We start from the raw sequence: 55,425 nt of genomic DNA on the forward strand, positions 1-55,425 counted from the left end.
TTCGCTTTTCTCTCGCTGACCCGGCGGCTTGTCAGTCGTTGTTCCCGGTCAGTGGAGGCGCATTATAGGGAGTTCTCGGCGGGCCGCAACCCCTAATTGCAAAAAACTTTTCAAGCGCGGGTTTTTTCGGCAAAACGCTGGCCAAACCCGCATTTTTGTCACTTTTCGTACTGGATCTGGCTAAATTCCTGGGCGAAACGGTCGACCTGCTGCCAATCGGTATACTCCACTTCCTTACTGGTATCCGTTTCACCGCCCGTCATACGCATAATAAATTGAATCATGATGCGGTCGAACCAGCGATAGCGCGGATAACGCAATGCGCCGGCAAACACCGCGCACTGTTTTGGCTGCCACGGCGAGGCCAGCAGGAACTTGCGGGTATAAGCGTTGGTTTGCGGCGAACGCTTTTCCGGTTTACGCGCGGTCAGGTTCACGGCAAAGAACGCGCTCGGCATTCGATTCAGTTGCTCGGCATGACGCTTGACGAATTTATCCAGCGCCGGGTTAAAGTGCCCGTAACGGATAGAAGCGCCGATCATCACCTGCTGATACTGGCTAAGATCGACCTGTTCCGCCTGCAGCAGATCGATCACCTCACAACGCAGCGTGTCCTGCAGCTTGCTTGCTATATAAGAAGCGATAGCGCGTGTTTGCCCGTCACGGCTCGAATAAAGTATCAATGCCTTCATGGCGTACTCCTTATATCAGGCTCACTCACGCCAGAAGGTTGGCGTGAACAGCACCAGCAATGTGAACACTTCCAGGCGCCCGAACAGCATCGTCACCACCAGGATCCACTTGGCCGCCGCCGGCATCGTGGTGAAGTTATCCGCCACTACGCCTAGGCCGGGGCCGAGGTTATTGAGCGTTGCCGTCACTGCGGCGAACGCGGAAAAGTCGTCAACGCCGGTGGCAATGATCGCCAGCATGCTGACGATAAACACCAGCGCATAGGCGGAGAAGAATCCCCATACCGCCTCCAGAATGCGTTCCGGCAGCGCGCGGTTGCCCAATTTGATGGTATAGACCGCGTTGGGGTGCACCAGCCTTTTCAACTCGCGCGAGCCCTGCAGGTACAGAAGCAGGATACGGATCACCTTCAGGCCACCGCCGGTCGAGCCGGCGCAGCCGCCGATGAACGCCGAGCACAGCAACAACATAGGCAGAAACAGCGGCCACTTGGCGATGCTGTCGGTCGTAAAACCGGCCGTGGTCGCCATCGATACCACCTGGAAGAACGCCTGATTGAGCGTTTCCATACCGCTCTTATAGACGCCATGCCCCCAGAGCACCAACGTGCATACCACCACCAACGTCAACTGGACGAAGATGAACATGCGGAATTCAGGATCGCGCCCATACACCTTCAGACTGCGACCGCTTAGCAAAGCGAAGTGCAGGCCGTAGTTACAGCCGGAAATCAGCAGGAACACAGCGATGATGGTGTTGATGGTCGGACTGGCGTAATAACCGATACTGGCGTCGTGGGTAGAAAAACCGCCGATGGCGATGGTCGAGAAACTGTGGCCGATGGCGTCGAACACCGACATCCCAGCCCCCCAGAGCGCCAGCGCACAGGCGACGGTCAGCAATACATAGATTAGCCACAGGGTTTTGGCGGTTTCGGCGATGCGTGGACGCATCTTGTTGTCTTTCAGCGGCCCTGGCATTTCCGCCCGATACAGCTGCATGCCGCCGACGCCGAGTATCGGCAGTATCGCCACCGCCAACACGATGATCCCCATGCCGCCCATCCATTGCAGCATCTGGCGATAGAACAGAATGGCCTTCGGCAGCGAGTCCAATCCCACCAGCGTCGTCGCACCGGTGGTCGTCAATCCCGAGAAGGATTCAAAGAAGGCGTCGGTCAGCGACAGGTTGGGCCGTTCCGAAAACAGGAACGGCAATGCCCCCACGCTGCCCAGCACGGTCCAGAACAGCACGACGATCAGAAAGCCTTCCCGGGGCTTCAGCTCGTGTTTCTGTTTGCGGTTCGGCCACCACAGCATCAGACCGATGGTCAGCGCCACGAAGAAGGTTTGGCTGAACGCACGCCCCGCCCCATCGCGGTAAATCAATGCCACCAGGCCGGGAATAAACATCGTCCCGGAGAACAGGATGACCAGCAGACCAACGATACGGGTTATGGCGCGAAAATGCATTTCAGCACGATCCTTAGCAATTCAATTGGGAGGAATTATTGCGAAATGGGGGTTAATTGCAAATTACCGCGACTGAGATCACGCAATTTATTTCCAAACAGCTCGACCTCGGTGGCCGGCAAGGCCAGATGCAGCACGACGGCGGCGCCGTATTCGCCCTGCAGGATCCGGCCTGCGGTTTGCTGCAGCAAGTTCTCCACCAGCGCCAACTGCGCATAGTCGCACTGCAAGATATATTCTGCTTCCGGTACCTTTTGTACCAACGCCACCTGCTTCAACGCCTGTTGAACACCGTTGCCATAGGCTTTCACCAGCCCGCCGGTGCCCAACTTGACGCCGCCATAGTAACGAACGACCACGGCGGTCACTTCACCGATACCGCTGCCCATTAGCTGCGCGAGGATCGGTTTGCCGGCGGTGCCCGACGGTTCTCCATCGTCGGAGAACCCCAGCTGCTGCGAGTCATCGGGGCTGCCGGCGACGAATGCCCAACAATGGTGCCGCGCCGCCGGGTGCTCATCCCGCACCTGCTGAATAAACGCCTTTGCCGCCTCTACCCCGCTGGTCGGCGCCAGCAGGGTGATAAAACGGCTCTTCTTTATTTCTTCGGTAAAGCAGGTTGCTTCCGCCGGTATCGGGTACGGCCGCATCAGGCCAGGTTCAGATCGCGCGTCATGTTCTCGATGCGCTTTTCGTGGATCACGATGTTGTCTTCGATACGGATGCCGCCATACGGCTTCAGCGCATCGATGCGATCCCAGGCGAAGTGCTGCTTGAACTCACCGCTGCGCCACGGCGCCAACAGCGATTCGATGAAGTACAGACCCGGCTCGATAGTCAACACCATGCCCGGCTGCAACACGCGGGTGCAACGCAGGAACGGATACTTGGACGGCGCCGCCAGATGGGTGCCTTGCTCGTCCTGCATAAAGCCGGCAGTGTCGTGCACCTGCAGGCCCAGCGGGTGGCCCAGCCCGTGCGGCAGGAACGGCGTGGTGATGCCCGTTTCAACCATCGCCTCTTCGCTGAGGCCGCTCACCAACTTGTGATTCTTGAGCAGCTTGGCGATGCGCTGGTGCATCTGCACATGGTAGTCGGTATATCGCACGCCGGTCTTGATGGTATCGATCAGTGCCAGCTGTTCAGCGTTGAGATCTTTCACCAGGTGGGCGAACTCGCTGCCGCTTTGCGCCGCGTAGGTGCGGGTCAGATCCGCAGCGTAGCCGTTATATTCTGCACCAGCGTCGATCAGGAAACTCAGGGATTCGGCCGGCGGCTGGTGATCCAGCTTGGTGTAATGCAGTACCGAAGCGTGTTCATTCAGCGCCACGATGTTGTCGTAAGGCACATCGGTATCACGGTGGCCGGTCGCCGTCAGGTAGGCCAGGTTGATGTCGAACTCGCTCATGCCGGAGAGGAAGGCCTCATGCGCCGCACGATGGCCGGTTACCGCCGTTTTCTGCGCTTCGCGCATGCAGGCCAGCTCATAGCCGGTTTTGATCGAACGGTGGAAATCCAGGTAGTTCAACACCGCTTTCGGGTTGATGTTCTCGGAAGGGATGCCGAGATCGCGGGCGCGCTGTTGCGCATAACCGATATAGCCGACGCGCTCGCGCTGCGGCGGCAGCTGCTGGGCGATGGCGTCGGCGTTAGCCAGCGGCATCAATTCGAGGGACTTGGTCCAGAAACTGTCCGGCAGCGGCTCTACGCTGTGCCAATAGTCGACCGGAGAATAGAACCACAGCTTCGGCTTGTTGACGCCGTCGATCCACAGCCAACAGTTCGGCACCGACGTCACCGGCACCCAGGCTTTGAAATGCGCGTTCACTTTGAACGGGTAGCTATGGTCGTCCAAAAATACCTTTTGCAGTTCCCCGGAGTGAATCAGCAGCGCATCCAACTTGTTGCGCTCCAGCACTTCACGCGCGCGTTTTTGCAGCTCTGCCAGGTGGTCGTTATACAAAGAAGCCAGCGTTTCCATCTACAGTACCCTTATGCCTTAGCACGAAAGAAGCCATCTTAACACAGCGCTCCGGCGCACCAACCTCATCGCGTTGGGCATGCGGAGCAGCTCGCAATTCCCTGCAAATGCCGTTACATCCGCAGTTTAACCATTAACCAGCCGACCAGGCCGAGCAACGCTATCGCCAGCGCCCACAGGCCATGGTGCTCCAACAACACCGCGCCGGCCGCGGCGACGCCCGCCAGACACTGCTGCAGAAAGCCGCACAGCGCCATCGCATAGGCACCGTACTCTTTGGCGTCGCTGACCGCCATCGCCATGCTGTTGGGAAACAACACCGCCTGGCCAAAAATGGTCAGGCAATACAGCGCGATGAACAGCGCCATACCGGAAAGGCCGGTCAGAATGCCGCTCCACCACAATATCAGGATCGCCACCGTCGCCAGAGCCACGATGCCGCTGCCGGTTTGCATCAGTTTTTTCCCGCCGACGCGCGCCACCGTACGGTTCACCGTCAACGCGCCGCTAAAGTAGGCGATGCCGATCACCAAGCCCAGCGCGCCGAACGCCGTGACGTTGAGACCAAAACCCTGTTGCATGACGAACGGGCTCACCTCCTGCAGCGTCACCGTGGTGGCGAAACCCAGCCCGCCGACGCAGGCCGGCCAAAAAAATCCCGGCCGCCGCAAGATGGCGAAGTAGGTAGCCGTCATCGCCGGGCGAGGCCCGCGACCGCGCCCCGCCTCCAGCGGCAGCGTCGCCATCAGCGCCAGAATGGCCAAACCGGTGGCCCCCATCAAGACGAAGCCCATCTGCCAGTGCGAATATTGGCTGAGCAGGCCGCCGACGAACTGACCGCCGCCCAGCGCGGTGATAAAAGCGATAGAGAGCACCGACAGCCGCCGTGCCAGCTCATCACCGCTCCAGTTATCCCGCACGATGATACGTGCAATGATCGCCGCGCCACCGGCGCCCACACCCTGCAGCGCGCGCAGCGCCAGCAGCTGGGCGCCGTTGCTGCACAGCGCCAACAGCCCGCTGCAGCCAATGAAAAGCAGCAGGGAAAGCGTCAGCGGCGCTCGGCGGCCAAAGCGATCGGCAGCCGCGCCCCAGAACAGTACCGGCAAGGCAGCGCCGATGACGAAGATCGAAATGGACAGCTCGGTGGCGCGCCGACTCATTGCCAACTCGCGCATCACCGTCGGCAGCGAAGGCAGGTACACGGTCGTCGCCATCTGCGCCATAAATACCAACAGACACGCCAGCGTCATGGTTCTGGCGGGAATACTCCATAAGCCGCTGCGTTTGACACAAGCCGCCTTAGTCATGCCTTACCTCGTCTGAATGCTAAATCGCTGCAGGCAAGTGTATGAGGGCCGACAAACTCCAGCAAATGCCGATAGCACATAAAATATAACTTCGTTTTAAATCAAAAAACTAACTTGGTGAGATGTGATCAGACCAGCAAATATGCAATCTCTCATTTGCATATTTTTAACATAAAAACCACACTCCTCATCATCTGGTCATACCAGATCATACGCTGATTCAGGAGATAGACATGCTCTACCAAGGCGAAACATTACAACTGCACTGGCTCGATAACGGCATCGCCGAGCTGGTGTTCAACGCACCGGGCTCGGTCAACAAGCTGGACACCCGCACCGTCGCCAGCCTGGGCGAAGCGCTCACCGTGCTGGAAAACCAGCCTGAGCTGAAGGGGCTGCTGCTGCGCTCCTCCAAAGCCGCGTTTATCGTCGGCGCCGATATCACCGAATTCCTTTCTTTGTTCGCCGCACCGGCTGAAAAGCTGCAAGAGTGGCTGGTGTTCGCCAACAACGTCTTTAACCGGCTGGAAGATTTGCCGGTACCGACCATTTCGGCCATTAACGGCTATGCGCTCGGCGGCGGTTGCGAATGCATTCTGGCGACCGATTTCCGCGTCGCCTCACCGGACGCGCGCATCGGCCTGCCGGAAACCAAATTGGGCATCATGCCGGGCTTCGGCGGTTCCGTCCGCCTGCCGCGTCTGTTGGGTAACGACAGCGCGCTGGAAATCATCGCCGCCGGCAAAGACGTCAGCGCTAAAGACGCGTTGAAAGTCGGCCTGGTGGATGCGGTGGTGGCACCGGAAAAACTGGCCGAAGCGGCGCTGAAAATGCTGCAACAGGCGATCGACGGCAAGCTGGACTGGCGCGCCGCGCGTCAACCTAAGCTGGAGCCGCTGAAGCTCAGCCCGATTGAAGCCGCGATGAGCTTCACCACCGCCAAAGGCATGGTGCTGCAGACCGCCGGAAAACATTACCCGGCGCCGATGACCGCGGTGAAGACCATTGAAGCCGCCGCCAAGCTGGGCCGCGATGAAGCGCTGAAACTGGAAACCGCCAGCTTCGTGCCGTTGGCGCGTTCCAACGAAGCGCGCGCGCTGGTCGGCATCTTCCTTAACGACCAGTTCGTGAAGGGCCAGGCGAAAAAGCTGGCCAAGAATGTGGATGCGCCGAAACAGGCGGCGGTGCTGGGCGCCGGCATCATGGGCGGTGGCATCGCCTACCAATCGGCGCTGAAAGGCGTGCCGGTGATCATGAAAGACATCAGCGACAAGTCGCTGACGCTGGGCATGAGCGAAGCGGCCAAGCTGCTCAATAAGCAACTGGAGCGCGGCAAGCTGGATGGCCTGAAAATGGCGCAGGTGCTGTCGACCATTCAGCCGACGCTGGACTACGCCGGCATCGAGCGCGCACAGGTGATCGTTGAAGCGGTCATCGAGAATCCGAAGGTCAAAGCCGCCGTGCTGTCGGAAGTGGAAAACCTGATCGATGAGGACACCGTTCTGGCGTCGAACACCTCGACCATTCCGATTAATCACCTGGCAAAATCGCTGAAGCGCCCGCAAAACTTCTGCGGCATGCACTTCTTTAACCCGGTACACCGCATGCCGCTGGTTGAAATCATCCGCGGCGAACAGACCAGCGATGACACCATCGCCAAAGTGGTGGCCTACGCCAGCCGCATGGGCAAAACGCCGATCGTGGTGAACGACTGCCCGGGCTTCTTCGTCAACCGCGTGCTGTTCCCGTATTTCGCCGGCTTCAGCCTGCTGCTACGCGACGGCGCCGACTTCCGTCAGATTGATAAAGTGATGGAAAAACAGTTCGGCTGGCCGATGGGCCCGGCCTACCTGCTCGACGTCGTGGGCATCGACACCGCGCACCACGCGCAGGCGGTAATGGCCGCCGGCTTCCCGGATCGCATGAGCAAAGACTATCGCGACGCCATTGACGTGATGTTCGACAACCAGCGCTTCGGTCAGAAAAATCAATTGGGCTTCTACCGCTACAGCCAGGACAGCAAAGGCAAACCGCGCAAGGACAACGACGAGCAGACCGACGCGCTGCTGGCCGAAGTGAGCCAACCGCGCCAGACCATCAGCGACGAAGAAATCATCGCGCGCATGATGATCCCGATGATCAACGAAGTGGTTCGCTGCCTGGAAGAGAAGATCGTCGCCAGCCCGGCGGAAGCCGATATGGCGTTGGTTTACGGCATCGGCTTCCCTCCGTTCCACGGCGGCGCGTTCCGCTACCTGGATACGCTCGGCACCGCCAACTATGTTGAGCTGGCCCAGCGTTACGCACACCTCGGCGCCCTGTATCAGGTGCCGGCCGGTCTGCGCGCCAAGGCCGAACGCAATGAAAGCTACTACCCGGTGGCAACACCGCTGTCCGACGTCGCTACCCGCCAACCGGCATGAGGTCATAAAGATGGAAAACGTAGTTATTGTTGATGCCGTACGCACGCCGATGGGCCGCTCCAAGGGCGGCGCCTTCCGCCAGGTGCGCGCCGAAGATCTCTCCGCTCACCTGATGCGTGAAGTGCTGAGCCGCAACCCGGCACTGGATGCCGCCGAGATCGATGACATTTACTGGGGCTGCGTGCAGCAGACGCTGGAACAAGGCTTCAACATCGCCCGCAACGCCGCGCTGCTGGCCGAGATCCCGCACCGCGTACCGGCGGTGACCGTCAACCGCCTGTGCGGCTCTTCGATGCAGGCGCTGCACGACGCGGCGCGCGCCATCATGGTCGGCGACGCGCACGTCAGCCTGATCGGCGGCGTGGAACACATGGGTCATGTGCCGATGAACCACGGCGTGGATTTCCATCCGGGGCTGAGCCGCAGCGTGGCCAAAGCCGCCGGGATGATGGGGCTGACCGCCGAAATGCTGGCCAAGATGCACAACATCAGCCGCCAGATGCAGGATGAGTTCGCCGCCCGCTCCCACCAGCGCGCGCATGCGGCGACGCTGGCAGGTTACTTCAAAAACGAGATCATACCGACCAACGGCCACGACGCCGATGGCGTGCTGACCCGTTACGATTTCGATGAAGTCATTCGCCCGGAAACCACCGTCGAAAGCCTGTCGGCCCTGCGTCCGGCGTTCGATCCGGTCAACGGCACCGTCACCGCCGGCAGTTCTTCCGCCCTGTCGGACGGCGCTTCCGCCATGCTGCTGATGAGCGAATCGCGCGCCAAAGCGCTCGGTTTGAAGGCCCGCGCCCGCATCCGTTCGATGGCGGTCGTCGGCTGCGATCCTTCCATCATGGGTTACGGCCCGGTGCCGGCCAGCAAGCTGGCGCTGAAACGCGCCGGTCTGAGCGTGCAGGACATCGATCTGTTCGAGTTGAACGAAGCGTTCGCCGCCCAGTCGCTGCCGTGCATCAAGGATCTGGGGCTGATGGACAGCATCGACGACAAGATCAACCTGAACGGCGGCGCCATCGCGCTCGGCCACCCGCTGGGTTGTTCAGGCTCCCGCATCTCGACCACCCTGTTGAACAACATGGAACGTCGCGACGCGCAGTTCGGCCTGGCAACCATGTGCATCGGCCTGGGCCAGGGCATCGCCACCGTCTTCGAACGCGTTTAGCTGTGTCTATCTTGGGATGACCGCGTCACCACTTCAAATCGCGGCATCCCGCCAAGTTTAGTTGCCGTTCTTCCCGCCTGTCAGGGGCGGGTTTTTTATGCCTGAAGTTTGCCGGCGCCCAAATAAAAACGGGGCGACCCTCGGCCACCCCGTTCACTGCGCACCGCATCGGTCAGATAAACGAAAACGCGTCGCCGAACATATGCGCTTCCAGCGCGCCGCGCTCGGCGCAGAAACGCTCACGGGCGATTTTCGCCATCTCGAAACGCCCGGCGATATAGATGTCATGCTCCGCCAGCGTGCCGAAATCCTGCAGTACCGCGCTGAGCACGGTGCCGCTGCGGCCGCGCCATTCGGCTTCCGGCTGCTCGACCACCGGGATCACCTTCAGATTCGGATGCTGCAACGACAGCGCTTCCAGCTCGCTCAAATCGTACAGGTGCTTCAGCTCACGCCCACCCCAGTAGATCGAAATGTCGCGATCGGGCTGCTGCTCCAACGCGGTCAACAAGATTGAACGCGCGTAAGAGAAACCGGTGCCGCCGGCGATCAGCACCAGCGGACGGCTGCCCTCTTCCCGCAGCCAGGCGTCGCCGTGCGGCACGTCAACGGTGATCGCCTGCTCTTTCAGGATGCGATCCATCACCGCCATGGCGTACAGATTCAGCTCCGAAGCGCCGATGTGCAGCTCGATGTAATCTTGCTGCGTCGGGGTAGATGCCAGCGAGAACGGGCGCTTGTCGCGCTCGTCCATCACCACCATCAGATATTGCCCTGCCTTGAAAGAAAACGGCTGCTCGGGCACCAGACGTACCCGATAAACCGTATCGGTAATGGCCTCTACCGAGGTCACTTTACAGCTCAATATTGTCATGCGTTCCCTCTGTCGGGTCATCAATGCAAAGCTGAGAACAGGGCCTGACGCTACAGCGTCGGTTCCCTGTCACTGAAGATTGCGAGCTCATCCCAGATTTCGTCGACGCGCGCACGTACCTTTTCATCCATCTGAATCGGACGGCCCCATTCGCGATCGGTTTCACCCGGCCATTTATTGGTGGCGTCCAGCCCCATCTTCGAACCCAGGCCGGAAACCGGCGAGGCGAAGTCCAGATAGTCGATCGGCGTATTCTCCACCAGAACGGTATCCCTTGCCGGATCCATTCGCGTGGTAATCGCCCAAATCACGTCGTTCCAATCGCGCGCATTAACGTCGTCGTCACAGACGATAACAAATTTTGTGTACATAAACTGCCGCAGGAACGACCAGACGCCCATCATCACGCGTTTAGCGTGGCCGGCGTACTGTTTTTTCATGGTCACTACCGCCAGGCGGTACGAGCACCCTTCCGGCGGCAGATAGAAATCGACGATTTCCGGGAACTGTTTTTGCAAGATCGGCACGAACACTTCATTCAGCGCCACGCCCAGGATCGCCGGCTCATCCGGCGGCCGGCCGGTATAGGTCGAGTGGTAGATCGCGTTGCGGCGCTGGGTGATGTGGGTGACGGTGAACACCGGGAACTGGTCGATTTCATTGTAGTAACCGGTGTGGTCGCCGTACGGGCCTTCCGGCGCCATTTCACCCGGCTCGATATAACCTTCCAGCACGATTTCGGCGCTGGCTGGCACTTCCAGATCGTTGGAAAGGCACTTGACCACTTCGGTTTTATTGCCGCGCAGCAGCCCGGCAAAGGCATATTCAGACAGGGTATCCGGCACCGGCGTGACCGCACCGAGGATAGTGGCGGGATCGGCGCCCAGCGCCACCGCAACCGGGAAACGCTCGCCGGGGTGCGCCTGGCACCACTCCTGATAATCCAGCGCGCCGCCGCGATGCGACAGCCAGCGCATGATCACTTTGTTCTTGCCCAGCACCTGCTGGCGATAGATGCCGAGATTTTGCCGTTCTTTATGCGGGCCGCGGGTCACCGTCAGCCCCCAGGTAATCAGCGGCGCGGCGTCTTCCGGCCAGCAGTGCATCACCGGAATACGGCCCAGATCGACATCCTCACCCTGCCATACCTGCTCCTGACAAGGCGCGGATCCCAGCACCTTGGTCGGCATGTTCAGCACTTGCTTGAACTTCGGCATTTTGTCGAACAGATCGCGGAAGCCTTTCGGCGGCTCAGGCTCTTTGAGGAACGCCAGCAGTTTGCCGACTTCGCGCAGCGCGCTGATGTCTTCCTGCCCCATGCCCATCGCCACGCGATTGGCGGTGCCGAACAGGTTGCACAGCACCGGCATGTCGTAGCCTTTCGGGTTTTCAAACAGCAATGCCGGGCCGCCCGCCCGCAGGGTGCGATCGGCAATCTCCGTCATTTCCAGGTAAGGATCGATCGGCTGGCTGATGCGTTTTAGTTCCCCTCTCTTCTCCAGCAACGAGAGGAAATCGCGTAAGTCACGGTATTTCATGCTGATCATTATAACGGCCAGTGGGGAGGGCATTATAAGCCCTCTTCACGGTTGTTGCTGCAATTTTGTTAACGCCGCCCGCTGCGGGGTGGCCCTCAGCCGCAGTTGAACGGCACCAGCGTGGCCAGCGCACGCGTATCCTGATATTCGCGCGTCTCCTCGCCGTGGCGGAACACCTTGAAGCCCTGCCCGTTAGCGCTGAAGTAACGCAGCGCATCGCCTTCAACGTGCAGCAGGCTGCCTTCACGCAGCGCCACCACCGATTCACTCGGGTTGACCGCGCAGAACTCCGCCAGGCGCTCGTCACGGGTTTCGCCCATGTGGCCGCTGATATGCGCGTCGATGTAATGCGGGTTGATCTGCACCGGGAACAGCCCCAGCGCTGGCAGCACCACGCTGCAGCGCACCGGCATATCATTGGTGGTACGAATGCTCGGCGTAGCCACGTTGCAACCGGCGCTCCAGCCGACGTAAGGCACCTCACGCTCGCGCACCGCGCGCTGGATAGGCACGATCAGGCCTTGTTCGTGCAGCATTTGGTTCAGCAACCAGGTATTGCCGCCGCTGACCAAAATACACTCCGCCTGCGCGATCGCCGCCGCCGGCGAAGCGGCGTGGTGGATACTGGTGACTTCGATGCCCAGCGTTTGCGCCAGCTCCTGCGCACGCTGGTCGTAGTCATAACGGATCAGGGCGTAAGGGATAAAGACGGCGGATTTGATGCCGCGACGCGCAATCATCGCCAGCAGTTGGTTTTTGGCGTACCCCAGCAGCTCGGCTTCGCCAGACAGCTTGCCGTTGCTCAACAGAAACAGCTCCATTTCTTTCCCCCTCGGTCAAAAACGATGAATAGCGTCACAGCCGGTAGCGCAACGCCTTGCCATACTGTGACGGTAACAAATTTTCAGCCCTCTGTTATACCAGCGCCGTATCGATAAGTGTGTGACCCCTCGCTAATAGCCGCATATTCATAGAGATAGGTGATGTTACACGCTGAAACTTGCATCACTATGTATCCGGAATAGCTTTTGATATGCTTACCGGCTGGCAGAAAGGCATGTGAAATTATGGAATCCTGGTATCTACTTTATTGCAAACGCGGTCAGCTGTTGCGAGCGCAGGAACATCTGGAACGGCAGCAGGTAAATTGCCTCAGCCCGATCATCACGCTGGAAAAGATCGTGCGCGGCAAGCGCATCGCGGTCAGCGAACCCCTGTTTCCCAACTATCTGTTTGTGGAGTTCGACCCGGAGCGCATTCACACCACCACCATCAGCGCCACCCGCGGCGTCAGCCACTTCGTGCGTTTCGGCGCGTTGCCGAGCGTGATCCCGAGCAAGGTGATCGATGAGCTACGCACGCACGCCAGCGAAACCTATGTCGATCCGGAAACCCCGCAGCCGGGGGATACCGTTCTGATCGTCGACGGCGTATTCGAAGGGCTGCAGGCGATCTACACCGAGCCGGACGGCGAGGCGCGTTCCATGTTGTTGCTGAACCTGATCAACAAACAGGTCAGTCAAAGCATCGACAACCGACAGTTCCAGAAGATGTAATGCAAAAGGCGCCCTCAGGCGCCTTTTTGTTGGCTCAGTTGGCGCTTAACGACGCATCGCGTCGTCGTGCAGCCACTGGGCGACACGCTTGGCGAAGTAGGTCAACACACCGTCGGCGCCGGCGCGTTTGAAGCACATCAACGATTCCATCACCGCAGGTTGTTCTTGCAGCCAGCCGTTCTGAATCGCCGCCATATGCATCGCGTACTCGCCGGACACCTGATAAGCGAAGGTTGGCACGCCGAAGGTATCCTTCACGCGGCGTACGACGTCGAGGTACGGCATGCCCGGTTTCACCATCACCATGTCCGCGCCTTCCTGCAGATCCTGTGCAATCTCCTGCAGCGCTTCGTCGCTGTTGGCCGGATCCATCTGATAGGTCTTCTTGTTGCCGCCCTTCAGGTTGCCGCTGGAGCCCAGCGCATCGCGGAACGGGCCGTAGTAACAGGAAGCATACTTGGCGGAATAGGCCATAATCTGGGTATTCACCAGGCCCTGCAATTCCAGACGATCGCGGATCGCCCCGATGCGGCCGTCCATCATGTCACTCGGTGCCACGATTTCCGCACCCGCTTCGGCATGGGACAGCGCCTGACGCACCAGGATGTCTTTGGTCACGTCGTTAATCACATAGCCCTGCTCATCGATGACCCCGTCCTGCCCATGCGTGGTGTAGGGATCGAGCGCTACGTCGGTCAGAATGCCCAACTCAGGCACCGCGTCTTTCAGCGCGCGCACCGTGCGCTGCACCAACCCTTCCGGGTTATAGGCTTCTTCCGCATGCAGCGATTTCAGGCCCGGCTCGATCACCGGGAACAGGGAGATCACCGGCACGCCGAGTTTGGCGATGGTTTCCGCTTCTTTGACCAGCAGATCGATCGTCATGCGCGATACGCCCGGCATCGAGGCCACTTCTTCCTGACGGTTGCTGCCTTCCATGACAAACACCGGATAAATCAGGTCGTTGACCGTCAGCTGGTTCTCGGCGACCAAGCGGCGGCTGAAGTCATGACGGCGCACGCGGCGCATACGGCGACCAGGGAAGGTACCCGGAAATGCATAGCTCATAGTTTTCTCCTAGCTCAAACCAGCCGGAATAGCCGGCGGGCGTTCTCATCGGTTTTTTGCCCCAGCCATTGCGGCTCTTCCTGTCGCCAGACGGCGACCTGATGCACGATATGGGGCAGGAAACAGGGTTCGTTGCGGCGAGATGCGGGTTTAGGTTGTAAATCCCGGGGCAACAGATAAGGGGCGTCCGTTTCCAGCAGCAGACGCTCGGCCGGGATCTGCGGCAACAGGGCGCGCAGTTCCAGGCCGCGCCGCTCGTCGCAGACCCAACCGGTAATCCCGATCGACAGGCCCAGCGACAGGCAGCTTGTTAATTCTTCGGCGGTGCCGGTGAAGCAGTGCACCACGGCCGCGGGCAGTTTATCCAACCACGGCGTCAGTAGCTCGGCAAAACGTGCGTGTGCGTCGCGGCAGTGGAGAAACACCGGCAGCGCCAACTCCGCCGCCAGCGCCAGCTGCGCGGTGAACGCCGCTTCCTGCTGCGCGGGCGTCGAGAAGTTGCGATTGAAATCCAGGCCGCATTCGCCGATCGCCGCCACTTCAGGGCGCGCGGCCAACGCATAAATCTGCTCGGCGGTGGGTTCATCCCAACCGCTGGCGTAGTGCGGATGCACGCCGGCGGTAGACCAACCGTAGCCCGCATGTTGCTGCGCCAGTTCGGCGGCCTCGCGGCTCTCCGCCAGATCGGTGCCGGTAATCAACATCCCCGTCACGCCCGCAACGCGGGCGCGTTCCACCACCGCCTGGCGGTCTTTGGCGAATTGGCTGCTGGTGAGATTAACGCCGATATCAAACATGGTTTTTTCCAAAGCAAAAGCCGCCCAATGGGCGGCTTCGCAATCAATGTGGATCAGGGTGCTGGGGGTTCGTCACCCTCGTCTTCTTCTTCCGCCTGCGGGCGACGTTTACCGGTATAGAAGCGAGCGAAGAACACCCCCACTTCAAACAGCAGATACATCGGTATTGCCAACAGGGTTTGCGAGAACACGTCCGGCGGCGTCAACAGCATGCCGACCACAAACGCGCCGACCAACACATACGGCCGTTTCTTCTTCAGATCTTCCGGCGAGGTGACGCCGCTCCAGCACAGCAGAATGATGGCGACCGGCACTTCGAAGGCGACGCCAAACGCCATAAACAGCGCCATGACGAAATCGAGGTAGTTTTTAATGTCGGTCGCAATGGTCACCCCCATCGGCGCGGTCTTGGCAAAGAAGCCGAAGGCCAGCGGGAACACGATGAAGTAGGCGAAAGCCATGCCGAGGTAGAACAGCAGGCTGCTGGACACCAGCAGCGGCATCATCAGGCGGCGTTCATGCTTGTACAGCGCCGGTGCGATGAATGCCCACACCTGATACAGAATCATAGGCGCGGAGACGAACACCGAGACGATCATGGTCAGCTTGATCGGCGTAAAGAACGGTGACGCCACGTCGGTAGCGATCATGCTCGCCCCGGCCGGCAGCTGCTTGAGCAGCGGCGCAGAGACCAGCTGGTAGATGTCGTTGGCGAAAAACACCAGCACCACGAACACCGCCAGCACGCAAATAATCGAGTTCAACAGCCGCTTGCGCAGCTCTATCAGATGACTGATAAGGGGTTGGGTATCTTCAACAGCCATGTATTAACGATCGCCACTAGGTTGGTGAGACGCTGGGGTTTTATCCGCAACAGGGTCGACAGGTGCCGGCGCGGTTTCCACCGGTGCTTTAGCCTGCTGCGCTGGCACTGGCGCGGCCGGTGACACAGGCGCGACGGCCTCAGGCTCCGCTGCCGGTTTTGGCACGGCGGCGGGCGCGCTGGCGCTGGTTGCCGCTTCCGCCGGCGTCACGCCGTCGTGCAAGGCTTCCGGATCGGTGACCTGCGGGTTATGAATGGTGTTCGCCAGCTCTTCTTTCTCGCCCCGGTAGGTGCGTTTCAATGATTCCGCCGCGTCTTTCAGCTCATCCATTGACGCCTTCAGCTCCGGCGTCAGGTTCTGCAAACCGGCCTGTTCCGCTTTTTTCAGGCTGTCCTGCAGCTCCTGCAGCTTCAGTTCCTGAGACAGTTCGTGCTGCACCGAGGCCGCCAGCGAGCGCAGCGCGCGGATCCAGCCCGACACCGTTCTGACCGCGACCGGCAACCGTTCCGGCCCCAGAACAACCAGGCCGATCACCAGCACCAGCAGCAGCTCACTAAACCCAATGTCAAACACGGTTTATACCTGCTCTTTGTTCTTCGACTCTTCCGGTTTCACTTCCGGCTGCTTATCGGTAATAGGCTTGGCCGAGAAGTCAGCGTCATCCAGGCTGCTTTTCTCAGCCGTGTTGGGGGTCGACGGCGTGTCGTCGCCGATCGCCTTCTTGAAGCCCTTGATCGAGGCGCCGAGATCGGAGCCCAGCGTGCGCAGTTTTTTGGTACCGAACAGCAGCACCACGATCACTGCGATGATCAACAATTGCGTAATACTAATACCGCCCATTTTAATTACCTCTAATTTTAAAGGGTCTTTCAAAGCCAGCCCGCATTATAGGGCCGACTTTACCAGAGTGACGAATTAAATCAGGTGGTTCGCTTCCAGCCAATCACCCAGCATACGATGCCGGCGGCCATCATCCAGGCAGGAAACACCTCGATTTGCCCCAGCAGCAACAGCGTGCCGCTTACCAAGAGTGTAGCGCCAACGCCGAACAAATAACGTGACTGCCCCTGACGAACCCGCTGAGCCTGCATTTGGTTGGTCAGCTTATCAACGCTTTGTTGCAACAGTTTATGCTGCTGCAGGCTGTCGTAAAACAGCTCGGGCAGTTCCGGCAGCTTCTCCGCCCAGAACGGCGCTTTTTCTTTGAGCGCGCGCACCACGGCAGGGATGCCGACCTGATCGCGCAGCCAACTCTCGAGGAACGGCTTGGCGGTGGTCCACAGATCCAGCTGCGGGTAGAGCTGGCGTCCCAGTCCTTCAACATACAGCAAGGTCTTCTGCAATAACACCAGCTGCGGCTGCACTTCCATATTGAAGCGGCGTGCGGTGTTGAACAGGTTCAGCAGCACGTTACCGAAGGAAATCTCCGCCAGCGGTTTCTCGAAAATCGGCTCGCACACGGTGCGGATGGCGAATTCAAAGTCTTCCACGTTGGTGTCGCGCGGCACCCAACCGGAGTCGACATGCAGTTCCGCCACCTTGCGGTAATCGCGATTGAAGAAGGCGATGAAATTTTCCGCCAGGTAGCGTTTATCATCCTTGTTCAGCGAGCCGACGATGCCGCAGTCGATGCCGATATAGCAAGGATCTTCCGGATGTTCGTAGCTGACGAAAATATTACCGGGATGCATGTCCGCATGGAAGAAGCTGTCGCGGAATACCTGGGTAAAGAACACCTGAACGCCGCGTTCCGCCAACAGTTTCATGTTGGTACCCTGCTGCTCCAGTGTGGCGATGTCCGAGACCGGAATGCCGTAGATGCGCTCCATCACCAATACGCTTTCACGGCAGTAGTCGGAATAAACTTCCGGTACGTACAGCATCGGGCTACCGTCGAAATTGCGGCGCAGCTGAATGGCGTTAGCCGCTTCGCGCAGCAGGTTCAGCTCGTCCAGCAGGGTTTTCTCGTACTCACGCACCACTTCGCGCGGGCGCAGACGGCGGCCGTCCGGCAACAGCTTCGGCACCCAGCCGGCCAAACGGTACATCAGGCACACGTCGGCCTTGATGATCGGCCCGATATCCGGCCGGATCACCTTCAGCACCACTTCCTGGCCGGTGGTTTTCAACCGCGCAGTATGCACCTGCGCGATCGAAGCAGAGGCCAACGGCTGCTGATCGAAATCGTCGAACCAGGTTTCCAGCGGGCCGCCCATCGCCAGTTCGATATGTTTACGCGCCAGCGCGCCGTCGAAAGGCGCGACCCGGTCCTGCAACAAAGTCAGCTGATCGGCAATCTGCGGCGGAAACAGATCGCGGCGGGTCGACATCATCTGGCCGAACTTGATCCAGACCGGCCCCAGCTCCTGCAGCGCCAGCCGCAGGCGTTCACCCAGCGGCTTGTCCTTGTGCCGATTCGGCATCCAGAACAGCAGCCGGCGGCCGAAGCGCAGCGGCAGCGTCAAACGCATTTTAGGGATCAGTTCGTCCAGCCCATAGCTGAGAAAAACGCGGACGATAAAATACAAACGGCGCAGTTCGCCTGGGGTCATCGCTTGCCCTCCAACTTGTCCATGCGGGCAGACAGCGCTTGCGCGCTGCGGGCGAGTGCATCAACTTCCTCGTTGAACCACACCACTTCCAGCGGCCCCGGCGCCAGGCGCCACTCTTCCGTCAACGCCTCCGCCATGTCCTGCTGCCGGCGCATAAAGCCGGCTTTCAGCAGCGAGGCGCCTTTTCCCAGCGCCTGCGTAATGCCCTGGGCGGCGATATCGCCGATATAGGGCGCCAGCCACTCCGCCGGATCCCACTCCGCCAGATCGAGCAGCCCAACCAGCTGTTGCACCACCTGAATATCGCCTTCCACCGTCAATTCGCCGCTGCGCATCAGCACCGGCAACTGCTGGCGATCGCGCAGCTTCAGTAAGGCGGGAATGCGGCTGCGCACGGTGCAATCGGCGCTGTCCTCAGACTGCCCCAGCACGTCCACGCGCAGTTCGCTGAACACCAGCACCAGCGGTGAAGCCAGCTCTTCCAGTTCGATACGCAGCACCTTGCCCGCCAGGCGTTGGCGAGCGGCTTTCATGCTGCGATCGCGAAACAGCAGATTATTCAGCGAGGTTTCCAGCGCACCGGTCAGCAGAGGGGTAAACAGCATCGGCATCTCCCTCTCAGAACTTGAAGCCGCGATGCAGGGCGACAATCCCACCGGTCAGGTTGAAATAGGTGACGTTTTCAAAACCGGCGTTGCCCATCATGCCCTTCAGGGTTTCCTGATCGGGGTGCATGCGGATCGACTCCGCCAGATAGCGGTAGCTGTCCGGATCTTTCACCACCAGCTCGCCGATCTTCGGCAATACGTGGAACGAGTAGGCATCGTAAGCCTTGCTCAGCGGCGCCAGCAGCGGCTTGGAGAATTCCAGCACCAGCAGGCGGCCGCCCGGCTTCAGCACGCGGAACATCGAGCGCAGCGCTTTGTCTTTGTCGGTGACGTTGCGCAGGCCAAAGGAGATGGTGATGCAATCGAAGTAATTGTCCGGGAAAGGCAGCGCTTCGGCGTTGGCCTGCACGTAATTGATGTTGCCGACGATGCCGCGATCGCGCAGCTTCTCGCGTCCCATCTTCAGCATCGAATCGTTGATGTCCGCCAGCACCACCTGCCCCTGCTCGCCGACCATGCGGGAGAACTTGGCCGCCAGATCGCCGGTACCGCCGGCCAGATCCAGCACGCGCTGCCCACGGCGCACGCCGCTGCAGTCAATGGTGAAACGCTTCCAGATACGGTGGATGCCGAACGACATCAGGTCGTTCATCACGTCATACTTTGCCGCTACCGAATGAAAAACGTCCGCCACCATGGCCTGTTTTTCGTCTCTAGCGACGGTGCGAAAACCGAAATCGGTGGTTTCCTGCGGTTGATCTGCCATTGTCCTGCCTGCTATTCAGTCAATTTTGTGTGGATGAGTGTACCAGAAGCCTGGGGAATACCCCACCTCGCCACGGCCTCAGCCGTGCGAAACGAAGCCCGGTTCCCCGGCGGTATCGTCATCGTCTTTCGTCTGCGGCAGCGCGGCGACATCATCGTCGTTCGCCTCTTCCGCTTCATCGTGTTGCGCGCCGGCTTGCTGCGCCAGCAGCGGGTTGATCGGCCGTTTGACCTCAACCCCCAACGCGCGGAAACCTTCAATTTGGCCGATAAGATTACCACGGCCTTCGCTCAGTTTGTTCATCGCCTGACGATAACTGCCCTGCGCTTTGTCCAGGCTCTGCCCCAGCGCGGACATATCGTCCACGAACAGCCGCATCTTGTCATACAGTTTCGCCGCGCGATCGGCGATGCGCTGGGCGTTCTGGCTTTGATGCTCATAGCGCCACAGGTTGGTGATAGTGCGCAGCGCCACCAGCAACGTGGTCGGGCTGACCAGCATGATGTTGTGCTTGAGCGCTTCGCTGATCAGCTCTGGCTCGCGATCGATAGCCAGCAGGAAGGCGGGCTCGACCGGAATGAACATCAGCACATAGTCCAGCGAGCGCAGCCCCGGCAGCTGCTGATAGTCCTTGCGGCCCAGCATGCGAATGTGGCCGCGCAGCGAGGCGATATGTTCGCTCAGCGCCGCTTCGCGCTCCACCTCGTCTTCGCCGTTGAAATAGCGCTCGTAGGCGATCAGCGACATCTTGGCGTCGATCACCACATCCTTGCCTTGCGGCAGGCGCACGATCACATCGGGCTGCATGCGGCTCTGGTGATCCACCCGCACGTTGACCTGCGTTTCATACTCGTGCCCTTCGCGCAGGCCGGAGGCCTCCAGCACCCGGCTCAGCACCACTTCGCCCCAGTTGCCCTGCGTTTTGTTGTCGCCTTTAAGCGCCTTGGTGAGGTTAATGGCCTCGCGCGCCATCTGTGCGTTCAACTGCTGCAGATTACGTATTTCGTGCGTCAGCGTGTGGCGTTCCCGCGCCTCCTGACCAAAGCTGTCCTGCACCTGACGGCGGAAACCGTCCAGCTGTTCACGCAGCGGCAGCAGCAACCGATCCAAGCTTTGCTTATTTTGCTCGTCCACCTTGCGGCCGCTGTGTTCAAAAATGCGGTTGGCGAGGTTTTCAAACTGGGTGGTGAGGCGTTGTTCGCTGTTGATAAGCAGGCGCTGCTTCTCCTCCGCCGCCATGCGCGTCTCTTCCAGACGGATGGTGACTTCGCGCAGCTCGGCCTCCTGCGCGCTGTTAACCTCGCGCTGGGCACGCAGCTCCTGGTTAAGTAGTTCGCATTCGTTGCGCCAATGGTTGAGCTGTTGCAGCTTTTCATGCCCGGCCGCCAGTTGGCTGTGCAGGTTACGCAGCTCCAGCTCGCTCTGCCGCAGCTGCTGCTCGTGGCGCTGCAAAGCCTCCTGCCGCGCCGCCGTTTCCTGTTGCGCCTGCTGCAACGCTTGCTCCAGCAACCGCTGCTCGGTTTCATGTTGCGCATTCGTCTGCTGCACCCGCAGACTGGCAATCAGCCACCCCAACAGCATGCCGATCGTTACGCCGCCAATCCCATAAATCAGACTGGTATCCACCCTGCCTCCTGTTGCACCTTGCCGTTCCGGCGTTTCGCACGCCCATTGCCCGTCACGTTAAGGGGAGGCTGTATAAGTGTCCAGCGGATTTTCATTTAAAGATACTCGCGGCATCCCTCAGGAACGCCGCGCTGATAAGAAAGGCTAAAACAGCTTGAAACGGTACTCGGCGATAAATTTAGCGGACAACGAGTGGGCGGTTTGAGCATGTCCGTCAACCAGTATCGGCGTCTTATTGGCATTCTTGTAAGACCACCCCGGTCCTGCCATCGTAAACACCGTCAAATTTTTCAACTTGGGATGAGAAGGCACCCACCGGCCAAACGCACTAACCTCACCGGTTCGGACTCCTGCGCCCTGGTAATTGAACTGGCCGACATTGCCCACCAACCCGGCGGTGAATTCAGGTGTGAGGTTATATTCAGCAATGGCCGCCATCATGGTTTCACCATGGCGCATGTAGTCTTCACCGGCGTAAGCCATTGAAGTAAAGGTGCCACGAGAATTCTTCGACATATGTCGCGGATAAAACCCGAGTTTCCCTTCCCCCTTCGGCGCTCGCGTGCGGGCGATGCCGGCTTTGAGACTCCAAAGCGGTTCCTGCCATTTAATATCGACCGCATAGTGATTGGCATACCGATCGAAGTGGCGCTTGCTCAACGCCATCTGTTTATAATCATCCAGGGCCTGAGTAGTGTAAATCTGGCTGCCCAGACTGAGTTTGTCGTTAACTTTTCTCCCCATGCGCACGATCTGGCGACGTAAATAGTTCTGTGATTCTCCATAAGCCAATTGGCTGTTAAACACTTTGTTCTCATAACCTAATTCTACGCCGGCAAGGTGGTTGATATAGCGTCCATCGTTGGTTTGCAAACGCAGGCTGTCAGGTGAATTACGATCCATGGAGCGCTCAACATAGGCCCCGCGCAAAGACAGCCCACCATTGGACACCCCGCCTGACCATCCTTGATAAGCCGTCGGAGACAGGCGAGTCGACGTAGAAATCACGCTGTAATTGCGCAGCATCTGCCAACCAACCTGAGCGCCAAGCGCCGTGCTACCCATATCGCCTTTCAATTTGATATAACGCTGGCCAACCTTGCTGTAACCCGTCGCATTCTTTTTGCTGTAGCCAGGACCATTGTTATACAACACGCCTCGAGTATTGAAATAATCACTGGCTCCCAGCTTCACTGCACTGTAGTAATCGACGTTAACACCGACAAAATCTGCCCAATAACCAGACTGATAACTCATCGCTACCCCTTGTCCCCAGGCGTTATGCACCTCTTTCGGGTTAGCGGCGTCTTCTTTGAGATACTGCCAGTAATTTTTCACAGAGAGCTCAGCATGACTGTCACTGAAAAAAGGCGACATCAGAAAGCGTTTATCGGTTGCTTGAGCGCTGGTTGATAACAGCGCAATGAAAATAAAACACCATGAAGTAGCGTTTTTCATTATATTCCCCCTGAAATAGGCACGCCCATGCTTCTCCGGGACAAACTCATGTCACCCCGGATTATTTAGCGGAATTGTTATTTAATAAATTTTATCATCTGCGATTATTATTTAAGATTGCCTTTCCTTTAGCGACATAACTCATATCCCCAATATCTTTTACCGTATAAGCCCCATTTTCATAAGTAATTCTCACGACGGCGGCGTTAGACAGAGATTTGTTTTTATCCGGATTATCCGTCATATCAGAAATCATCATCTGCATCGACAATCCGGAAGAGACCGCCAATATATTTTTATCCCCATTTTTTGTCGCTTCCATCACCATGGCATATAATGCTCGCTGCATGCGCGTTCTTACCTGTATTGCCGTTTCCGCTTCTTTCTTCTCGTCGCTCTGCCCAATGGCATCCACCATAGGGATAAGAGAAACGCGGCCTGCTTTCATTTCTTCAAACAGCACCTTTCCTGAAGCCAGCCCAAGCTTTTTCGCTGCGGCGTCGGCCATTTCACCGTTGGGAAGCCCTTCAAATCCGCCAAAAAACATTTCTCGCAGATCGGGCAATTCCGTCACTCGAGCTTGCGACTTTCCCATCTCCCTCAAGATCACCTGCATCGTTTCACGCTGACGTCCGGCATCGCTGGTGTAATAACGATCGAAAGGAACGTCTTTCAGACCTGCACCAAGATAGCGGGCCGTTTCTACCCCGGCCGGCGTTAGCGGTGAATCTGCCCAGCCTTGCACCCGATCGTAAGTGTTGAGCAGGGTCTTGCCGTGACGTGCGAAATAAATATTGACGCTGTCGGTCTCCGAGGCAGAAACGTTGCTAGCCGACATGGCGGAAAGAGAAAGAGCGGTAACAAACAACCACGTTTTAATTTTCATCTCGTATTCCTCAGTGAAAATGATATCCATAAATTAATTTTTAATCGTCAGCAGATCGCAATCAGAATAATTGCAAAAAAAAACCCAAACCCGCGACAGATGTTTTCCTGCGGGTTTGGGTTTTGCCTGTTTATTAACAGTAACAATCCACTTACTGGTGAAATTAACACCATAGGATGAATAAAGGAATGTAAAAACATCAAATAGAGAGAGATTCGTGATCGAATTCTCACTCTATCATTAATAATAACTCAATAGCTTAAATCATCCCGTTACGGCGTTAACCCAGCCACTGGCTGAGCCACTTGATGCCGAATGCCCCCGGCGCCAGAATGCCGAACGCCCAGATCATCGCCGACGTGACGTTGGCTAACTGGAAATAACGCTGCGGCATGCCGCAAATGCCGCCTACCAGCGGCACCACGGCGCGCAGCGGGCCGAAGAAGCGGCCGATGAAGATGCCCAGTACGCCCCAGCGTTCAAAGAACGCGTGGCCGCGCGCCAGCAGCTGCGGATTGCGCGACAGCGGCCACATATGCGCCACCCGGTCCTGATAGTGATAGCCGATCCAGTAAGAGAGCCAGTCGCCGAAAAACGCCCCGGCGGCGGCGGCGGCCCAAATCGGCCAAAATGCGATGCCGCTTTCGCCGATCAGCGCGCCCAGCGCCAGCAGGATCACCGTGGCCGGCAGCAGCAGCGACAAAAACGCCAGCGACTCGCCGAACGCCAGGAAGAAGATGATGGGAATGGCCCAGCCTTCGTGCTGACGCACGACGTCGCTGACCCAGTTGATAACGTCATTGAGGCTCAATGCGGGGCTCCTGATACGCGATAATTCGCCGCCTAGGATAGGCCGGGGCGAGTTAAACCCCGGCTAAACGCGCGGCGATTTACTCGAGGTAGAACGCCTGCAGCGCTTCGCGCTGGGCCGCGCCCAGACCGTATTCGGCTTCCAGCCAGCGGTCGGTGGAACCGTATTGCTGGCGGATGCAGCCCAACGCCGTCATCAGGAACTCCTCGCGCGCGCTGAGCACGTAGGCGAATTGCTCCAGCGCCGCCGCATTCAGCTTGATAGACAGCTGATCCAGCATCTGCTCGCGGAAAGTGGCCAGCGTGGTTTCGGTCAGCAGATAGTCTTCCAGCACCGTCGCTTCGTCGGCCCCCAGCGCGAACAGCACCAGTGCCGAACCGACCCCGGTGCGATCCTTGCCGACCGCGCAGTGCTGCACGATGGCGCCGCCGCCAGGATTGCTCAACAGCTGCGCCAGCCGCTGATAGGCCGCATTGCCGAACGGTAGGCGGCGATACAGCTCCAGCATGAACGCGCGGGCGTCGAAGGCGGCCAGCGTTTCGTTGGTGAGCTTTTCCAGGTTGGCGTTGACTTCGCTGCTCAGCGGGTTGGCCGGCACGTGGTGATAATCGGCGCCATTCCACAGAACATCCGGCTTGGCCTGCACCTCGTCGGCATCGCGGTAGTCCAGCACCGAGCGCACCGGCACACCGGCGAGAAAGGTGCAATCGTTTTCCGTCAACCGCTCGAGGGAGCCGGAGCGGAACAGCAGGCCGCGCTTGATGCGGCGCCCGTCGGCCACGCCGTTGCCGCCGAAGTCGCGGAAATTGATGCCGCCGTCGAGCGGCGCGAGCGAAGGATGAAGCAAGATCTGGGCGGTCATAAACGTCCTCGTTGTTTTCGTTCTGACGACGCGCGGCGGCCATCGGCGCAGCGCTGAGGAGTATCACCGTAACAGATTCGCCGCGAATGGAAAAACGGGCCGCGTCGGCGGCCCGCTGGGGGAAAGGCGATTACAGCAGGCGGCGGGCGGCGTCCACCACGATCTGCACCGCTTTGCTTTCGGTGTTTTTCATGGTCTCGGCGTTCGGGATCTCTTGCTGGGTGCGGTTGACGATCACCCCGGCCACCATGCCGGCACGCAGGCCTTGGCTGGCGCACATGGTCAACAGCGTGGCGGATTCCATTTCATAGTTCATCACGCCCATCGCCTGCCACTCTTCCATCGAGCCTTTGAAGCGGCTGACTACACGGCCGGAGTAAGTGTCGTAACGCTCCTGGCCCGGATAGAAGGTATCGGAAGAGGCAGTGACGCCGATGTGCGTGGTAGCGCCGCTGGCTTTGGCCGCTTCCACCAGCGCGGTGGTGCAGGCGAAGTCCGCGACCGCCGGGAACTCCATCGGTGCAAAGTGCAGGCTGGCGCCGTCGAGGCGTACCGCCGCCGTGGTGACCAGCACGTCACCGACGTTGATGTTCGCCTGAATGGCGCCGGTGGTGCCGATGCGCAGGAAAGTGCGAATGCCCAGCTGCGCCAGCTCTTCCACCGCGATAGAGGTAGACGGGCCGCCGATACCGGTAGAGCAGACGATCACCGCCTTGCCGTCCAGCTCCGCGCGCCAGGTAGTGAATTCACGATGGGAGGCCAGATGCACCGGATTTTCCATCAGCTTGGCAATCTTCTCTACGCGCTGCGGATCGCCCGGCACGATGGCAAGCTGGGCCCCTTGTAAATCGTTCTTGGTGAGGCCGAGATGAAAAACGTCAGACTGAGACATACGAGACTCCTCATGGATCGTGTTTATTGGGAGGAACAAAAAAGCACTCTACTGAAAATCGCCGCTTAATTTCGTGACGACAGTCACTATGAAAAGAGAAACAAATTACATGCTACATATTTTTTGTGATTTTTATCACAAAAAATACTGTAACGCACCCAGAGCGCACCGCTCCACCTCAGTCTAGTCGACAAATCTTGTCGCCCTCTGCCCGTTGATTGCCGGCTGAAACTATTTAGCTGAGCAATTCGAAATAACCCCATCTTATCGGTTGCTTAGGGACAAAAAAGCCCTCTAACGCACCTTATGGCACTTACGCAGGGCAAAACGCGTAATAACATGATAAAAAGCGCTTAAAAATGCCGCAAAGCCAGATAATTAGCCGTTTTTTATCAACTTGTCTTAAAGTGCGCCACGCAGCGCCAATAATGGGTAATCTTTCCTATAGTTAATCTCAGCGCTTTTTTCTATTGCACGGAGACCGCAATGAAAACCGAACATGTGATGACATTAGAACAGGCTCAGGGGGGATTCGCCCCGGCCGCCGCGCCGTTGGCCGCCTCCGCGATTATCACCGACGAACAGGGCATTCACGCCGGGCAAACCACCATCCCGTCTCAGGGCGACGCGCTGCCGGCCTACGTCGCCAAACCCGCCGACCAGAGCGGCCCTTTCCCCATCGTGCTGGTGGTGCAGGAAATCTTCGGCGTCCATGAACATATTCAGGATCTGTGCCGCCGCCTGGCCAAGCAGGGCTATCTGGCGATCGCGCCCGAGCTCTATTTCCGCCAGGGCGACGCCAACGACTACACCGATATCGGCGAGCTGTTCCAGCAGTTGGTCACCAAGGTGCCGGATCGTCAGGTGCTGTCGGATCTGGATCACGCCGCGCACTGGGCTATCCGCCACGGCGGCGACGCCGGCAAGCTGGCGATCACCGGTTTTTGCTGGGGTGGCCGCATCACCTGGCTGTACGCGGCGCATAACCCGCAGTTGAAGGCGGCGGTCGCCTGGTACGGCAAACTGGTCGGCGAGAAAACGCTGAATTCACCGAAGCAGCCGGTCGACGTCGCCACCCACCTGTCGGCGCCGGTGCTGGGGCTGTATGGCGGGCAGGACAGCGGCATCCCGCTGGAGACGGTGGAAACCATGCGTCAGGCGATCCGCGCCGCCAACGCCGAGGCCGAAATCGTGGTGTATCCCGAAGTCGGGCATGCGTTCAACGCCGACTATCGCCCCAGCTACAACGCCGAAGCGGCGCAAGACGGCTGGCAGCGCATGCTGGCATGGTTCGCCCAGCACGGCGTCAAATAATTTCCCGCGCATAAAAAAGGGCGCCGAAGCGCCCAATCATCACACCAGTAAATCTATAAGCGGCGGTTTATCCGCCGCACGGCATCACGCGTGCTCGCGCAGGCGCTGTGCCGCCAATACCATGTTGGCCAGCGACTGCCGGGTTTCCGGCCAGCCGCGGGTTTTCAGGCCGCAATCCGGGTTAACCCACAGGCGTTCCGCCGGGATGTTCTGCGCCGCTTTACGCAGCAGCGCTTCAATCCATTCCACGCTCGGCACGTTCGGCGAGTGGATATCGTAGACGCCCGGCCCGATTTCGTTCGGGTATTCGAACTCTTTGAAGGCTTCCAGCAGATCCATATCGGAACGCGAGGTCTCGATGGTGATCACGTCGGCGTCCAGCGCGGCGATGGAGTCCATGATGTCGTTGAACTCGCAGTAACACATGTGGGTGTGGATCTGGGTGTCGTCCCGCGCCACGGCGGCGTTCAGTTTGAAGGCGTCCACCGCCCAGTTCAGGTACGCGGCCCAGTCGGATTGGCGCAGCGGCAGCCCTTCGCGCAGGGCGGGTTCGTCGATCTGGATGATGCCGATACCGGCTTTTTCCAAATCTTCCACCTCGTCGCGCAGCGCCAGCGCAATCTGCTTGGCAATCACTTCGCGGGTCACGTCTTCACGCGGGAACGACCAGCACAGGATGGTCACCGGCCCGGTCAGCATGCCTTTCACCGGCTTGTCGGTCAGCGACTGGGCGAATTTGGCCCATTCGACGGTGATGGCTTCCGGGCGGCTGACGTCGCCGATGATGACCGGCGGCTTCACGCAGCGGGAGCCGTAGCTCTGCACCCAGCCGTTTTGGGTAAACACGAAGCCGTCCAGGTTCTCGCCGAAATACTCCACCATGTCGTTACGCTCGGCTTCACCGTGCACCAGCACGTCCAGCCCGAGGCGCTCCTGCTCGACGATCGCCTGTTTGATGTGCTCACCGATGCTGGTGCGGTAGTTATTGCCGTCCAAACGGCCCTGTTTGAAGTCCAGACGCAGGCCGCGGATCTCGGTGGTCTGCGGGAACGAACCGATGGTGGTGGTCGGCCAGGCCGGCAGGTTGAAACGTTCGCGCTGCGCCTTGGCGCGCTCGGCGTAAGCGCTGTGGCGTTCGCTGTCCTGCGCGGTGATCGCGGCCAGCCGGCGCTCAACCCGTGGGTTGTGCACGCGGCTCGACTGACGGCGGGCGCGGATCGGTGCGCTGTAGGCATCCAGTTCAGCCTGCTTGGCCGCGTCAGGCGCGTTCAGCGCCGAGCTCAACAGCGCCAGCTCGGCGCATTTTTGCAGCGCGAAGGCGAACCAGCTTTTCACTTCTTCGTCCAGACGGCTTTCCACGCTCAGGTCGATCGGGCTGTGCAGCAGTGAACAGGAGCTGCCGATCCACAGTGGGCGGGTGCCCACCAGCGGCTGAAGACGTTCGAACCAGCGGCTCAGATCGGCGCGCCAGACGTTGCGGCCGTTGATGACGCCCAGCGACAGCAGCCAGTCGTTCGGCAGTGCGGCGCTCAGCGCGGCAATATCGTCATGGCCGGCGACCAGATCGACGTGCAGCCCCTGCACCGGCAGCGTGCGGACGGTATCGAGGTTGTGGCCGACGCTGTCGAAATACGTGGTCAGCAGCAGCTTCACCTGCCCCTGCAGCGCGTCGTAAGCCGGTTTGAACGCATCCAGCCAGGCTTGCGGCAGCTCCAGCACCAGCGCAGGCTCGTCAATTTGCACCCACTCGACGCCGCGTTTCGCCAGCTCGGCCAGCACCTGTTGGTAAACCGGCAGGATGTCTTTCAGCAGCGACAGGCGATCGAACGGCTCGCCCTTCACCTTACCCAGCCACAGATAGGTCACCGGGCCCAGCAGCACCGGCTTGATGCGATGGCCGAGCGCCAGCGCTTCGTCCACTTCGTCCAGCAGCTGAGTCCAGCCCAGCTTGAACTGCTGGCCTTGCTGGAATTCGGGCACCATGTAGTGATAGTTGGTGTTGAACCATTTGGTCATTTCCGCCGCGGCCGCCGGCTCGCCGGTCGGTGCGCGGCCACGGCCGATGCGAAACAGCGTGTCCAGATCGATCGAGCCATCCGCATTCTGATGGCGCGCCGGCACGTTGCCCAGCAGCAGGCTAGTGGTCAACACATGATCGTACCAGGCGAAATCGCCGACCGGCACCAAATCCACCCCGGCCTGCTGTTGCTGCTGCCAATGACGAGCGCGCAGCTCGCGGCCAACCGCCAACAGCTCTTCCTGCGTTGAGTTGCCGGCCCAGTAGCTTTCCTGAGCTTTTTTCAGCTCACGTCGTAGCCCAACGCGAGGAAAACCCAGTGTGTGATTCAAAATTGCCATCGTCATATCCCCCATTTAGCCGTCCAGATGTTTACACATCCATAATCAGCAGGTACTGTATTAACCACAAGCGCAATTTATTCACTGTCAATGTGAAGGACTCTCATGATCGAACTGAAACATTTACGGACGCTGCAGGCCCTGCGCAACAGCGGTTCGCTGGCGGGGGCGGCGGCCCAACTTCATCAGACGCAGTCTGCCCTGTCGCACCAGTTCAGCGATCTTGAACAACGTCTGGGCTTCAAGCTGTTCGTGCGCAAGAGCCAGCCCCTGCGCTTCACCGCCCAGGGTGAGATCCTGCTGCAGCTGGCGGAGCAGGTGCTGCCGCAGATCCAGCAGGCGCTGCAGGCCTGCCACGAGCCGCATCAGACCACGCTGCGCATCGCCATCGAATGCCACAGCTGCATTCAGTGGCTGACGCCGGCGCTGGACAACTTCCGCCGGCGTTTCCCGCAGGTGGTGATGGACTTCACTTCCGGCGTGACTTTCGATCCGCAGCCGGCCTTGCAACAGGGCGAACTGGATCTGGTGATGACGTCGGATATTCTGCCGCGCAGCGGCCTGCACTATTCGCCGATGTTCGATTTCGAGGTGCGCCTGGTGCTGGCGCCGGATCATCCGCTGGCCGGCAAAACGCACATTGAGCCGGAAGATCTGAGCGATGAAACGCTGTTGATTTACCCGGTGCAGCGCCAACGGCTGGATATCTGGCGGCATTTTCTGCAGCCGGCGGGCGTCAGCCCGGCGTTGAAGAACGTCGATAACACGCTGCTGCTGATCCAGATGGTATCGGCGCGGATGGGGATTGCGGCGCTGCCGCACTGGGTGGTGGAAAGTTTCGAACAGCAGGGTCTGGTGGTAACCAAAACCCTGGGTGACGGTCTTTGGAGCCGCCTGTATGCCGCCGTGCGCGACGGTGAACAGCGCCAGGCGGTGACCGAAGCCTTTATCCGCTCGGCCCGCCAGCACGCCTGCGATCATCTGCCGTTTGTGCGCGACGCCGCACGCCCCGGCGCGACCGGCGCCAAAGCGTTGGCGGCCGGCGTATAAACATTCGGGCCCCCCGGGCCGGGGTGGCCCGCCCGCTTAGCCGAGCTGTTTCGGCGCCACCCAGCGGCGATGCACCCACAGCGAAGCGACGATCACCGCCCCGCCGATGATAAAGCTCGGCCAATGCGGCTGCTGTTGCCAGATGGCCAGGTTGACCAACAAACCGGCCGGCACATGCATATTGTTCATGATGCCGAGCGTGCCGGCATCCACCTGCGTCGCGCCGTAGTTCCACATGAAGTAGCCCAGCCCCGACGCCACCACGCCCAGCCAGATCAGCACGCCCCACTGCAGATCGGTGGTCGGCAGCTGCTGCGGATTGCCCCACAGGAACCAGGCCACCACCGCCACCGCCGCCGCCCCCAGGTAGAACCAAGAAAATGCGGTGTGCTGCGGCAAGGGGTGCACTTCCATCAGGCGCTTATAGCCGACCATGCCGATGGCGAAGCTGATATTCGCCGCCTGCACCAACAGCAGCCCCCACCAGAAATGCTCACTCAGCTGGTGATAGCGGATAATCGCCGCGCCCAGCACCGCCAGCAACGCGCTGAAGACATAGCCCCAACGCAGGCGTCGGCCGCTCAGCAAGTCGTAGATTAGCGTGATGTACAGCGGCGTCAGCACGGTGAACAGCAGGAATTCCGGCACCGTCAGGTACAGATAGGCGCGGAAGCTGAACAGGTACATGATGCCCAGCTGGAAGGCGCCCACCAGCATATACAGCAGGATCACCTTGAGTTTGATGTTGCGCCAACGCAGAAACGGCAGAAACACCAGCGCCGCCAGCCCGATGCGCACCAGCGCCGAGAATCCGCTGTCGACGTGGCCCGCCAGGTACTCGCCAATCAGGCTGAAAGAAAATGCCCACAGAATGGTGGTTATAACCAAAAGCAGCACGATGGGTTCACCCTAAAAAGACCGAAAGGGCGATTGTAACGGAAGATGCGCACCGCGTTGGTGAAAAGGCGGTTTACATCCGAACAAAAGATAAACTACCGGCAAAATTTCACCGCTGGGTTAGGCTTAATAAAAAGGCGAGGTAACCATCATGAAAACTTCTCACATCCTGTTCGCCCTGCTGTGGCTGCCCGGCCTGGCTGCGGCGGCCAACGGCGTAACCGATCTGCGTTCACAGCAGCAGTTTCTCAACCAAAGCAGCCAGCAGGCCCAGCAACAGCGCCTGTTGAACAATCGGCAAATGGACCAACGCCGCCTGCAGCAACAGCGGCAGTTCGACAATCAGCGGCAACAGCTGATGCAAACCACGCCGAACGGCGGGCAACTGCTGCCTAATGGCAATCAGCCGCGCGATCCGTTCAATCGCACCGCGCCGGCGGTGCCGCAGGCACCGATGCCGACTACGCCCGCACGCCCATAACGGTGAGGATCAGCGGCGTAGTGATCGCCGCCAGCACGGTGGACATCACCAGGCTGGTGGCGGCCGGGCCGGTGAGCGTATTGAACTGGCGCGACATCAGGTAGACGTTCACCCCCACCGCCATCGACCCCAGCAGCACCACAACGCGGGTTTCCATCGGCGGCAGATCCATCATCCAGGCCAGCAGCCAAATCACTAACGGCTGCACCAGCAACTTCAGCACGCAGATGGCGCTGCTCAGCTGCCAGCCTTCGCTGATGCGGTACTCGGCAAGCCCCATGCCAAGCACCACCAGCGACAGCGGCGCCGCCACCTGGCCGAGCATGCTGACCGGCCGATCGACGAAGGCCGGCAGCGGCAGACCAGTCAGGCTGAACAGGGTGCCGGACAAGATGCCGACGATCAGCGGATTGGTCAGCACGCTACGCGCGGTTTTAGCGAAGCCGCTCAGCGTCGGCGAACCGTTGCGCGCCCATTCGATCGACACCGTCACCAGCGTCCACAGGATCAGGCCGTTGAACACCAGCACCAGCGCCACCGACGGGATCGCCGCCTCCCCCAGCATCACGCTGGCGATCGGCAAGCCGAGCATCACGTTATTGGAGAAAATACCGCCCAGCGCAAACACCGATCCGGCGACGCCATCCAGCCGGAAGAGATGCCGGGCGACGAGGCGGCCAAGCACGAACACGATCAGGCAACTGCCGAAGAACGCGATCAGCAGCCGGGCGTCGACCGCCGGGCGCTGCGAGAAGTCGCACATCATGCGAAACAGCATGGCGGGCAAGGCGAGGGAAAACACGAAGCGCGTCAGGCCATCGGTGATGCTGGTAGGCCATTTCCCCCAGCGAATCAGCCCATAACCCAACGCAATCAAGACGAACAGCGGTAAAGACAGCACGATCTGGTGCCACAGTGACAGGATAAAGCCAGGCATCGCATTCCTTCCGGTGGTGCGGCGGCAAGGCTTGTCGTCGCGGGATTCATCGGTGCCGGATTAAAAATCCGGGCCGATCAAATCTATCCGGTCGGTGCAAATGCAGTCAACGCCCCAGTCGAGCAGCAGGCGCGCGCGATCCGGTTGGTTGACGGTGTACACCAGAATGCGCAGCCCGGCGTCTTTCAACGCTTTTACCCGCTCGGCGGTCAGCGCTTTGTGATCGATATGCAGCGAGACACAGTCCAGGCGTTCGGTCAGCTCGCGCCAGTTGTCGTCCCAGTCCTCGAGCAGCAGGCCGCGTGGCAAATCCGGCACGGTGCGCTGCGCCGCCGCCAGCGCTTCTACCGAGAAGGAAGAAAGCAGCGGGTCGGTCTGCCCTTGCCACAGCAGCCGCGCCGCCAGCGCCACCACCCGGCCGGTTTCATCGTCGCTGCCGGTGGTCGGCTTGATCTCGATATTGGCCATCAGGCCGCGTTCCTGGCAGCGTTCCGCCACCTCCGACAACAGCGGCAGCCGCTCGCCCTTGAAGGCCGAGCTGTACCAGTTGCCGGCGTCCAGCTGCACCAGTTTGTCCCACGGCAGCTCGCCCGCCACGCCCCAACCGTTGCTGGTGCGATCCAGCGTGTCGTCGTGCAGCAGGAAAATTTGCCCGTCCTGCGCCAGCTTGGCATCGAACTCGATCATCTTGTGGCCGTGGCGCGCGCCGACGTCGATCGCCGCCAGGGTGTTTTCTGGCGCCAGAGAACCGCCGCCGCGGTGGGCGACGATATGAGGGTAAGGCCAGGGTCTAGTCATCAATCCATCCGTAATCCGCTGTGGGTGTCAAAGAAGTGCAGCGCCTGAGCAGGCAGCTGCAAATATAGCGTACTGCCCGCCGCCGGCAAGATTTCGTGCGACAGCCGCGCGATCACCCCGTGGCCGCCCCACTGGCCGTGCGCCAGATTGTCGGCCCCCAGCAGTTCCAGCGTCTGCAGCTGCAGCGGCACGCCCTGGTCTTGCGCCACCAGTTGAATATGCTCCGGCCGAATGCCCAACGTCAACTGCTGCCCCGCCCACTGCGGTTTGGCCGCCGGTAACGGCAGCGCCATGCCGTCCGCCAGCAGCAGCTGGCCGCCGTCGGCACTGAGGATGCCGGGCAAGAGGTTCATCGCCGGCGATCCGATAAAGCCGGCGACAAACAGCGAAGCCGGCCGTTGGTACACTTCGCTCGGGGTGCCGATCTGCTCCGCCACGCCCTTGTTCATTACGATGACCCGCTGCGCCAGCGTCATCGCTTCCACCTGATCGTGGGTTACGTACAGGCTGGTGGTTTTCAGACGACGATGCAGCTGTTGCAGCTCCAGGCGCATCTGCACCCGCAGTTTGGCGTCCAGGTTGGACAGCGGCTCATCGAACAGGAATACCGCCGGTTCGCGCACGATGGCGCGCCCCATCGCCACGCGCTGGCGCTGGCCGCCGGAAAGCTCGCGCGGTTTGCGTTTGAGCAGCGGCTCCAGCTCCAGGATGCGCGCCGCCTCCTCCACCCGCTGGCGGATATGATCCTTGCCGAAACCGCGGATCTTGAGGCCGTAGGCCATGTTGTCGTACACGCTCATGTGCGGATAGAGCGCGTAGTTCTGGAACACCATCGCGATGCCGCGATCCTTGGGCTCCAGATCGGTCACGCGCCGGGTATCGATATAGATATCGCCGCTGGTGGTGCGTTCCAGCCCGGCCACCATCCGCAGCAGCGTGGATTTGCCGCAGCCGGACGGGCCGACCATCACGATGAATTCGCCGTCCGCCACATCGAGGTCGATCTGTTTGATCACCGGCGTTTTACCGTCGTAAGACTTGGTGACCGCCTGTAGTTTTAATCCTGCCATCGTCGTTATTTCTCGCTATCAACCAGACCGCGCACAAACCAGCGCTGCATCAGAAGCACCACCGCCAGCGGTGGCAATAAAGTAAGAATCATCGCCGCCATCACCTGGTTCCACTGGGTCGGCGCGCCGGAAGTGGAGATCATGCTCTTGATGCCCGCCACCGCGGTGCCCATCGAGGCGTCGCTGGTGATCAGGATCGGCCACAGGTATTGGTTCCAGCCGTAGATAAAGGTGATGACGAACAGCGCCGCCAGATTGGTTTTCGACAGCGGCAGCACGATGTCCCAAAAGAAACGCATCGGCCCGGCGCCGTCGATGCGCGCCGCCTCCAGCAGCTCATCCGGCAGCGTCATGAAGAACTGACGCAGCAGGAAAGTCGCGGTGGCCGAGGCCATCAGCGGCAGCGTCAGGCCGGTGTAGCTGTCCAGCAGGTTGAGGTTGGAGATCACCTCCACCGTCGGGAAAATACGCACCTCCACCGGCAGCATCAGGGTGAGGAAAATCAGCCAGAAGAACAGGCTGCGCAGCGGAAAGCGGAAGTACACGATGGCGTAAGCCGACAGCACCGACACCGCGATCTTGCCGAAGGTGATCGCCAGCGCCATGATCACGCTGTTCAGCAGCAGCAGCGAGAACGGCACCTTGAGGTTGCCCACGCCGCCCTGCCAGATATTGCGGATGTTCTCCCACAGGTGGCCGCCGGGCACCAGCGTCATCGGCACCTGAAACACCTGTTTGTCGTCCAGCGTAGCGGCGACAAAGGCCACATACAGCGGGAACAGCACCACCAGCACGCCGATAATCAGCATCACATGGCTGAAGATATCCAGCCCGCGTCGATTCTCAATCATTGATAGCGCACCTTACGTTCAACAAAGCGGAACTGGATCACCGTCAGGCCGATCACCAGCAGCATCAGGATCACCGACTGCGCGGCAGAGCTGGAGAGATCCAATCCGGCGAAGCCTTCGCGGTAGATCTTGTAGATCAACGTGGTGGTGGACTGCACCGGCCCGCCGCCGGTGGCGGCGTCGATCACCGGGAAGGTATCGAAGAAGGCGTACACCAGATTGACCACCAGCAGGAAGAAGCTCACCGGCGCGATCAGCGGCAGCACCAGATGGAAGAAACGCCGCACCGGGCCGGCGCCGTCGATGGCCGCCGCCTCTACCAGCGAGCGCGGGATCGACTGCAGCGCCGCGAGGAAAAACAGGAAGTTATAGCTTATCTGCTGCCATACCGAGGCCAGCACCACCAGGAACATCGCCTGGCCGCTGTTTTGCGCATGGTTCCAGTTATAGCCCAGCCCGTTGAGGAAATGGGTGATCAACCCCAGGCCGGGGTTGAACAGAAAGATCCACAGCACCGCCGCCACCGCCGGTGCCACCGCATAGGGCAGGATCATCAGCGTGCGATAGAGGCGGCTGCCGCGCAGCACGTAGTCCACCAGCGCGGCGAAGAACAGCGACACCGCCAGCCCGATGCCCGCCACCAGGAAGCTGAAGATCAGCGTGGTGTAGAACGAGTCGAGATAGTAAGGATCCTGAAACAGCTGCTTAAAGTTATCCAGCCCAACAAACTGGCTGGACAGGCCGAACGGATCGAGGCTCTGCACCGAATACCACAGCGCCTCGCCGGCGGGCCATAAAAAGAAGACGGCGGTAATCAGCAGCTGCGGCAGCACCAACGCATAGGGCAACCAGCTGCAGCCGAAACCGGGACGGGAAGATGACATAGCAGTTAAACCATTAATCGGGTACGGAAGGATCGGCGTGAAGACGCGAGCCCGATCGGACGGGCCCGCGACGCAGGGTTACTTGGTTGATGCTTCGAAACGGCGCAGCAGCACGTCACCGCGCTGCACGGCGGCGTCCAACGCCTGCTGAGGCGTTTTCTTGCCGGTCCACACGCCTTCCAGCTCCTCATCCACCACGCTGCGGATCTGCGGCATGTTGCCCAGGCGCAGGCCCTTGGTGAACGGCAACGGCGGCTTGTTCAGCATCTGGCGAGTAGCGACGTCGGCACCCGGGTTCTTGTCGTAGAAGCCCTGCTGCTTGGTCAGATCGTAAGCCGCGGTGGTGATCGGCAGATAGCCGGTCTTCTGGTGCCATTCGGCGGCGATTTCCGGCTGCGCCAGGTACTGCAGGAACTCGGCCACGCCCTTGTAGGTGGCGGCGTCTTTGCCGTTCATCACCCACAGGCTGGCCCCGCCGATGATGGCGTTCTGCGGCGCGTTTTTCGCGTCGGCGTCGTACGGCATCATGCCGACGCCGTAGTTGAATTTGGCGTAGTGCTTGATGTCCGCCAGCGAACCGGAAGAAGCGGTGGTGATGGCGCAGTCTCCGTTATAAAACTTCTCGGTGGATTCGTCTTTGCGGCCGAAGTAGGTGAAATCGCCCTTCTTGTTCATCGCCTCCAGCAGCTCGATGTGCTTGACCTGCAGCGGCTTGTTGAACTCCAGCTTGGCGTTGGTGCCGCCGAACCCGTTGTTTTCGCTGGCGAACGGCACGCCGTGCCAGGCGCTGAAGTTCTCCAGCTGGATCCAGCCCTGCCAGCCGCTGGCGTAGCCGCACTTCATGCCAGCCTCACGCAGCTTGGCAGTATCCGCCGCCAGCTCCTGCCAGGTTTTCGGCGGCTGGTCCGGGTTCAGGCCGGCCTTCTTGAAGGCGTCTTTGTTGTAGTACAGCACCGGCGTGGAGCTGTTGAACGGCTGAGACAGCAGATGGCCGCTCTTGTTGTCGGTGTAATAGCCGGCTACCGTCGGCACGAACACCGACTCGTCGAAGTTGATGCCGGCCTCTTTAAACACTTCGTAGACCGGTTTGATGGCCTTGCTGGCCATCATGGTGGCGGTGCCCACCTCGTAAACCTGCAGGATCGCCGGCGCCTTGCCGGAGCGGTAAGCGGCGATGCCCGCCGCCAGGCTCTGTTCGTAGTTGCCTTTATAAACCGGCACAATCTTGACGTCGCTGTGCGACTGGTTGAAGCGATCCGCCAGGGAATCCACTTCCTTACCCAGTTCGCCTTCCATCGAATGCCAGAACGGGATCTCGGTCGCCGCCAGCGCCTGAGTGCTGACCGCCAGGGTCAACGCGACGCACAGCGTGGTTTTGCGAATAGCGTAGGTGAGCATGCCTAACTCCTGAAAAAAGCTGGTGTAAAAGCGCGTGAGCGAAAAGAATCAGTTTTTTGTTCGGAAGCTAACATGCCATGCGCGGATGACAGAAAAATAACCGTTATATGACAGCCACATGACGGCAAGGTGAAGTGAAGATGGCGGTTTGATGTCGGCGGCGGGCATGGGCTCCGCCGCCGCGAGGATTACAGCGAACGGCGCAGACGCGCCACCGCTTCCTGCATCTGCTGTTCAGTGGCGGTGGCGAAGGACAGGCGGAAGGTCGAACGATCCGGGTTGTCGGAGAAGAAATATTCCCCCGGCACGAACACCACACCCTGCTGCAGGGTGGCGTTCAGCCATTCGGTGGCGTTGAACGGCTGGCGGAAACGCGCCCACAGGAACATGCCGCCCTTCGGCTTATCGAAGGTGATGTAGTCGCCCAGCTCCTGCTCCACCAAACCGGCCAGGATCTCGCCCTTCTGTTTGTAGGCGGCGCGGATCTTGTCGATCTGCGCCGGCAGGCGGCCCAGGCCGAGGTAGCATTCGACGATGCTCTGCGACAGCGCGCTGGCGTGCAGATCCGCCGCCTGCTTGATGATCGCCACTTTATGTAGCAGGAACGGCGGCAGGATCGCCCAGCCCAACCGCAGGCCCGGCGCCAGGATCTTGGAGAAGGTCGAGGTATAGATGATGTGGTCGGTGTTGCCCAGCACCCGCTGCGACACCTGATGCAGCGTCGGGTGGCGCTCTTCGGTGAAACGCAGCTCGCCGTACGGATCGTCCTCGATGATCAGGAAGTTATGTTCGGCGGCCAGCTTCACCAGCAGTTCGCGGCGCGCGGCGCTCAGGGTGATGCCGCTGGGGTTGCCGAAGTTCGGCACCACGTACACGCCCTTGATGCGCTGGGTTTTCAGCAGCTCAGCCAGCTCTTCCACCACCATGCCGTCGCTGTCGGACGAGACCGACATGATGTTGGCTTCCGCCAGCTCCAGCGTTTGCAGCGCCGCCAGGTAGGTCGGGCGCTCCACCACGAACACGTCGCCGGGGTTGACGATGGCGCGCATCACCAAATCCAATGCCTGCTGCGAGCCGGCGGTAACCATCACCTCGTCCGCACCAGCGGTGACGCCGCGCTCGGCGCACAACGCGCAAATGCGCTCACGCAGCAGCGGGCTGCCCTCGGTCAGGCCATACTGGAACGCGCTTTTCGGCTGCTCGGTGATCGCCTGCTGCGTGGCGATGCTCAATCCTTCGAAATCGAACAGCGCATCAGAGGGGATGCCGCCCGCCAGCGAAATGACGTGTTCCATCTTGCTGTGTTTAAGCAATTCACGGATGGCCGAACTTTTTACGTTAACGATGCGCTGCGCGAGTAACCCTTCTGTCTTCATTTCTTCTTCTCGTACCTGATTATTTTAATTCGTAGGGGGACGGATTAACCGCCCAGATACGCCGACCTCACTGCTTCGTTGGCTAACAATGCAGCCCCCGTATCTTCCAACACCACGCGGCCGTTTTCCAGCACATAACCGCGGTCCGCCAATTTCAGCGCCTGATTGGCGTTTTGTTCCACCAGGAAGATGGTCATGCCCTCTTCCCGCAGCTGCTGAATGATGTCGAAAATCTGCTGGATGATGATCGGCGCCAGCCCGAGCGAGGGCTCGTCGAGCAGCAGCAGCTTCGGCTGGCTCATCAGCGCACGGCCGATGGCCAACATCTGCTGCTCGCCGCCGGACATGGTGCCGGCGCGCTGGCTTCGGCGCTCCAGCAGGCGCGGGAACAGAGTGAACACCCGTTCGATGCGCTGTTGATACTGCTGGCGATCGGCAAAGAAGCCGCCCATCGCCAGGTTTTCTTCCACCGTCATGCGCGAGAAGACACGCCGCCCTTCCGGCACGATCGCCACCGCTTCGCGCATGATGCGCGAGGTTTGCCACTGGGTGATGTCCTGGTTCTGAAAGACGATGCTGCCTTCGCTGGCGCGCGGCTCGCCGCACAGGGTGCCGAGCAGCGTGGTTTTACCGGCGCCGTTGGCGCCGATTAACGTCACGATTTCCCCCTGGCTTATCGTGAGACTGACCTGATGCAGCGCCTGAATTTTGCCGTAATGGGCGGATACCTGATTGAATGACAACATATTATTCTTCGCCCAAATAAGCCCGGATCACGTCCGGGTTGTTGCGGATCTCCGCCGGTGTGCCCTGCGCCAGCGGCGTGCCCTGATTCACCACGTAAATGCGGTCGGAAATGCCCATCACCAGCTTCATGTCGTGCTCGATCAGCAGCACCGATACCTTATGCCGATCGCGCAACTCGACGATCAGGTGATCCAGCTCGTCGGTCTCTTTCGGGTTGAGGCCGGCGGCCGGTTCGTCCAGCATCAGCAGCTCCGGCCGGGTCACCATGCAGCGGGCAATCTCCAGCCGCCGCTGCTGCCCATAGGCCAGGTTGCCCGCCGAACGGTTGGCCATCTCCAGCAGGCCGACGCGCTCCAGCCACTCTGCCGCGCGCGCCAGCGCCTCGGCTTCGGCGCGGCGGAAAGCCGGGGTTTTCAGCAACCCGGCAAACACGCCGCTTTTCAGGTGCTGATGCTGCGCCACCAGCAGGTTTTCGATCACCGTCATTTCACGGAACAGCCGCACGTGCTGAAAAGTGCGCACCACCCCCATGCGGGCGATGGCCTGCCCCGCCAATCCTTCCAGGTGGCGATCGCGCAATTTGATGGTGCCGCCGGTCGGGCGGTAAAAACCGGTCAGGCAGTTGAACACCGTGGTCTTACCGGCACCGTTGGGGCCGATCAGCGACACGATTTCACCTTCGTTCAGCGTCAACGCCACGTTGTTGACCGCCAGCAGCCCGCCGAAACGCATCGACAGGCCCTCCACCTGCAGCAAAGGTTGAACGCTCATGCCTGCTCCCCCTTACCCGCGTGAATGTCCGCCGCCTGCAGCTTCAGCTGCGGCCGCTTCATCGGCAACAGCCCCTGCGGCCGCCAAATCATCATCAGCACCATCAGCGCACCCAGCAGCAACATGCTGTATTCATTCAGATCGCGCATCAGCTCGCGCGACACCACCAGCAGGATCGCCGCCAGAATGACCGCGAACTGCGAGCCCATGCCCCCCAGTACGACGATCGCCAACACGAAGGCAGATTCGACAAAGGTGAAGGATTCCGGGCTGACGAACCCCTGGCGCGCGGCGAACAGCGTGCCGGCAAACCCGGCGAACGCGGCGCTGATGGTAAAGGCGGTCAGCTTGATGCGCGTCGGGCTGAGGCCCAGCGAGCGGCAGGCGATCTCGTCTTCGCGCAGCGCTTCCCACGCGCGCCCCAGTGGCATACGCAGCAGGCGGTTGATGACGAACAGCGTCAGCACCACCAGCAGCAGCGCCACCAGGTACAGGAACACGATGCGATCGCTCGGATCGTATTTCAGGCCGAAGAAGTTATGGAAGGTATCCCAACCGCCGTCGCGCACGCTGCGGTTGAACTCCAGGCCGAAGAAGGTCGGTTTCGGGATCTGGCTGATGCCGTTCGGCCCGCCGGTGATCTCGGTATTGTTCAGCAGCAGGATGCGCACGATCTCACCGAAGCCGAGCGTCACGATTGCCAGATAGTCGCCGCGCAGCCGCAGCACCGGGAAACCGAGCAGGAAGCCGAAGGCGGCGGTGACGATGCCCGCCAGCGGCAGGCTCTCCCAGAAGCCGAGGCCGTAATAGTGATTCAGCAGCGCGTAGGTGTAGGCGCCGATGGCGTAGAAACCGCCGTAGCCGAGCACCAGCAGACCGGACAAGCCCACCACCACGTTGAGGCCGAGGCCCAGCATCACGTAGATCAGCGTCAGGGTGGCGATATCCACCGTGCCGCGCGAGACCAGGAACGGCCAGGCGACCGCCGCGACGATGAGCAGAGCCGCCAGCAGCTTTTGCCGCGGCGTGGTGCCGTCGAAGCTCGGCAGCACGAACGCCGGGCCGGAGACTTTTTTCAATCCCTGCTGCAGCAGCGGGCGCAACAGCTGGAAGAAAAAGACGATGACGCAGCCGATGCCGATCCACATCCAGCGCACTTCCGCCGCGCCGTGCACCACCAGCTTGGTGCCGTCCAGGCTGAGCTGCATGCCCATCAGGAACGACGCCATCACGAACAGCACCGCCGTGGCGATCAGCGCATTGAGCAGATTGAGTTTCATACTTTCTCAACCTCCGGACGCCCGAGGATGCCGGTCGGCATGATCAGCAGCACCACGATCAGCAACGCGAACGACACCACGTCTTTATATTCAGTGCTGAGGTAGGCGGAGGTCAGCGCTTCCGCCACGCCCAGCACCAGGCCGCCGATCATCGCGCCGGGAATGCTGCCGATACCGCCCAGAACCGCGGCGGTGAAGGCTTTCATACCGGCCATAAAGCCGATGTAAGGGTTGATGACGCCGTAGAACTGGCCGAGCAATACCCCGGCTACCGCCGCCATCACCGCCCCGATGACGAAGGTCAGCGAGATCACCCGGTCGGTGTTGATGCCCAGCAGGCTGGCCATCTTCAGGTCTTCCGCACAGGCGCGACAGGCGCGGCCCATACGCGAATAGCGGATAAACAGCGTCAGCGCCAGCATCGCCAGGAAGGTCACGAGCCAGATGATCAGCTGCATGGTGCTGATGGTGGCGGCGAAGCCGTTGCTTTCCCCCAGCACCCACTGGCCGGTCACCAGGCTGGGCAGCGCCAGATCGCGTGAGCCCTGCGTCAGGCTGACGTAGTTTTGCAGGAATATCGACATGCCGATGGCCGAGATCAGCGCAATCAGGCGCTTGGAGTTACGCACCGGCTTGTAGGCCACCCGCTCGATGCTCCAGCCGTAGGCGCTGGCGATGACGATTGAGACCAGGAACGCGGCGCCGATCAGCAACCAGCCGACGTCGATGCCGAGCATCATCAGGGCGGCGATGACGATAAAGGAGACATAGCTGCCGATCATATACACCTCGCCGTGGGCGAAGTTGATCATGCCGATAATGCCGTAAACCATGGTGTAACCGATGGCGATCAATGCATAGGTGCTGCCCAACGTTAAGCCGTTGAACATCTGCTGCAGAAAATAGAGGAGCTGCTCTGACATACTCTGAACCCTTGGCTGCGAAACCCGCCGGCGGAGAACCGGCGGGTAAAGGGAGACGGGGCCGGCAAACCGACCCGCCGGGCGCAGCGGGCTGCGCCCCACCCTAATCATTATGGCTTATTTGATCGGTGTGGACGTGCCGTTGGCATGCCATTCGAACACGCCGAACTCGAAGCCTTTCAGATCGCCCTTGTCATCCCAGGTCAGCGGCCCCATCACGGTCTCCACCGGCTTGCCGGTTTTCAGATCCTTGACGATGTCCGCCGGCTCCTGGCTGCCGCTGCGCTCCATGCCGGTGGTCAGCGACTGCAGCGCGGCATAGGTGGTCCAGACGAACGGGCCGGTCGGATCCAGCTTCTTGGCTTTCAACGCATCGACGATCGGCTGGTTGGCAGGCACCTGGTCGTAGCGTTTCGGCAGCGTCACCAGCATGCCTTCCGAAGCGGCCCCGGCGATGTTGGACAGCGAGGAGTTGCCCACGCCCTCCGGCCCCATGAAGCGGGTGGTCAACCCGGCCTGCTTGGCCTGGCGCAGGATCTGGCCCATTTCCGGGTAGTAACCGCCGAAGTACACGAAGTCGATATTTTCTTTCTTCAGGCGCGCCACCAGGGTGGAGAAGTCTTTGTCGCCGGCGGTGATGCCTTCGAACATCGCCACTTCGGTGCCCTGTTTTTTCAGGCTGTCGCGCACCGAGCGCGCCAGACCTTCACCGTATTGCTGCTTGTCGTGCACCACGGCGATGCGCTTCGGCTTGATGTCGCTGAGGATGTATTTGGCGGCGGTCGGGCCCTGATCCGAGTCCAGGCCGGTGGTGCGCAGGATCATCTTGTAGCCGCGGGTGGTCAGATCGGCGTTGGTGGCCGCCGGGGTAATCATGATCACGCCTTCGTCTTCATAGATATCGGACGCCGGCTGGGTAGACGAGGAGCACAGGTGGCCGATCACGTAGCGAATGCCGTCGTTGATCACCTTGTTGGCGACCGCAACCGCCTGTTTCGGGTCGCAGGCGTCGTCGTATTCCACGCCGACCAGCTTGTCGCCCTTGATACCGCCCTTGGCGTTGATGTCGGCAATCGCCTGGCGCGCGCCGGTAAACTCCATGTCGCCATACTGCGCGACCGGGCCGGACATCGCCCCGACGATCGCCACCTTGATGTCTTTCGCCATGGCCGCCTGGCTCATGGCCATCGCAATACAACCCGCCAGCAGTGCCTTACCTGTTGTTAATTTCATCCGCAAATCCCCATCTGTCGTTGTGAACGTACCTGTTGTGTTTGCCTGCGCCCGATCGTTATTGACCGCTTTTGTTATAAGTAATAATGATTTAGGCGTTTTGTTGGCATTATTTTCTAATAAGACTTTATTTTTCATACCATTAAACAGGAATTTTCTTCTGCAAATCAACTTCATCCGGCAGAAACAAGCGGTGTAAACAGGATAAAATTCGAATTAAATCTGCGCTCTTTACCTTGAGGCGTAGTGCGTTGTGCTGGTTAACAATCCGTTTACTAACTATTTACTCGGAAAATGCCCCGTGCAAAAAACATATTGCACAGTAATCGTACAGAAAAACTTACACAACGCTCTGCACAAGATCTATTACACTGTCGGCATCATTTAGCTGCGCGGAAATTCTGCATGAAACTGACCATCGAGCGCCTGACCGCGCTGTCCCCGCAAGACCTTATCGACCTCGGTAAAATTTGGCCACATCAGCAGCCGGAACAGTGGCAGAGCTGGCTGAGCGACGGCAAGGCGCTGTTCGCCGCCCGCTTCAACGAGCGGCTGCTGGGGGCGGTGAAAATCGCGCTGCAGGACGACCGCGCCGAACTGCAGGACCTGCTGGTGCGCGAAGTGACGCGCCGCCGCGGCGTCGGTCTTTACCTGGTGCAGGATGCGCAGCGTCAGCTGCCGCAGGTCGCCCACTGGCAGCTGTCGACCGCCGGCCTGGCGCCGCGCGAACGCGGGGAAGTCGATAACTTCATGCGCGCCTGCGGCTTCGCACCGCAGGGCGATCTCTGGCAAAAATGAAACGCCGGCTGGCGGCGCTGGTCTTGATTGCGCTGGGGCTGGCGGCCGCGCTCCTCGGGCGCCAGCAGGCGCTGCGCCTGGCCTCAGCCTGGGATCAGCAGGTTTATGTCTGGCAGCGGGTCTGGACGCCGCAGCACGCCGATGCGCTGGCGCACAGCCGCGATCTGTTCGGTGGGCTGCGCGTGCTGGCGCTGCAGGTACATCCGCGCGAGGGCTGGCGGGAGATCCCAGCCGATCTCAGCCTGCTGAAGCAGGACGGCCGCCCGCTCTGGCTGGTAGCACGCCTCGACGGCCAGCTGCCGCAGCTGGACCAAGAAGCCATTATCCAGCGTCTGCTGGCGCTCACCCAACGCTGGCAGGCGGCCGGGCTGCCCGTCACCGGCGTCGAGATCGATCATGACGCCGCCACCGCCCGCCTGCCGGACTACCAACGCTTTCTACAGCGGCTGCGCCAACGGCTGCCCACCGCTTTGCAACTCGGCATCACCGCCCTGCCGGCCTGGATCGGCTCACCCGCTCTGCCCGGCGTACTGCAACAGGCCGACAGCTCCGTCCTGCAGGTGCACGCGGTGCTCTCGCCGCAGCAGGGGCTGTTTGACGGCCCCTTGGCGCTGCGTTGGGTGCGGCAGTACGCCGCCGTCACACCGAAGCCGTTTCGCGTCGCGCTGCCGGCCTACGGCATGGCGCTGCTGGGGTTTGATGCGCAGGGCGCGCAGGTAGAGAGCGAATCCTCGCTGCGCGTGGCGGGCAACGGCCGCGAGCTGACGGTCGCGCCGCAGCAGATCGCCGATTTTCTGCAAACGCTGGCGCAGCAAACGCCGCCCCGGCTGCGCGGCATTATCTGGTTCCGCTTGCCGCTGGCGGACGATCGGCGCGCCTGGTCGCTCGCCACGCTGCGAGCGGTGATCGAACAGCGGCCGCTGAACGTCGAGTGGCAGGTAAAATTTAGGCCTCAGCCACAGCAAAATGGGCTGTATGATCTGATAATTCAGAACAACGGGCCGGTGGACGCCCCGCTGCCGCAAGAGGTGGTCATCCGCGCCGACGACTGCCTGGCGGCGGACGCGGTCGGCAACTACCGGCTGGAATCCGCACCGCAACGGCAACGCTTTATCCGCATCAGCGGCGACCAGCTGCGCGCCGGGCAATCCCGGCCGCTGGGCTGGCTGCGCTGCCAACAACTGACGCCAGGAGGCACCCTTGTCACACCTTGATTCGCGCGCGGCACGGAACACCCGCCGCCTTCTTCCGCTGGCCATGCTGATCGGCACCGCGCTGGCGCTGCCGCTGAACGGCTATGCCTGCGGCCCGGATTTCCCTAACCGGCTGCTGATCGACCGCAACGGCACCCTGCTGTATATGCCGGAGGGCAATTTCGCCTTCGAAGCCGGCCGGCTGGTGCCGGCGGATAAGCAGCTGCCGCGCTGGCAAGCCCCGCCGCCGCCGATGCCACCGAAACCGATGCCGCAGTCGCCTGAAACGGTGGCGATCGGCAAAATGCGCGCCGCCAAAACGGTGGAAGAGGCTGACGCCGTCAATACGCAGGGGTTGTCCAACGCCGCGCGCCTTTATCAACTGGGCGCCGTCGCTTTCGCCAGCCACGATCCGCGCGCCACAGACTATTTCCAGCAGGTGCTGAAGCTGCCGGCCGCCGAACAGGGCGACTGGGGGCTACGGGCGCAGTATTCGCTTGGTCGGGTGTTGATGAATGACCACGGCACGCCGATGAATGAATCAGGTGAAGCGGCGCCCGCCGCCGAGCATCCGCCTAAAGCCGAACTTGAACAGGCGCTGGCGGCGTTCCAGCAGGTGATCGATCGGGTGAAAAGCGGCGCCGCCGACCCCGATCAGCTGGCGCTGAGCAGCCTCGGGCAGCAGGCGCGCATCCACCTGTGGCTGGGTGACGTCGCTCCCGCCGCCCACCTGTACGCACAGCAGGCGGCGCAGGGCGATCCGAACGGCGGGCAGTCGCTGCAGTACGTCTCCAGTTTCCTGGTCAATCCCGACCATCTGGAAACGCTGAAACAGGTTATCGGCGATCCCTTAATCCAACAGCTGGTGACTATTGAACTGTTCGCCCGCAGCGGCAACCTGCAGATGGCGGATACCGACGGCAACGGCCGCTCCGCACAGATCATCAGCCAGATCCTGACGCTGCTGGACGGCACGGTGAAAAGCGGCTTCGCCGGCAGCGATCGGCTGGCGGCATTGGCCTACCGGTCCGGGCAGTACCCGATGGCGGCCAGCCTGCTGAAAAACGCCGGCGACAGCGGCCTGGCGTGGTGGCTGCGCGCCAAAATGGCGCTGCGTGACGGTGACGTGAAAGCCGCCACCGCCGCCTACGCCAAGGCGGCAAGCGCGTTCCCCGCCGACGAAAGCTGGGGCGAACAGCGCAACGCCGACTTTGTCGCGGAAACCATCGTGCCCGAGTGCCGGGTGGCCGGCGAACAGGCTATCCTGGCGCTGAACCGCGGCGACTATCTGCAGGCGATGGACCTGCTGTATCGCGGCAAGGCGCTCTACTGGGCCGACGTGGCCGACGTGGCGGAGCGGGTGCTGACCGTCGATGAGTTGAAAGGCTTTGTCGATAAGCACGCCCCGGCGCCGACGACGCCGCTCAAGCCAGTTAACCCGGACGACTACGGCGGCCAGCAGATCACGCCGGAAGTGCAGCTGCGCGAGCTGCTGGCGCGGCGCTTGATGCGCGCCGGGCGGGCCGCGGAGGCGCAGGCCTACTTCGATATCCCCAACTACCGCCAGGCGGCGCAGCAGTATGCCGACGAGCTGAAGGCCGCCAAGGACAAGTCCGCCGCGCCGCTGACGCGCGCACAGGCTTACTATCGCGCCGCCAACCTGCTGCGTGCCCAGGGGCTCGAATTTACCGGCTATGAGATGACGCCGGACTACGCCATCTATGGCGCCGGCTATTCCTATCTGGGGGATGCGTTCGATACTCGCGAGCTGAAGCACAAAAGCTGGATAGACAGCGCAGAAGCGGCGCGCGCCAAGGCGGCGCTGCCATTGGAAGACAACCGTTTCCTGCACTATCGCTGGCAGGCGGTGGGGTTGGCGCAACAGGCGGCCGATCTGCTGCCGCCGAAAAGCCAGGCCTACGCCGCCGTGCTGTGTAACGCCGCCAGTTGGGTTATCAAGCGCGACGCCAAGACCGGCCGGGCGCTTTATCAGCGCTACATCAACACCGGCACCCGCTACCCGTGGGCGGCAAAATTCGGCTACGACTGCCCGGCGCCGGACTTCGCCACCGTGGCGCCATAACGCCGAATTTCAGGCATGAAAAAGCCCGGCTTGCCGGGCTTTTTTTTTCGAATATCGCATCGACTCAGGCTTCGATCGCCATTTTCAATTTCTTCATGGCGTTCTTTTCCAGCTGGCGCACACGCTCGGCGGAAACGCCGTACTGATCGGCCAGCTCCTGCAGCGTCGACTTGTTGTCGTCGTCCAGCCAACGGGCGCGGATGATATGCTGGCTGCGCTCGTCCAGACCTTCCAGCGCATAGGCCAGTTTGTCTGCGGCGTTGCTTTCCCAGTTATCTTCCTCGATGCCTTCGGCGAAGTCGGAGCTCTTGTCCTGCAGGTACAGCACCGGCGCCATCGCCTGGCCATCGCGGGCCTCATCGTCCGGAGTCGGATCGAAGGTCATGTCCTGCGCCGCCATGCGAGATTCCATCTCGCGCACGTCTTTGCTGGTTACGCCCAGCTCGCGGGCCACCAGCTCCACTTCGTCCTGGTTGAACCAGCCCAAACGCTGTTTGGTTTTGCGCAGGTTAAAGAACAGCTTGCGCTGCGCTTTGGTGGTCGCCACTTTCACGATGCGCCAGTTGCGCAATACGTACTCGTGGATTTCCGCCTTAATCCAATGCACCGCAAAGGAAACCAGACGCACGCCGACTTCAGGGTTGAAGCGGCGAACGGCTTTCATCAGGCCAATATTGCCTTCCTGAATCAGATCCGCCTGCGGCAGACCGTAGCCTGAATAGTTGCGGGCAATATGAGCGACAAAGCGCAGGTGAGACAGGATGAGCTGCTTAGCGGCATCCAGATCGCCCTGATAATGCAGCCGTTCAGCCAGCTCCCGCTCTTCCTCTGCCGTCAGCATCGGATAGGCGTTGGCTGCCCGGATATAGGCTTCCAAGCTACCTTGGGGTACTAAGGCTAAAGTTTGCATTTCTTTGGTCATTCAAACCCTCTCTATGAGAATACAAAATCATGCAGGTGATTATTACGGCGGGGAAATGATTGATTCTACGGCAGTTGCTGAAGCAAAAGCGGTTCCACACGCCGGGCACCTTAACATTTGCTGCAATTTTTGACCGTACTCCGCCCTATAAGTTCACCCTTTTTTGCAAGCATTGTTGCTGACAATACGTGACGAGGGTGCAGGCCGATAGGGAATTTGTGCGCTAAGAAGAGAGGTGTGGTGCTGACTTCGCTTGAGGTCACTCTTCTCCCGCAACGCGATCAAAAGCAGCAGGAGAAGAGTATACCAAAAAAATCTTACTGTGGTGTAAATCGGCGTAAATGTTGCACTGTCGCCAGCCAGGCGGCGATCCAGCCGATCATCGCGGAGATGATCAGCAGCAGCAGCGCCTCGTCCCAGCCCAGCCCGTGCAGGGTGAAGGTGGTGCCGAATACCTTGGCTACCCCGGCGACTACCGACTCCAGCTGCCACACCAGCGCGCCGGAGAGCACCAGCGACAGCAGCGCGCCGGCAAAGCCCAGCATCGCCCCGCCGTTGAGGAACGGCCGCAGGATAAAGCCGTCGGTGGCGCCGATCAGCTTCATCACGTTGATGGTGTCGCGACGGCTGAAGATGCTCAGACGCACGCTGTTGCCGATCACCAGGAACACCGCCACGATCATCAGCACGCCGATGATCGCCGCAATCTGGCCCGCCAGCCCGGTGAGCGCCGCCAGGCGGGCAAACCAGCTGTCATCCATACGCACTTCTTCCACGCCCTGCACCGCCGCTACGCGATCGCGCAGGGTGTTGAGGGTGTCCGAACTCTGGAAGCTCATCTTCGGCGTGACGATCGCCACCGCCGGCAGCGGGTTCTCTTCCAGCATGTCCAGCGCGCCGCCAAAACCCGACCAGTTGCGGAACTCGCCGCGCGCTTCTTCACGCGACAGGTAGTTCACCTTCTCCACGCCGGCTTCCGCCTTGATGGCATCGAGCACTTTCAGCGCCGCGTCGTCATCGAGCGACTTATCCAGGTAGACCGTCAGCTGCGGCGTCGGGTACCACTGGCTGGCCGCGGTGCTGACGTTCTTCCACACGATGTAGCACACGCTCGGCAGCGTCAGGGAGATGGCGATCACCATCACCGTCAGCAGCGTCGCCAACGGCTGACGCAGCATGTCTTTGATGGCGTTCATCCAGGCGTAACGCCACTGTTCGCGCCAGCCGCCGCGCAGCGCCTTGCTCTTGGCGGTTTTTGCGTTATTGGCCATGGTGAGCGCCCCCTTGCATGCGGCCCTGGCTCAGCGTCAGGATGCGGTAATTACGGCGGGCGATAAGCCCGGTGTCGTGCGTCGCCATCAATACGGTGACGCCGACGCGGTTGAATTCTTCAAACAGGCGCAGAATGCCTTCCGACAGCGCGTCGTCCAGGTTACCGGTCGGTTCATCCGCCAGCAGCACCGCCGGCTTGTTCACCACCGCACGGGCGATGCCCACGCGCTGCTGCTCACCGCCGGACAGCTGAATCGGGAAGTTTTTCGCTTTATCCAGCAAACCGACCTTGTCCAGCGCGGCGGAGACGCGGCGACGGATGTCTTCGGTGCTGGCGCCAGCGATGATCAGCGGCATCGCCACGTTGTCATACACCGTGCGATCCAGCAGCAAATGGTGATCCTGGAAGATCATGCCGATCTGCCGACGCAGGAACGGCACCTCGCGGTTTTTCAAACGGCTGATGTCGTGGCCGCCAAACCAGATGTGGCCGGCGCTGGGCCGTTCGATACCGCAAATCAGTTTCAGCAGGGTACTTTTCCCCGCGCCGGAATGGCCGGTCAGAAACGCCATTTCCGCCGGGCGCAGATGGAAATCGACCCCCTGCAGCGCTTGCCGTCCGCCCAGATAAGCTTTACTGACCTGTTCAAAGCGAATCATCCGTATTAATCCTCTCGGGCAAAAAGTGCCTCAATAAAATCGTCAGCCTTAAACGGCCGCAAATCTTCGATGCCTTCCCCGACGCCGATATAGCGAATCGGGATACCGAACTGATCGGCGATGGCGAAGATCACCCCGCCCTTGGCGGTACCGTCCAGTTTAGTCAGCGTGATGCCGGTTAAGCCCACGGCCTCATTAAATAATTTCGCCTGACTGACCGCATTCTGGCCGGTGCTGGCATCGAGCGTCAGCATAACCTCATGGGGGGCCTGGTCGTCCAGTTTTTTCATGACGCGGACGATCTTCTTCAGCTCTTCCATCAGGTGCGATTTGTTCTGCAGACGGCCAGCGGTATCGGCGATCAAGACATCGATGCCGCGCGCCTTGGCAGCCTGCACCGCATCGAAGATCACCGAAGCGGAATCCGCGCCGGTATGCTGTGCCACCACCGGGATGCGGTTGCGTTCGCCCCACACCTGCAGCTGCTCTACCGCCGCGGCGCGGAAAGTATCCCCCGCCGCCAGCATCACCGACTTGCCTTTCGCCTGGAACTGACGCGCCAGCTTACCGATGGTGGTGGTTTTACCCACGCCGTTCACGCCGACCATCAGGATGACATACGGGGTTTTCCCGCTGACATCCAGCGGCTGATCGACCTTGGCCAGAATTTCGGACATTTCCTCCTTCAGCTTGCCGTACAGCGCTTCGGCGTCTTTCAGCTGCTTGCGGCTGGCGTGCTGGGTCAGGGAGGTGATGATCTTGCGCGTGGTATCCACGCCGACATCGGCGATCAGCAGCTGTTCTTCCAACTCGTCGAACAGGTCGTCGTCGATCTTTTTACCGCGGAACAGCCCCATAAAGCCGGAGCCAAGGTTTTGCTTGGTCTTCAGCAGGCTGCGCTTCAGGCGAGCGAAGAAGCCTTCTTTGGTCGGGCGCTCCTGCTCTTGCGCAGCGGCCGGCACCACAGGTTCAAGCAGCTCTTCTTCTTCCGGCTCCGGTTCAGGTTCGGCGACCGGCTCGGGCTCAACAATTGGCTCTGGCTCAACAATCGGCTCTGGCTCAACAATCGGCTCAGGTTCAACAACCGGCTCGGGCTCAACGACCGGCTCAGGTTCAACAACTGGCTCTGGCTCAACGACCGGCTCAGGTTCAACAACTGGCTCTGGCTCAACGACCGGCTCAGGTTCAACAACTGGCTCTGGCTCAACGACCGGCTCAGGTTCAACAACTGGCTCTGGCTCGACGACCGACTCAGGTTCGACGACCGGCTCTGACTCGACGATCGGCTGCTGCTGCGCCACCACCTGCTCGGTCACGCTGACAATCTCTTCGGCCAACGCTTGCGCCGTTGGGTGTTCGGCCGCCGCCGGCAGGTTCTCCGCGATTTGTTCGCCGGCCTGACCGTTATCCCACTCTCCCGGGGTGTCGACGGAGGCGGCAGGTTCAGATTCCTGGGCGGGGAGCTTGTCATCCAGCTTGGCGGCTGCCGGTTCAGCCGGCGTCTCCGCGGCCTGAGGCTCCGCCTGCTCTACCGGCTGCTCAGGTTGCTGTTGCTCTTCTTCCTTTTCCTTCTGGCCAAAGCCCAGCCAGGAGAAAAACCCACGTTTCTTATCTTTTGCCATGTTATGACTCTACTCCGTACCGAAGGCTCGCTTACCCTACATACCTGAAGGATATATGCTGACAATAATCCGCCGAGTCTATCACTTTCCCTCGCGCAGCAACACGCATCCGGCATGCTTTCCGGTGTGAAATCAGACAACAAAGTTTTACCGTTCCCCCCGACGCCCGTCACCGGTAGAATAGGGGCAACTTTTCGTTAACCTCTGCGGCCCCGCGCCGCAAAAGAAATCAAACAACGCTTATGACAAGACTCTCGCCACGGGCGACGGCCAAAAAACCGCCCCAGGCCGCAGCCGGACAGATCCGCATCATCGGCGGCCAATGGCGCGGTCGCAAGCTTCCGGTGCCGAACAGCCCGGGGCTGCGCCCCACCACCGATCGGGTGCGCGAAACCCTGTTCAACTGGCTGGCGCCGGTGATTCAGGGCGCGCGCTGTCTGGACTGTTTCGCTGGCAGCGGCGCATTAGGGCTGGAAGCGCTGTCGCGCTACGCCGGCAGCGCCACGCTGCTGGAATTCGAACGGCCGGTGGCGCAGCAGCTGGAAAAAAATCTGGCGCTGCTGCAGGGCAAAGGGGTGGTTATCAACACCAACGCGCTGAGCTGGCTGGCGGGCGAGGGCCAACCGTTTGACGTGGTGTTTCTCGATCCGCCGTTTCGCAAAGGCCTGCTGGCGGAGACCGCCTTGTTGCTGGAGCAGCGAGGCTGGCTGGCCGACGAGGCCTGGATCTATGTAGAAGCCGAGGCGGAAAGCGCCGCGGCGGACGTGCCTGCCAGCTGGCAGCTGCACCGGGAGAAGGTCGCCGGCCAGGTGGCCTATCGCCTTTATATTCGTTCGCAAGAGAAAACCGACCATGCTGATTAATCTGGGCCGCCTGCTGATGCTGTGCGTGTGGGGCTTCCTGCTCTCTAACCTGTTCCATCCGTTTCCCAAGCCGCTGAAGTATTTCATCGACGTGGCGTTGTTCTTTATGGTGGTGATGCACGGCCTGCAGCTGGTGCTGCTGAAATCCACCCAGCCGAAGGATCAGCCGATCAGCTACTGGCAAGAAGCCAAGATCTTTATCTTTGGCGTGTTCGAGCTGTTGGCCTGGCAGAAGAAACAGCCGCCCATCAAGAAAAAGTGACCGCTACGGCTGAACGGTGAAAGAGACGAAGCGCGTGCCCTGCATGTTCAACGTGCCCTGCGCGCCTTGTTCTATCGGGTTGTATTGCCACTGTTTCAACCGAAGCTGGATGTCTTCACCGCCCTGTACCGGGCGGAACACCACCTCGTAATACATCGGCTCATTGACCAGCGGTTCGCGCTGCGGCGCACGGGTCTTGGCGACCGGGAAGCTGCGCTTGTCGCTCACCGTCACCTGCAGACTGCGCATCGGTGCGCGGTCGTTTTCCGCCTCCTGCTGGCGCTGTTTGAAATAGCGTTGCGTGGCCAGCACGGCGATCAGCGCAATCACGGCGACAAAAAACAACGGTGGCTTACTCATCGGTTTCCCATTTCCTTCGCGGCCAAATCGGCGTAAACATAGCATTCTCAAGAAAGCATTGTCGATCGTCGGCAGGCTACCTACACTGAAATAAGAAGTGACATGGGTGACAGTTTGGAGCCGGTTGTTGCGGCTCCCTCATACATAAGGAAGACATAATGAGTTGGCCGTTCCTTGCCGTATTCTTTTCCGGTTGGCTGTTCGTCGACGCCTCATACCGTGGGCCGCGCTGGCAACGCTGGGTGTTCAAACCCGTCACGCTGCTGCTGCTGTTGCTGTTGGCCTGGCAGGCGCCGGTGCTCAGCGCGGCAGGTTATCTGATCGTACTCGGCCTGCTGGCGACGCTGATCGGCGACGCGCTGCTCCTGTTGCCGCGCGAGCGGGTGCTGTACGCCATCGGCGCCTTTTTCCTCTCCCACCTGCTGTATACCCTGAGCTTCGCCAGCCAGATGACGTTCAGTCTGTTCTGGCCGCTGCCGCTGGCGCTGCTGGCGATAGGCGCGTTGCTGCTGGCCACCCTTTGGACCCGGCTGGAAGAGATGCGCTGGCCGATCGTCACCTACGTGGCGATGACGCTGCTGATGGTCTGGTTGGCGGGCGAACAATATTTCCTGCGCAGCACCGATTTCGGCTTCTCGCTGCTGACCGGTACCTCGCTATTGCTGCTGGCCAACGTGGTTTGGCTGATCAACCGCTACCGTTTCACCTTCCGCGCAGCGGACGCCATCGTCGCTTTCTGTTACTTCTCCGGCCACTTCCTGATCGTGCGCTCACTCTACCTGTAACGACCTGCCGCGGGTTCGGCACGCCGAACCCGTTCCCACATCAAGCCAACGCTTTCAACGTTAAGG

General features: G+C 60.4%; 54 protein-coding genes (1 of these 54 only partly in view). 12 read left to right on the top strand and 42 right to left on the bottom strand.

The genetic code is table 11. The features are described 5' to 3' along the window. Positions 1-158: 158 nt before the first annotated feature. The 5 genes from hemG to ACJ8HT_RS17560 form a co-directional block, all read right to left on the bottom strand. Positions 159-692 (bottom strand): menaquinone-dependent protoporphyrinogen IX dehydrogenase, encoded by a 534-nt coding sequence (gene hemG, locus ACJ8HT_RS17540; RefSeq protein WP_025304933.1) that lies wholly within the window; start codon positions 690-692, stop codon positions 159-161. A gap of 21 nt (positions 693-713) precedes the next feature. Beyond that, entirely contained in the window at positions 714-2,165 is a 1,452-nt protein-coding gene (gene trkH / locus ACJ8HT_RS17545) for a Trk system potassium transporter TrkH (RefSeq protein WP_004934492.1), read from the bottom strand. Positions 2,166-2,200: 35 nt separating this feature from the next. Then, positions 2,201-2,815, bottom strand: a complete 615-nt coding sequence (locus tag ACJ8HT_RS17550; RefSeq protein ID WP_197653100.1) for an IMPACT family protein — start codon at positions 2,813-2,815, stop codon at positions 2,201-2,203. Further along, positions 2,815-4,146 carry a Xaa-Pro dipeptidase gene (gene pepQ / locus ACJ8HT_RS17555; RefSeq protein WP_197653101.1) on the bottom strand — a complete coding sequence of 444 codons (1,332 nt, stop codon included), beginning with the start codon at positions 4,144-4,146 and terminating at the stop codon, positions 2,815-2,817. Before pepQ ends, ACJ8HT_RS17550 begins: the two co-directional genes overlap by 1 nt. A 113-nt stretch (positions 4,147-4,259) precedes the next feature. Then, entirely contained in the window at positions 4,260-5,456 is a 1,197-nt protein-coding gene (locus ACJ8HT_RS17560; RefSeq protein ID WP_197653102.1) for an MFS transporter, read from the bottom strand. Between the two features lie 233 nt (positions 5,457-5,689). On the opposite strand from ACJ8HT_RS17560, the gene fadB reads away from it, so the two are divergent. Next, entirely contained in the window at positions 5,690-7,879 is a 2,190-nt protein-coding gene (gene fadB / locus ACJ8HT_RS17565; RefSeq protein ID WP_197653103.1) for a fatty acid oxidation complex subunit alpha FadB, read from the top strand. A gap of 10 nt (positions 7,880-7,889) precedes the next feature. Further along, entirely contained in the window at positions 7,890-9,053 is a 1,164-nt protein-coding gene (gene fadA / locus ACJ8HT_RS17570) for an acetyl-CoA C-acyltransferase FadA (RefSeq protein ID WP_025304928.1), read from the top strand. A gap of 172 nt (positions 9,054-9,225) precedes the next feature. On the opposite strand, the gene fre is transcribed toward fadA, so the two are convergent. From fre to pepE, 3 genes are all read right to left on the bottom strand, one after another. Further along, a complete protein-coding gene (fre, locus tag ACJ8HT_RS17575; protein WP_004934474.1) occupies positions 9,226-9,927 on the bottom strand; it encodes an NAD(P)H-flavin reductase in 702 nt (233 codons plus the stop codon). 50 nt (positions 9,928-9,977) lie between these two features. Then, entirely contained in the window at positions 9,978-11,474 is a 1,497-nt protein-coding gene (ubiD, locus tag ACJ8HT_RS17580) for a 4-hydroxy-3-polyprenylbenzoate decarboxylase (RefSeq protein ID WP_025304926.1), read from the bottom strand. Positions 11,475-11,560: 86 nt separating this feature from the next. Then, on the bottom strand, positions 11,561-12,286 hold the full coding sequence (gene pepE, locus ACJ8HT_RS17585) for a dipeptidase PepE (RefSeq protein ID WP_159318834.1): 726 nt from the start codon (positions 12,284-12,286) through the stop codon (positions 11,561-11,563). A gap of 246 nt (positions 12,287-12,532) precedes the next feature. Here pepE and rfaH point away from each other — a divergent pair, with 246 nt between their 5' ends. Further along, the gene (gene rfaH / locus ACJ8HT_RS17590; protein WP_004934466.1) at positions 12,533-13,021 is read left to right on the top strand and encodes a transcription/translation regulatory transformer protein RfaH; all 489 of its coding nucleotides are present in this window, start codon (positions 12,533-12,535) and stop codon (positions 13,019-13,021) included. Positions 13,022-13,066: 45 nt separating this feature from the next. On the opposite strand, the gene hemB is transcribed toward rfaH, so the two are convergent. From hemB to udp, 14 genes are all read right to left on the bottom strand, one after another. Continuing rightward, positions 13,067-14,089, bottom strand: coding sequence for a porphobilinogen synthase (hemB, locus tag ACJ8HT_RS17595; protein ID WP_033636707.1), 1,023 nt, complete (start codon positions 14,087-14,089; stop codon positions 13,067-13,069). Between the two features lie 14 nt (positions 14,090-14,103). After that, positions 14,104-14,886 carry a 3'-5' ssDNA/RNA exonuclease TatD gene (gene tatD, locus ACJ8HT_RS17600; protein ID WP_197653104.1) on the bottom strand — a complete coding sequence of 261 codons (783 nt, stop codon included), beginning with the start codon at positions 14,884-14,886 and terminating at the stop codon, positions 14,104-14,106. Positions 14,887-14,939: 53 nt separating this feature from the next. Continuing rightward, entirely contained in the window at positions 14,940-15,710 is a 771-nt protein-coding gene (gene tatC / locus ACJ8HT_RS17605; protein WP_004934456.1) for a Sec-independent protein translocase subunit TatC, read from the bottom strand. Between the two features lie 3 nt (positions 15,711-15,713). After that, entirely contained in the window at positions 15,714-16,283 is a 570-nt protein-coding gene (tatB, locus tag ACJ8HT_RS17610; RefSeq protein WP_197653105.1) for a Sec-independent protein translocase protein TatB, read from the bottom strand. 3 nt (positions 16,284-16,286) lie between these two features. Further along, on the bottom strand, positions 16,287-16,550 hold the full coding sequence (gene tatA, locus ACJ8HT_RS17615) for a Sec-independent protein translocase subunit TatA (RefSeq protein WP_004934452.1): 264 nt from the start codon (positions 16,548-16,550) through the stop codon (positions 16,287-16,289). Between the two features lie 80 nt (positions 16,551-16,630). Next, on the bottom strand, positions 16,631-18,262 hold the full coding sequence (gene ubiB, locus ACJ8HT_RS17620; protein WP_197653106.1) for a ubiquinone biosynthesis regulatory protein kinase UbiB: 1,632 nt from the start codon (positions 18,260-18,262) through the stop codon (positions 16,631-16,633). After that, positions 18,259-18,867: a ubiquinone biosynthesis protein UbiJ gene (gene ubiJ / locus ACJ8HT_RS17625; protein WP_197653107.1), complete on the bottom strand. Its 609-nt coding sequence runs from the start codon at positions 18,865-18,867 to the stop codon at positions 18,259-18,261. The genes ubiB and ubiJ overlap by 4 nt, the downstream gene beginning before the upstream one ends. Before the next feature lie 13 nt (positions 18,868-18,880). Next, positions 18,881-19,636 (bottom strand): bifunctional demethylmenaquinone methyltransferase/2-methoxy-6-polyprenyl-1,4-benzoquinol methylase UbiE, encoded by a 756-nt coding sequence (ubiE, locus tag ACJ8HT_RS17630; RefSeq protein ID WP_025304918.1) that lies wholly within the window; start codon positions 19,634-19,636, stop codon positions 18,881-18,883. Between the two features lie 78 nt (positions 19,637-19,714). After that, the gene (gene rmuC / locus ACJ8HT_RS17635) at positions 19,715-21,262 is read right to left on the bottom strand and encodes a DNA recombination protein RmuC (protein ID WP_197653108.1); all 1,548 of its coding nucleotides are present in this window, start codon (positions 21,260-21,262) and stop codon (positions 19,715-19,717) included. 144 nt (positions 21,263-21,406) lie between these two features. Next, on the bottom strand, positions 21,407-22,720 hold the full coding sequence (locus ACJ8HT_RS17640) for an OprD family outer membrane porin (RefSeq protein WP_197653109.1): 1,314 nt from the start codon (positions 22,718-22,720) through the stop codon (positions 21,407-21,409). Positions 22,721-22,814: 94 nt separating this feature from the next. Next, complete coding sequence (locus ACJ8HT_RS17645; RefSeq protein ID WP_197653110.1) at positions 22,815-23,606, bottom strand: histidine phosphatase family protein; 792 nt, start codon at positions 23,604-23,606, stop codon at positions 22,815-22,817. Positions 23,607-23,886: 280 nt separating this feature from the next. Next, on the bottom strand, positions 23,887-24,417 hold the full coding sequence (locus tag ACJ8HT_RS17650) for a DedA family protein (protein ID WP_004934438.1): 531 nt from the start codon (positions 24,415-24,417) through the stop codon (positions 23,887-23,889). A 79-nt stretch (positions 24,418-24,496) separates the two neighbouring features. After that, positions 24,497-25,279 (bottom strand): tyrosine-protein phosphatase, encoded by a 783-nt coding sequence (locus ACJ8HT_RS17655; RefSeq protein WP_194572557.1) that lies wholly within the window; start codon positions 25,277-25,279, stop codon positions 24,497-24,499. A gap of 130 nt (positions 25,280-25,409) precedes the next feature. After that, positions 25,410-26,171, bottom strand: coding sequence for a uridine phosphorylase (gene udp, locus ACJ8HT_RS17660; protein ID WP_004934432.1), 762 nt, complete (start codon positions 26,169-26,171; stop codon positions 25,410-25,412). Positions 26,172-26,657: 486 nt separating this feature from the next. Here udp and ACJ8HT_RS17665 point away from each other — a divergent pair, with 486 nt between their 5' ends. After that, entirely contained in the window at positions 26,658-27,485 is an 828-nt protein-coding gene (locus tag ACJ8HT_RS17665) for a dienelactone hydrolase family protein (protein WP_038874174.1), read from the top strand. Between the two features lie 84 nt (positions 27,486-27,569). Here the strand turns inward: ACJ8HT_RS17665 and metE are convergent, their stop codons facing one another. Then, positions 27,570-29,858: a 5-methyltetrahydropteroyltriglutamate--homocysteine S-methyltransferase gene (gene metE / locus ACJ8HT_RS17670; RefSeq protein ID WP_197653111.1), complete on the bottom strand. Its 2,289-nt coding sequence runs from the start codon at positions 29,856-29,858 to the stop codon at positions 27,570-27,572. A 90-nt stretch (positions 29,859-29,948) separates the two neighbouring features. On the opposite strand from metE, the gene metR reads away from it, so the two are divergent. Beyond that, positions 29,949-30,893 (top strand): HTH-type transcriptional regulator MetR, encoded by a 945-nt coding sequence (gene metR / locus ACJ8HT_RS17675; RefSeq protein ID WP_123893127.1) that lies wholly within the window; start codon positions 29,949-29,951, stop codon positions 30,891-30,893. Between the two features lie 36 nt (positions 30,894-30,929). On the opposite strand, the gene ACJ8HT_RS17680 is transcribed toward metR, so the two are convergent. Continuing rightward, complete coding sequence (locus tag ACJ8HT_RS17680) at positions 30,930-31,790, bottom strand: carboxylate/amino acid/amine transporter (protein WP_197653112.1); 861 nt, start codon at positions 31,788-31,790, stop codon at positions 30,930-30,932. Positions 31,791-31,941: 151 nt separating this feature from the next. Between ACJ8HT_RS17680 and ACJ8HT_RS17685 the strand changes: the two genes are divergently transcribed. Then, positions 31,942-32,271 (top strand): hypothetical protein, encoded by a 330-nt coding sequence (locus tag ACJ8HT_RS17685; RefSeq protein ID WP_194572555.1) that lies wholly within the window; start codon positions 31,942-31,944, stop codon positions 32,269-32,271. Here ACJ8HT_RS17685 and ACJ8HT_RS17690 read toward each other — a convergent pair. The 12 genes from ACJ8HT_RS17690 to ACJ8HT_RS17745 form a co-directional block, all read right to left on the bottom strand. After that, positions 32,252-33,208 (bottom strand): AEC family transporter, encoded by a 957-nt coding sequence (locus ACJ8HT_RS17690; protein ID WP_174137487.1) that lies wholly within the window; start codon positions 33,206-33,208, stop codon positions 32,252-32,254. The genes ACJ8HT_RS17685 and ACJ8HT_RS17690 overlap by 20 nt on opposite strands. Before the next feature lie 60 nt (positions 33,209-33,268). After that, entirely contained in the window at positions 33,269-34,006 is a 738-nt protein-coding gene (ugpQ, locus tag ACJ8HT_RS17695; RefSeq protein ID WP_197653113.1) for a glycerophosphodiester phosphodiesterase, read from the bottom strand. Next, positions 34,006-35,076, bottom strand: a complete 1,071-nt coding sequence (locus tag ACJ8HT_RS17700) for a sn-glycerol-3-phosphate import ATP-binding protein UgpC (RefSeq protein ID WP_197653114.1) — start codon at positions 35,074-35,076, stop codon at positions 34,006-34,008. Before ACJ8HT_RS17700 ends, ugpQ begins: the two co-directional genes overlap by 1 nt. A 5-nt stretch (positions 35,077-35,081) precedes the next feature. Then, positions 35,082-35,927, bottom strand: a complete 846-nt coding sequence (gene ugpE, locus ACJ8HT_RS17705; RefSeq protein ID WP_019455301.1) for a sn-glycerol-3-phosphate ABC transporter permease UgpE — start codon at positions 35,925-35,927, stop codon at positions 35,082-35,084. Then, entirely contained in the window at positions 35,924-36,811 is an 888-nt protein-coding gene (ugpA, locus tag ACJ8HT_RS17710) for a sn-glycerol-3-phosphate ABC transporter permease UgpA (RefSeq protein ID WP_015376293.1), read from the bottom strand. The genes ugpE and ugpA overlap by 4 nt, the downstream gene beginning before the upstream one ends. 78 nt (positions 36,812-36,889) lie before the next feature. Beyond that, positions 36,890-38,209 carry a sn-glycerol-3-phosphate ABC transporter substrate-binding protein UgpB gene (gene ugpB, locus ACJ8HT_RS17715; protein WP_049195230.1) on the bottom strand — a complete coding sequence of 440 codons (1,320 nt, stop codon included), beginning with the start codon at positions 38,207-38,209 and terminating at the stop codon, positions 36,890-36,892. 188 nt (positions 38,210-38,397) lie between these two features. After that, a complete protein-coding gene (locus ACJ8HT_RS17720; protein ID WP_194572551.1) occupies positions 38,398-39,585 on the bottom strand; it encodes an aminotransferase-like domain-containing protein in 1,188 nt (395 codons plus the stop codon). Between the two features lie 44 nt (positions 39,586-39,629). Beyond that, entirely contained in the window at positions 39,630-40,331 is a 702-nt protein-coding gene (livF, locus tag ACJ8HT_RS17725; protein WP_197653115.1) for a high-affinity branched-chain amino acid ABC transporter ATP-binding protein LivF, read from the bottom strand. A 1-nt stretch (position 40,332) separates the two neighbouring features. After that, positions 40,333-41,103 carry a high-affinity branched-chain amino acid ABC transporter ATP-binding protein LivG gene (gene livG / locus ACJ8HT_RS17730; protein ID WP_025304904.1) on the bottom strand — a complete coding sequence of 257 codons (771 nt, stop codon included), beginning with the start codon at positions 41,101-41,103 and terminating at the stop codon, positions 40,333-40,335. Next, on the bottom strand, positions 41,100-42,383 hold the full coding sequence (locus tag ACJ8HT_RS17735) for a high-affinity branched-chain amino acid ABC transporter permease LivM (RefSeq protein ID WP_060441197.1): 1,284 nt from the start codon (positions 42,381-42,383) through the stop codon (positions 41,100-41,102). The genes livG and ACJ8HT_RS17735 overlap by 4 nt, the downstream gene beginning before the upstream one ends. Next, positions 42,380-43,306, bottom strand: a complete 927-nt coding sequence (gene livH / locus ACJ8HT_RS17740) for a high-affinity branched-chain amino acid ABC transporter permease LivH (protein WP_038874154.1) — start codon at positions 43,304-43,306, stop codon at positions 42,380-42,382. Before livH ends, ACJ8HT_RS17735 begins: the two co-directional genes overlap by 4 nt. 117 nt (positions 43,307-43,423) lie before the next feature. After that, the gene (locus tag ACJ8HT_RS17745) at positions 43,424-44,539 is read right to left on the bottom strand and encodes a branched-chain amino acid ABC transporter substrate-binding protein (protein ID WP_025304902.1); all 1,116 of its coding nucleotides are present in this window, start codon (positions 44,537-44,539) and stop codon (positions 43,424-43,426) included. A 405-nt stretch (positions 44,540-44,944) separates the two neighbouring features. Here ACJ8HT_RS17745 and panM point away from each other — a divergent pair, with 405 nt between their 5' ends. From panM to ACJ8HT_RS17760, 3 genes are read left to right on the top strand one after another with little or no spacing between them, the layout of a single operon-like run. Beyond that, positions 44,945-45,337: an aspartate 1-decarboxylase autocleavage activator PanM gene (gene panM / locus ACJ8HT_RS17750; protein ID WP_049198652.1), complete on the top strand. Its 393-nt coding sequence runs from the start codon at positions 44,945-44,947 to the stop codon at positions 45,335-45,337. Then, on the top strand, positions 45,334-46,551 hold the full coding sequence (locus tag ACJ8HT_RS17755) for a DUF3142 domain-containing protein (protein WP_194572549.1): 1,218 nt from the start codon (positions 45,334-45,336) through the stop codon (positions 46,549-46,551). Before panM ends, ACJ8HT_RS17755 begins: the two co-directional genes overlap by 4 nt. Positions 46,552-46,594: 43 nt before the next feature. Next, entirely contained in the window at positions 46,595-48,613 is a 2,019-nt protein-coding gene (locus ACJ8HT_RS17760; protein WP_376787980.1) for a hypothetical protein, read from the top strand. A 64-nt stretch (positions 48,614-48,677) separates the two neighbouring features. Here ACJ8HT_RS17760 and rpoH read toward each other — a convergent pair whose 3' ends face one another. From rpoH to ftsY, 4 genes are all read right to left on the bottom strand, one after another. Further along, positions 48,678-49,535 carry an RNA polymerase sigma factor RpoH gene (gene rpoH / locus ACJ8HT_RS17765; protein WP_038874147.1) on the bottom strand — a complete coding sequence of 286 codons (858 nt, stop codon included), beginning with the start codon at positions 49,533-49,535 and terminating at the stop codon, positions 48,678-48,680. 317 nt (positions 49,536-49,852) lie between these two features. After that, a complete protein-coding gene (gene ftsX / locus ACJ8HT_RS17770; protein WP_033636680.1) occupies positions 49,853-50,806 on the bottom strand; it encodes a permease-like cell division protein FtsX in 954 nt (317 codons plus the stop codon). Then, entirely contained in the window at positions 50,796-51,467 is a 672-nt protein-coding gene (ftsE, locus tag ACJ8HT_RS17775; RefSeq protein WP_004934337.1) for a cell division ATP-binding protein FtsE, read from the bottom strand. Before ftsE ends, ftsX begins: the two co-directional genes overlap by 11 nt. 5 nt (positions 51,468-51,472) lie before the next feature. Further along, complete coding sequence (gene ftsY, locus ACJ8HT_RS17780; protein WP_350429866.1) at positions 51,473-53,089, bottom strand: signal recognition particle-docking protein FtsY; 1,617 nt, start codon at positions 53,087-53,089, stop codon at positions 51,473-51,475. Positions 53,090-53,331: 242 nt separating this feature from the next. Here ftsY and rsmD point away from each other — a divergent pair, with 242 nt between their 5' ends. Together rsmD and ACJ8HT_RS17790 are read left to right on the top strand one after the other, a co-directional pair. Next, positions 53,332-53,952, top strand: a complete 621-nt coding sequence (rsmD, locus tag ACJ8HT_RS17785; RefSeq protein ID WP_060424175.1) for a 16S rRNA (guanine(966)-N(2))-methyltransferase — start codon at positions 53,332-53,334, stop codon at positions 53,950-53,952. Then, positions 53,942-54,214, top strand: a complete 273-nt coding sequence (locus ACJ8HT_RS17790) for a DUF1145 family protein (protein WP_004934327.1) — start codon at positions 53,942-53,944, stop codon at positions 54,212-54,214. The genes rsmD and ACJ8HT_RS17790 overlap by 11 nt, the downstream gene beginning before the upstream one ends. A 3-nt stretch (positions 54,215-54,217) precedes the next feature. On the opposite strand, the gene ACJ8HT_RS17795 is transcribed toward ACJ8HT_RS17790, so the two are convergent. Further along, positions 54,218-54,574, bottom strand: a complete 357-nt coding sequence (locus ACJ8HT_RS17795) for a DUF2500 domain-containing protein (RefSeq protein WP_060424177.1) — start codon at positions 54,572-54,574, stop codon at positions 54,218-54,220. A 158-nt stretch (positions 54,575-54,732) separates the two neighbouring features. Between ACJ8HT_RS17795 and ACJ8HT_RS17800 the strand changes: the two genes are divergently transcribed. Next, a complete protein-coding gene (locus tag ACJ8HT_RS17800) occupies positions 54,733-55,359 on the top strand; it encodes a lysoplasmalogenase (protein ID WP_049200035.1) in 627 nt (208 codons plus the stop codon). A gap of 40 nt (positions 55,360-55,399) precedes the next feature. Here ACJ8HT_RS17800 and ACJ8HT_RS17805 read toward each other — a convergent pair whose 3' ends face one another. Continuing rightward, a protein-coding gene (locus ACJ8HT_RS17805; protein WP_033636675.1) for an AprI/Inh family metalloprotease inhibitor crosses the window boundary here: on the bottom strand, positions 55,400-55,425 show its 3' portion. 352 nt of this gene lie beyond the right edge of the window; 26 of the gene's 378 nt are visible here — the last part of the coding sequence; the start codon falls outside the window, past its right edge; the stop codon is at positions 55,400-55,402.

The sequence above is a fragment of the Serratia sp. CY44782 genome, from assembly GCF_052168715.1.
Taxonomy (GTDB): Bacteria; Pseudomonadota; Gammaproteobacteria; order Enterobacterales; family Enterobacteriaceae; genus Serratia; species Serratia nevei.

Excerpts from the sequence above, each read along its gene's own strand:
- rpoH (WP_038874147.1), bottom strand. The coding sequence starts at position 49,535 with ATGACCAAAGAAATGCAAACTTTAGCCTTAGTACCCCAAGGTAGCTTG.
- hemG (WP_025304933.1), bottom strand. The coding sequence starts at position 692 with ATGAAGGCATTGATACTTTATTCGAGCCGTGACGGGCAAACACGCGCT.
- fadA (WP_025304928.1), top strand. The coding sequence starts at position 7,890 with ATGGAAAACGTAGTTATTGTTGATGCCGTACGCACGCCGATGGGCCGC.
- pepE (WP_159318834.1), bottom strand. The coding sequence starts at position 12,286 with ATGGAGCTGTTTCTGTTGAGCAACGGCAAGCTGTCTGGCGAAGCCGAG.
- fre (WP_004934474.1), bottom strand. The coding sequence starts at position 9,927 with ATGACAATATTGAGCTGTAAAGTGACCTCGGTAGAGGCCATTACCGAT.
- ACJ8HT_RS17760 (WP_376787980.1), top strand. The coding sequence starts at position 46,595 with ATGCTGATCGGCACCGCGCTGGCGCTGCCGCTGAACGGCTATGCCTGC.
- ACJ8HT_RS17690 (WP_174137487.1), bottom strand. The coding sequence starts at position 33,208 with ATGCCTGGCTTTATCCTGTCACTGTGGCACCAGATCGTGCTGTCTTTA.
- ubiB (WP_197653106.1), bottom strand. The coding sequence starts at position 18,262 with ATGACCCCAGGCGAACTGCGCCGTTTGTATTTTATCGTCCGCGTTTTT.
- ACJ8HT_RS17685 (WP_194572555.1), top strand. The coding sequence starts at position 31,942 with ATGAAAACTTCTCACATCCTGTTCGCCCTGCTGTGGCTGCCCGGCCTG.
- ACJ8HT_RS17720 (WP_194572551.1), bottom strand. The coding sequence starts at position 39,585 with ATGAAGACAGAAGGGTTACTCGCGCAGCGCATCGTTAACGTAAAAAGT.
- hemB (WP_033636707.1), bottom strand. The coding sequence starts at position 14,089 with ATGAGCTATGCATTTCCGGGTACCTTCCCTGGTCGCCGTATGCGCCGC.
- ftsX (WP_033636680.1), bottom strand. The coding sequence starts at position 50,806 with ATGGCCAATAACGCAAAAACCGCCAAGAGCAAGGCGCTGCGCGGCGGC.
- metE (WP_197653111.1), bottom strand. The coding sequence starts at position 29,858 with ATGGGGGATATGACGATGGCAATTTTGAATCACACACTGGGTTTTCCT.
- ACJ8HT_RS17795 (WP_060424177.1), bottom strand. The coding sequence starts at position 54,574 with ATGAGTAAGCCACCGTTGTTTTTTGTCGCCGTGATTGCGCTGATCGCC.
- ftsY (WP_350429866.1), bottom strand. The coding sequence starts at position 53,089 with ATGGCAAAAGATAAGAAACGTGGGTTTTTCTCCTGGCTGGGCTTTGGC.
- ACJ8HT_RS17645 (WP_197653110.1), bottom strand. The coding sequence starts at position 23,606 with ATGAAAATTAAAACGTGGTTGTTTGTTACCGCTCTTTCTCTTTCCGCC.
- ugpB (WP_049195230.1), bottom strand. The coding sequence starts at position 38,209 with ATGCTCACCTACGCTATTCGCAAAACCACGCTGTGCGTCGCGTTGACC.
- ugpE (WP_019455301.1), bottom strand. The coding sequence starts at position 35,927 with ATGATTGAGAATCGACGCGGGCTGGATATCTTCAGCCATGTGATGCTG.
- ubiD (WP_025304926.1), bottom strand. The coding sequence starts at position 11,474 with ATGATCAGCATGAAATACCGTGACTTACGCGATTTCCTCTCGTTGCTG.
- trkH (WP_004934492.1), bottom strand. The coding sequence starts at position 2,165 with ATGCATTTTCGCGCCATAACCCGTATCGTTGGTCTGCTGGTCATCCTG.
- ACJ8HT_RS17790 (WP_004934327.1), top strand. The coding sequence starts at position 53,942 with ATGCTGATTAATCTGGGCCGCCTGCTGATGCTGTGCGTGTGGGGCTTC.
- panM (WP_049198652.1), top strand. The coding sequence starts at position 44,945 with ATGAAACTGACCATCGAGCGCCTGACCGCGCTGTCCCCGCAAGACCTT.
- ACJ8HT_RS17560 (WP_197653102.1), bottom strand. The coding sequence starts at position 5,456 with ATGACTAAGGCGGCTTGTGTCAAACGCAGCGGCTTATGGAGTATTCCC.
- ACJ8HT_RS17640 (WP_197653109.1), bottom strand. The coding sequence starts at position 22,720 with ATGAAAAACGCTACTTCATGGTGTTTTATTTTCATTGCGCTGTTATCA.
- ACJ8HT_RS17745 (WP_025304902.1), bottom strand. The coding sequence starts at position 44,539 with ATGAAATTAACAACAGGTAAGGCACTGCTGGCGGGTTGTATTGCGATG.
- ubiJ (WP_197653107.1), bottom strand. The coding sequence starts at position 18,867 with ATGCTGTTTACCCCTCTGCTGACCGGTGCGCTGGAAACCTCGCTGAAT.
- ubiE (WP_025304918.1), bottom strand. The coding sequence starts at position 19,636 with ATGGCAGATCAACCGCAGGAAACCACCGATTTCGGTTTTCGCACCGTC.
- pepQ (WP_197653101.1), bottom strand. The coding sequence starts at position 4,146 with ATGGAAACGCTGGCTTCTTTGTATAACGACCACCTGGCAGAGCTGCAA.
- ugpQ (WP_197653113.1), bottom strand. The coding sequence starts at position 34,006 with ATGACTAGACCCTGGCCTTACCCTCATATCGTCGCCCACCGCGGCGGC.
- tatA (WP_004934452.1), bottom strand. The coding sequence starts at position 16,550 with ATGGGCGGTATTAGTATTACGCAATTGTTGATCATCGCAGTGATCGTG.
- rsmD (WP_060424175.1), top strand. The coding sequence starts at position 53,332 with ATGACAAGACTCTCGCCACGGGCGACGGCCAAAAAACCGCCCCAGGCC.
- ACJ8HT_RS17665 (WP_038874174.1), top strand. The coding sequence starts at position 26,658 with ATGAAAACCGAACATGTGATGACATTAGAACAGGCTCAGGGGGGATTC.
- ACJ8HT_RS17655 (WP_194572557.1), bottom strand. The coding sequence starts at position 25,279 with ATGACCGCCCAGATCTTGCTTCATCCTTCGCTCGCGCCGCTCGACGGC.
- udp (WP_004934432.1), bottom strand. The coding sequence starts at position 26,171 with ATGTCTCAGTCTGACGTTTTTCATCTCGGCCTCACCAAGAACGATTTA.
- fadB (WP_197653103.1), top strand. The coding sequence starts at position 5,690 with ATGCTCTACCAAGGCGAAACATTACAACTGCACTGGCTCGATAACGGC.
- ACJ8HT_RS17735 (WP_060441197.1), bottom strand. The coding sequence starts at position 42,383 with ATGAAACTCAATCTGCTCAATGCGCTGATCGCCACGGCGGTGCTGTTC.
- ACJ8HT_RS17755 (WP_194572549.1), top strand. The coding sequence starts at position 45,334 with ATGAAACGCCGGCTGGCGGCGCTGGTCTTGATTGCGCTGGGGCTGGCG.
- ugpA (WP_015376293.1), bottom strand. The coding sequence starts at position 36,811 with ATGTCATCTTCCCGTCCCGGTTTCGGCTGCAGCTGGTTGCCCTATGCG.
- tatC (WP_004934456.1), bottom strand. The coding sequence starts at position 15,710 with ATGGCTGTTGAAGATACCCAACCCCTTATCAGTCATCTGATAGAGCTG.
- ACJ8HT_RS17550 (WP_197653100.1), bottom strand. The coding sequence starts at position 2,815 with ATGCGGCCGTACCCGATACCGGCGGAAGCAACCTGCTTTACCGAAGAA.
- livH (WP_038874154.1), bottom strand. The coding sequence starts at position 43,306 with ATGTCAGAGCAGCTCCTCTATTTTCTGCAGCAGATGTTCAACGGCTTA.
- livF (WP_197653115.1), bottom strand. The coding sequence starts at position 40,331 with ATGTTGTCATTCAATCAGGTATCCGCCCATTACGGCAAAATTCAGGCG.
- rfaH (WP_004934466.1), top strand. The coding sequence starts at position 12,533 with ATGGAATCCTGGTATCTACTTTATTGCAAACGCGGTCAGCTGTTGCGA.
- ftsE (WP_004934337.1), bottom strand. The coding sequence starts at position 51,467 with ATGATTCGCTTTGAACAGGTCAGTAAAGCTTATCTGGGCGGACGGCAA.
- metR (WP_123893127.1), top strand. The coding sequence starts at position 29,949 with ATGATCGAACTGAAACATTTACGGACGCTGCAGGCCCTGCGCAACAGC.
- livG (WP_025304904.1), bottom strand. The coding sequence starts at position 41,103 with ATGAGCGTTCAACCTTTGCTGCAGGTGGAGGGCCTGTCGATGCGTTTC.
- ACJ8HT_RS17700 (WP_197653114.1), bottom strand. The coding sequence starts at position 35,076 with ATGGCAGGATTAAAACTACAGGCGGTCACCAAGTCTTACGACGGTAAA.
- ACJ8HT_RS17800 (WP_049200035.1), top strand. The coding sequence starts at position 54,733 with ATGAGTTGGCCGTTCCTTGCCGTATTCTTTTCCGGTTGGCTGTTCGTC.
- tatD (WP_197653104.1), bottom strand. The coding sequence starts at position 14,886 with ATGTTTGATATCGGCGTTAATCTCACCAGCAGCCAATTCGCCAAAGAC.